This is a genomic window from Allobosea massiliensis, from assembly GCF_042655245.1.
Lineage (GTDB): Bacteria > Pseudomonadota > Alphaproteobacteria > Rhizobiales > Beijerinckiaceae > Allobosea > Allobosea massiliensis.
Genome location: NZ_JBHSLU010000007.1, coordinates 333,858 through 388,078, shown reverse-complemented (window position 1 = coordinate 388,078; position 54,221 = coordinate 333,858). Strand labels below are relative to the sequence as shown.

The window sequence follows — 54,221 nt, the reverse complement described above, 5'->3', positions numbered from 1 at the left end:
AGGCCGACGACCGTGCGCGCACCCTGTCCCACCATGCCCATCAGCCCCGCCAGCAGCAGGGCGCTCAACAAGACCGTCGGTTGCATCACTGAATTCCCCCGCAGCGCAGCGGGAGAAATACAACCTATAGTTTTAACTACGTCAATCTCTCGTTATGAGATATGGACTCTACGACCCTATCCGACCTCCACCACCACCCGCCCACGCACCTTGCCGTCGACGATGGCGCGGGCCGTGTCGATGACGTCTGTCAGCGGGATCCGCGTGCTCATCAGGGCGAGGCGGTCGCGGTCGAGGTCGCTGGCGAGCCTCGCCCAGGCCTCGAGCCGACGTGGCTTCGGGCACATCACCGAATCGATTCCGAGCAGGGATACGCCGCGCAGGATGAAGGGCGCGACGGAGGCCGGCAGGTCCATGCCCTGGGCGAGACCGCAGGCGGCGACGGCGCCGCCATACTTGGTCATCGACAGCACGTTCGCCAGCGTATGCGAGCCGACCGCGTCGACACCCGCGATCCAGCGCTCCTTGCCGAGGGGCCGGCCGGGCGCCGACAATTCGGCCCGGTCGATGATCTCGGCCGCGCCGAGGCCTTTGAGATACTCCGCTTCCTCGGCCCGTCCGGTCGAAGCAATGACGTGCCAGCCGGCCTTAGCCAATAGTGCGACCGCCACCGAGCCGACGCCGCCGGCCGCACCGGTGACGACGACAGGCCCGTCGGCGGGCTTCACGCCATGCTTCTCCAGCGCCAGCACGCAAAGCATGGCCGTGTAGCCTGCAGTGCCGATCGCCATCGCCTCGTCGGGGTTGAGGCCTGCCGGCAGAGGCACCAGCCAGTCGCCCTTCACCCGGCTTTTCTGGGCATAGGCGCCGAGATGCGTCTCGCCCGTTCCCCAGCCGTTCAGCACGACGAGATCGCCCGGCTTGAACTCCGGGTGCTCCGAGGTCTCGACCCGGCCGGCAAAGTCGATGCCGGGGATCATTGGCCACCGCCGCACAACGGGGGCGCGGCCGGTGATGGCGAGCCCGTCCTTGTAGTTCACCGTCGAGTGCGTGACGCGGACGGTGACGTCGCCCTCCATCAGATTGCTCTCGGCAAAATCGGTGAAGGCGAGGTCGGGGCCGGCCTCGCCTTTGGTCGCGACGAGGGCCTTGAAGCTGGTCATGGGCGCATCCTCCGGAATTCGTTTCCGGCAGCAGATACGCAACGCACGGTGCGCGGCAACCCCACGCGCCGTGCGCCTTTCGTCAGGCGGGCTGCGGCAACCCGCGCTCGACGGGCTTCTCGACGATCGGCAGGTTGATCAGCGCCGAGGCAATGCCGAGCGCGACCGAGAGCCACCAGACGACGATGTAGGAGCCGAAGGCCTCGTAGAGCAGGCCGCCGAGCCAGACGCCGAGGAAGCCGCCGACCTGATGCGAGAAGAAGGCGAAGCCATAGAGCATCGCCATGTATTTCGTGCCGAACATCAGCATGACGAGCGCCGAGGTCGGCGGCACGGTCGAGAGCCAGAACAGACCGATGACGATGCCGAAGGCGATCGAGGTCGCCGGGCTCGGCGGCAGCAGGATGAAGACGGCGATGGCGGCGGCGCGGCCGAAATAGATCCAGGCCAGCAGATGGCGCTTGGGCATGCGCGTTGAGAGCCAGCCGGAGGAGAGCGAGCCGACCGCGTTCGCCAGTCCGATCACGCCCAGCGTCCAGGCGCCGACCCATGCCGGCAGGTTCATGTCCTTCAGATAGGCCGGCATGTGGACGGTGATGAAGGCGAGCTGGAAGCCGCAGGTGAAGAAGCCGAGCACGAGCAGCACATAGCTGCGATGGCGGAAGGCCTCGGCCAGCGCCTGCGCGATCGACTGGTTGGGCAGGTTCGCGGCGGAGGCCTGGACCGTGCCGCCGAGCTTGCGCGTCGAGAGAAAGATCGAGATCGGCAGGATCGGCAGCAGCGTCAGCGCGAAGACCATCAGCGCCTGGTTCCAGCCGATCTGGTCGATCAGGATGTTGCCGATCGGCGGATAGAGGAACTGGCCGAAGGAGCCTGCGGCCGTGCCGGCGCCAAACGCCATCGGCCGCCAGGATTCGGGCAGGAGCTTGCCGAAGGCGGCCAGCACGAGGTTGAAGGAACAGGCGGAGAGGCCGAAGCCGATCAGCACGCCGGCACCGAGATGGAGCTGCAGCGGGCTCGTCGCCAGCCCCATCATGACGAGCCCCGCCGCATAGAGCAGCGCGCCGGTGCAGAGCACCTTGACGATCCCGAAGCGGTCGGCGATGGCGCCGGCAAAGGGCGCGCCCAGCCCCCAGAGCAGGTTCTGGATCGCCAGCGCGAGGCCGAAGGTGTCGCGCCCCCAGCCGAACTGCACCGTCATCGGAATCTGGAAGAGGCCGGCGCTGGCGCGCGGGCCGAAGGTGATCAGCGCGATCAGGCAGCCCGCCGCGACGATGATCTCGGGCGCATGGCTGCGTCCCGGGGCGGGGCTCGAGGCGACGCTCATGGGCTGACATCTCCGGCAGGGCTGACGTGTGGCTGCACGATAGCGCCGAACGCCCCGGCACGATAACGCGATTTCGTGGCCAGGCGCATCACGCGGATGCATGGGAGGGCGGCGGTGTCGCGGGGGCGTCAGCCGCCACGGGACAAAGCGAAGACCTGTTCCCTCCCCCCGCTTGCGGTGGGGAGGGTTAGGGTGGGGGGCCGTAAAGCCCGAGCCCTATCCTCGCTCGTCTCGCCGAGCGGAGCTGCCCCCCACCCCAGCCCTCCCCACCGCAAGCGGGGGGAGGGAGAAGGGCGCGGCCGCCCGACCGCACCTCACATCGCCGCCCCGCCGTTAACCCGCGCTCAACCCTACCGAGGTGATAACGGCATCAGGCGAAAGCGTGCCGTTCGCGCGCCGGTCGCTCCCCTCGTGTTCGGACGGGTGTGCGGTTTTGAGTCATCTGCGTTTGCGCCGGCGTACGAGACGCATCGGATCGGCGGGCCTGAAATGGGCCCTGTCGACGGTCGCGCCCTGGGCGCTGGCCGCGGGGATGCTGGTCTCCTTCACTGCGTCGGCCGGCCAGAATGCCGGCCTCGAAACCCTGCCGGCGACCGCGCTCGGCCGCACCTTGCCCGGCCCGGCCTCGGAGCTGGAGGAAGGCCCCTCGCTGCTCGTCGCGGCCAGCGCCTTCCGCCTGCCCGGCCTGTCGCTGAGTTCGTCGATCCTCAAGGCGCATCTCAGTTTCGACGATCCGGAGCGCCGTTTCGTCATCGACCCGCGCCAGCCGCGCGAGGAGATGAAGCGTAGCGCCAAGGGCTTCCCCGAGGTCGACCGGACCGCCAAGGGCGATCCGCTGCCTCGCCTGAGGCCGAGCCTGTCGGCCCGCGCCCCGCGCGAACTCGAGCAGGTCGTGTTCGGCGATACCCAACCGGGGCTGATCTCGGGTGGCTTTTCGATCGAGGCGATGCGCCAGGCCGAGGCCATCACCGGGCCGCCGCTCGGCTTCGAGCCGCATGCCGACGACCAGGGGCTGACCGACCCCGCCCTCTCCGATGCCTCGCCGGATGCGCTGGCGGCCTCCGGCGTCTCGCCCTATGGCAATGTCCCGCGCACGATCGACGGCGCGACGCCGGCCGTGGGCGCCCCGACGGCCCAGACCTCGAGTACGCCCGCCGTCAACTACAGCGTGACCACGCTGGTGCCGGCGCTGCTGCCGCCCGCGCCGGAACGGCCGGGCCTGCTGGCGCGCGCACCCGCCTCGCCGCTGCGGCGCGGCGCGCTGCCCGAGAGCGGCGCCCGCGAGATCTATACCGGGCTCATTCCCGCCGCCGACATGGCGCGCCAGCAGCGCTGCCTGGCGGAGGCGGTCTATTTCGAGGCGCGCTCGGAATCCGACGAGGGCCGGGCCGCGGTGGCGCAGGTCGTCCTCAACCGGGTCAAGAGCCCGCTCTACCCCGACAGCGTCTGCGGCGTGGTCTACCAGAACAGCCACCGCTACCTGGCCTGCCAGTTCACCTTCACCTGCGAGGGCAAGTCGCTGCGCATCACAGAGCCCGGCCCCTGGCGCGACGCGGTCCGCATCGCCCGCGAGGTCTATGAGGGCACGACCTACCTCCCGGAGGTCGGCGCCTCGACCCACTATCACGCGCAGTATGTCCGCCCCTACTGGGCCAAGAAGCTCAAGAAGATGGACACGATCGGCCAGCACATCTTCTACAAGCTGCGGCCGGGGCAGACTTAAGGCGAGTGGGCAGCCGGGCGGATGGCTGCCTACTGATCCAGCAGTCTTGTCTCCTCGCTCCCCCTCGCCCGCGAATATGTCGCGGGGCCTCCGCGTGGTGTTCGCCCACGGCGCCCCCTATCCTGCCTCTACGGAAACAGGTGGGATGGATGATGACGGACATAACGTCGCCGCTGAAGACCGAGATCGGCCGTATTCTGGCGTGGTCGCTGGCCCTGCCCGTGCTCTGCGCCTGGCCTTTCCTGTCGGCGATGCCGCTGTTCTCGCTCTGGGGCGGCGGGCATTCGGTGCTGTCCTTCTCCATTGATGCCGTGATGCTGCTGTTCGGCTTCTGGCCGGTCGTGGCACTGCTCTGCGTCGGCGCACTGCTGCGCGTCGAGGGCGGACAGCCTCTCGGCGGCACGCGCGGTGAGCGCGGCCTGTGGCTGGGTGCCTATGCCACGGTCTGGACGGGGCTCTACGTGATCGTCGCCTTTGCCCGCACCTGAGACCGGGCAAGAGCCGTCTGGGCCGGAACAGCCCCGGCGACGAGACGTTGCCTCCCCGGAGGGAGGCGACATGCCGCGCTATTTCATTACCAGCGACGACGGGTCCGGCCCCGAGCGCGAGCCCGAGCCACTCGATTTTCCCGACGCGAAGAGCGCGGCTGACGACGCCCATCTCGCACTCGCCGACATGACGGTCGAGGTGCTGCCGCGGGCCAAGCAGGCGGCCCTCTCGGTCAGTCTCGACGACGAGGCCGGCGAGGCGGTCTACCGCGCTTCCGTGACGATCGAGGCGCGCAGCGGCGACGAGATAAGGGCTGCCGCGGCAGCGGCCGATGCGGAACGCGACGCTGCGGCCGAGAGGGTCGCGGCGCTGATCAAGGGCCGTTGAAGGGGGCGCATCCGCGTGATTTGCGTCGAAAAGCCGCTCAAATGTTCCGCTTTGGCTTCACGCAACGTCAAACTGCATGAACGGGTGGCCCTCGCGGGGCGTGGTTAATTTTACCTTGTTTTGGCGTTTACCTTGCGTTCATCACTGTTTCCCGGCTTTCTCCGCCTCACAGAGCGGCCTCTGGCGCCGCGGGTGGGGACAGGTTCTGAGCATGGCGAAGAAGTCTCTCGGCATTTCGGCTTTCGCGGCGTCCGCCGCCTCGGCGGCTCTGCTGCTGGGCACGGCCCCGGCCCAGGCCGGCGGCTGCTACGGCTCCTCCTGCCGTCCGGCGCCGTGCCAGGGCGCAGCCTGCTACAATCTCGTCGAGACCCCGCCGGTCTATGGCACGATCGCCGAGACGCAGGTGGTGCGCCCGGCCAAGACCTATCGCCGCATCGTGCCGGCCGAATACGACTACGTCACCGAGAAGGTGATGATCCAGCCGGCGCGGCAGATTCCGCATCACGTTCCGGCGCAGTATTCCTCGATCCAGGAGAAGGTCCTGATCTCGCCCGGCGGCAAGCGCTGGGAGGTCACCACCGACGCCTATGGCCGCACCACGGGCTGCTGGGTCTATGACGAGCCGCAGTACGGCTACCGCCAGCGCACGGTCGAGGTTTCGCCGGCGCGGGTCGAGTACGAGACCGTCCCCGCCGTCTACACCCAGCGCCAGCGCAAGGTGATGGTGCGGCCGACGCAGGTGCTGCACGAGACCGTGCCGGCGCAATACGAAACCCGCCATCGCAAGGTGCTGGTGAGCCCCGGCTCGCAGCACTGGCAGAAGGCCGGCCACTGAGTTTTGACTTGAGACGTTTGTGTACTGACTGCCTTTGACTACGGAAAAGACCACTCAACCCCGGCTCACGCCGGGGTTTTTTTATGGGTCTTTCGAGATCGTCAACGCCGCCCTCCCCGTCATCCTGGACGGCCGAAGGCCGGCCGGGATCCATCATAAAGCGGGACAATGCCCTATGATGGATCCCGGCCTGCGCCGCTTTCGCGGCTTGTCCAGGATGACGGTCGTGGATTCCGATAGAGGCCAGTGGCTGTCGCCGTCGCAGCAGCGAGGCGCCCTAGCCCAGCCCGCCCATCAGCAGCGCCAGCACGCCGACGCCGATGAAGAAGGCGAGCAGGCGCGCCGGCATGCCGACGAGCGCGCCGGGTGAACGGCCGAGCGCGAGGCCGGCCACGATCTCGCTCAGGCCGAGGCCGAGCAGAACGAAGATGAAGGGCGGGAAGGCCGCCGAAGGTGCGAGCCAGCCGGCCTTGAAGACGAGCGCGACGAGGAGGCCGAGAAGCGCGCCGAAGGCGACGAAGACGAGCTCGACGCGCGTGAACCGCATGGGGCGGCTCAGCGCCGGCGGAAGTTCTGGTTGCGCGGCGGGCCGCTGGGCGCGGGACCGGCGGTCTTCTGGCGGAAGTTGATGCGGCCGCGATCGAGATCATAGGGCGACATCTCGACCACCACGCGGTCGCCGGCGATGGTGCGGATGCGGTTCTTCTTCATCTTGCCGGCCGCATAGGCCAGGATGACGTGGTCGTTGTCGAGCTTCACCCGGTAATTGCCGTCCGGCAGCACTTCGACCACCGTTCCGTCGAATTCGAGCAGTTCTTCCTTAGCCATTCTGTCGTCCTTCGTGTGCCCGTTGGCGCTGAGGCGGGACCGCGGCTTGCGATCCCGCCCCGCTCAAGCGTGTTGCGCGTCAGTTCGCGCGCCGCCGGGCGCCGTTGGTGCGTGGTTGCTGTGTTCTTTGCTGCAAGAACGCGACGCCGCCAAGCCCTTCCTTGGCGGAACCGGCGTCTTTTCGCTGGCCCTGCGCTTCGGCGCGCTGCGGGCGGTCGTTGCGGGGGGCCTCGGAGCGCGGAGCGCCGGCATGGACCGGCTTGCCGCCCTGGGGACGGCCCGAGCGCTCGCCATGCGGGCGACCCTGGTCGCGACCGCCGCCGCCCTGCTGCCCGCGCCCGCCGCGGCCCTGGTTCTGGGGCGGCTTCTTCGGGGTGCGGCCGTCCCAATAGGGAACCTCGCCGATTGGCGTGATGGCGACGCGGGTCAGCTTCTCGATCGCGGCGAGGTCGCCGCGCTCTTCCGGCGTGCAGAAGGCGATCGCCACGCCCGAGGCGCCGGCGCGCGCGGTGCGGCCGATGCGGTGGACATAGGTCTCCGGCACGTTCGGCAGGTCGAACTGCACGACATGGCTGATGCCGTCGACATCGATGCCGCGGGCGGCGATGTCGGTGGCGACGAGGATGCGCAGCTCGCCGTCGCGGAAGGCGCCCAGAGCCCGCTCGCGCTGGCCCTGGCTCTTGTTGCCGTGGATCGCCGCCGCCTTGAGGCCCGAGACCTCGAGCTGGCGGACGACCTTGTCGGCGCCGTGCTTGGTGCGGGTGAAGACGATGGCGCGCTCCATCTCGGGCACGCTCAGCGTCTTCGCCAGCAGCGCAGGCTTGTCGCCGGGATTGGTGAAGACGACGCGCTGGTCGATCTTCTCCGCCGTCGTCGCCACCGGCGCGACCGAGACCTCGACCGGATCGCTCAGATAAGCGGAGGCGATCTCGCGGATCGGCTTCGGCATCGTCGCCGAGAACAGCAGCGTCTGGCGCTTCTTCGGGATCAGCGTGGCGATGCGGCGCAGCGCGTGGATGAAGCCGAGGTCGAGCATCTGGTCGGCCTCGTCGAGGACGAGATACTCGATCTCGCGCAGCGAGACGGCGCGCTGGTCGACGAGGTCGAGCAGGCGCCCGGGCGTGGCGACGAGGATGTCGACATGCTGGCCGAGCGCGCGGATCTGCTTGCCGACGGGCACGCCGCCGAAGATCACGGCCGATTTGATCGTGGTGAACTGGGCATAGGCGCGGATCGAGGTCTCGATCTGGGCCGCGAGTTCACGGGTCGGCGAGAGGATGAGCGCTCGCACCGAGCGCGTCTCGACGCGGCGCGGCTGGCTCACGAGGCGCTGGATCAGCGGCAGCGAAAAGGCTGCGGTCTTGCCGGTGCCGGTCTGGGCGGCGCCGAGAAGGTCGCGGCCCTGGAGGATCGGGGGAATCGCCTGGGCCTGGATCGGCGTGGGCGTGGTGTAACCTTCGGAGGCGAGCGCCTTGAGAAGCTGCTCGGCCAGGCCGAGGTCGGTAAATTGGGTCAAAACAGGTCTTTCCGGACGCCGTGACGCAAGGGGCACATGTGGGTATCGGCTGTGCCGCCGGATTGCGCCCGGCCATTGTGTATTGCTCTTTCCTGCCGGCGAACCGCTAAGCCACAGCGCCGGAAGGTGTCGTGTGTGAACCAGGCCGGCACGGGGCCGGCCTGGGGAGTCTCAGGCCTCAGGCGACGGCGAGATTGCCGGCCGAGGACTTGCCGGTCTTGCGATCGGCGACGAGTTCGAACGACACGACCTGGCCTTCGACCAGCTCGCGCAGCCCGGCGCGCTCGACGGCGGAGATGTGGACGAACACGTCCTGCCCGCCGTTCTCAGGGGTGATGAAGCCGTAACCCTTGGTGGCGTTGAACCACTTCACGGTGCCCTTGTTCATTTGGGTCGTCCTTGCGTTTCAGATCCGCGTATAGAAGCGAAGACACGGCGCGGCGCGCGGACGCCTGCCATGGTCTCGTAGTCGATGTGTGGTGGATCTGAATCGTGGCCGCCGACCGAAGAGGACCGCGCGGATGATGGCCAGAACCCGGCCGCATCTCGTCTTACATGGAGATGCCTAGCACAAAAGGCAACGCGGGTCCAGCGAGGGACGGACGATGCGCGAGAACCGGCAGGCTCTCGCGAGCCTGCCGGCGATTTGCCATGCCGTTGCCGGCGCCGGTTGTCGGCTTAAACCGTCCCGCCGACCATCGGCAGCTGGCGCGGGCGGTCGCGGCCGAGGCGGGCCAGCGCGTTAGCCACGGCGGGACCGATCGGCGGAACGCCGGGCTCACCGACGCCGGTCGGCTTCTCGGTGGAGGCGATGATCGCGACCTCGACCTGCGGCATCTCCTGGAAGCGCAGCGAGCGGTAGCTGTCGAAATTGGTCTGCACCGGCTTGCCCTTGTCGAGCGTGATCTCGCCATAGAGGGCATGGCCGAGGCCGAAACCGATACCGCCTTCCATCTGGGCGCGGATGACATCGGGGTTGACCGCGATGCCGCAATCGATCGCGCACCAGACCTTGTGAACCTTGGGTTCGCCGTCCGCTCCGATCGAGACCTCGGCGATCTGCGCGACGAAGGAGCCGAAGCTCTCCGCCACCGCGACGCCGCGGGCCCGGCCGTTGCCGGCGTCTGGGCCGGTCCATTTCGCCAGTTCCGCGACAGCCTTCAGCACGGCAGCCAGCCGCGGCTCCTTACCCATCAGGGCAAGACGGCCCTGCACCGGGTCCTGCCCCGCGGCCTGGAGCAGTTCGTCGATGAAGCACTCGACCGCATAGGCGGTGTGGGTGTGCCCGACCGAGCGCCACCACAGAGTCGGAACGCCGACCTTGGCGGTGTGAACCTCGCAGCAGAAATCCGCGATCTCATAGGGCAGCTCATCGGCGCCCTCGACCATCGTCGCGTCGATGCCGTTCTTCACCGTCATCGCCTCGAAGGGCGTGCCGAGGAAGAAGGACTGGCCGACGATGCTGTTGGTCCAGGCGGTGATCTTGCCGTCCTTCACCGCGCCGCGCAGGCGGTGGACGAAGAGCGGGCGATAATGGCCGCCGGTCAGGTCGTCCTCGCGGGTCCAGACCAGCTTGACCGGCCGGTTGGGGCCGATCGCCTTGGCGCACATCGCCAGTTCCGCCGCCAGATGCTGGCTGACCTGGGCACGCCGCCCGAAGGACCCGCCGGCCAGCATGGTCTCGAGCTTTACCTTTTCCGGCGGCAGTTCCAGGATCATGGCGATGGTCTGGTGCTCGGTGGTCTGGAACTGGCTGCCGAAGCGGGCGAGCGCTCCCTGCGCGTTCCATTCGAGATAGCCGTCGAGCGGCTCCATCGGCGCATGCGCGAGATAGGGGAAGACATATTCCGCCTCGATCACCCGCTCGGCCTTGGCGAGCACGGCCTGCGCATCGCCATGGCTGCCGGCGACGGTGCCGGGCGTGCGGGCGAGCGCGCGATACGCGGCGACGATCTCGGCGCTGCCGCGTGTCTCGGCTCCGCTCTCATCCCAGGTAACCTTCAGCGCCTCGCGCCCCTTGATCGCCGGCCACATGCCCTGACCGTAGACGGCGATGCCGGAGCCGATCTGCTTGACGTCGACGACGCCCTTGATCTTGAGGGCCTCCGTCGCATCGAAGCTCGCGACCTTGCCGCCGAAGCGTGGTGGCCGGGCGACGACGACGGTCAGCATGCCGGGCGCGGCGATGTCGATGGTGAACTGCGCCTTGCCGCGGGCCTTGTCGGCACCGTCGATGCGTCTGACCGCACCTTCCTTGCCGATGAACCTGAACTGCGCGGGCTGCTTCAGCGGAGCGTCGGCCGGTGCCGGCAGCTTGGCGGCAGCCCCGGCGAAGTCGCCGAAGCGGCCCTGCTTCCCCGAGGCGTGCTTCAGCACGCCCGCCTCGATGGTGATCTCCCCGGCCGGCACCTTCCAGGCCTGGGCGGCGGCCTGCACCAGCATGAGACGGGCGGTCGCGGCTGCCTTGCGGATCTGGTCGAAAGAGTTGGCCATCGCGGTCGAGCCACCGGTGCCCTGCACGCCGAAGGCGAGGTTGGCATAGAGCTTGACGTCGGCGGGGGCGTGCTCCGCCCGCATCTGGCTCCAGTCCGCGTCCATCTCCTCGGCAACGAGCGTGGCGAGCCCGGTGAAGGGGCCCTGACCGAACTCGATGTGCTTGACGATAACGGTCACGCTGCTGTCGGCCGCGACGCGGATGAAGGCGTTGGGCGCGAAGGTCGCAGCAGCAGGCGCCTGCTGGGCGCGGGCCGCCTTGGGGAGGTGGAGGGCGATGACGAGGCCGCCAGCGCCGGCCAGCAGCGAGCGGCGCGAGAGCGTGAGATCGTGCGCGGTCATGATCAGCCCTCCAGGGTGCGGGCGGCGGCGTGGATCGCCGTACGGATGCGGGCATAGGTGGCACAGCGACAGATGTTGCCGTTCATGGCGGCATCGATGTCGCTGTCGCTGGGCTTGGGGTTGGCCGTGAGCAGGGCCACCGCGCTCATGACCTGGCCGGACTGGCAATAGCCGCATTGCGGCACGTCGATTGTGTCCCAGGCGGCCTGGACCGCCCTCGCCTCCTTGCTGTCGAGCGCCTCGATCGTCGTCACCTTGCCGTCGACCGCCGAGACCGGCGTGACGCAGGAGCGAACGGGCTGCCCGTCGATCCAGACCGTGCAGGCGCCGCACTGGGCGATGCCGCAGCCGAATTTGGTGCCGGTCAGGCCGAGATTGTCGCGGATCGCCCAGAGCAGGGGCGTATCGTCGTCGACATCGACGCTGTGGGTGCGTCCATTGACGGTGAGTGTATGGGCCATGGTTGCCTCGCGAAGGACATGCGATGTGAAGAAGCGGAACGTCGTCTTGCCGCGGGGGTTATCTGCGAACCCGATCCGGCATAGCGTCTGACGGCGACCACAAAGGTGGTCGAACAAAAAAATGGACTCACTGGATTGATCCAGTCCATTTGGTAGATCGCGCAAAGGCTGGAATTCGTCAAGAGTGAGAATGGACGGATCACGAGAATGTGCCCCGGCTCCGCCGGACGAGGCGGTGACCCGGATCGAGCAGATTGCCGATGCCGCGCTGCGACGGTTCGCGCGCTATGGCTTCAAGCGCAGTTCAATGGACGACATCGCGCGCGAGGCCGGCCTCGCAAAGGCGACGATCTATCTGCACTTCAAGGGCAAGGACGACGTCTTCCGGGCGATGATGGCGCGGTTTCTGGCGCAGGTCGCCGCCCGCTGCGAAGCCGTGATGGCGCAGCCCCTGCCCTTTCCCGACAAGCTTTCAGCGCTGATGCTCGCGCATTTCGGTGCCGGCTATGCGGCTTTCGGCGATGGCGAGCACCTCGTCGAGCTCAAGACGGTGATGGCCAGCATCGCGACGCGGGAGGCCCAGGCCTTCGAGCACATCTTCTGCAACCACGCGACGGCCCTGCTCACCCAGGCCGCCGCCGCGCAGGAGATCGCGCTCGGCGCCCTGACGCCCGGACAGATCGTCGAGACGATCGCCCACGCCGCGATCGGCGCGAAGATGGGGCCGCAGCCTTCGCTCGAAAGCTATGAGGCCCGGCTTCGTCAGATCGCCGTCCTGGCGGCTCAGGCGGTCGCGAGGCGGTAGGCGGCGCCATCAACCGCCGCGAGGCGAATGGCGCCCTCGCATTCCGAGGTCGTGGCGCGGCGCCGAACCGACGCTACGCCTCAGCCTTCCTTCGCCCGCACCGCGCCGAGCGCCGCCTGGGCGGCGGCGAGCCGCGCGATCGGCACCCGGAAGGGCGAGCAGGAGACGTAATCGAGGCCGACGCTCTCGCAGAAACCGATCGACGCCGGGTCGCCGCCATGCTCGCCGCAGATGCCGAGCTTGATGTCCGGCCGGGCCTTTCGACCCCGCTCCGCCGCGAGCTTCACCAGTTCGCCGACGCCCTCCTGGTCGATCGTCACGAAGGGATCGGCGGCGAGGATGCCCTTGGCCGTATAGGCGCCCAGGAACGAAGCCGCGTCGTCGCGCGAGATGCCGAGCGTCGTCTGCGTCAGGTCGTTGGTGCCGAAGGAGAAGAACTCGGCACTCTTGGCGATCTCCTCGGCGCGCAACGCCGCGCGCGGCAGCTCGATCATGGTGCCGACCTGATAGGTCAGCTCGACCTTGCTCTCGGCGATGACCGCCTTGGCCATGGCATCGATGCGCGCCTTGACGAGATCGAGTTCGGCGACGCCCATGACGAGCGGCACCATCACCTCCGGGATCACGGCCTTGCCGGTCTCGCGGGCGGCGATGACCGCCGCCTCGAAGATGGCCCGAGCCTGCATCTCCGCGATCTCCGGATAGGCGATCGCGAGGCGGACGCCGCGGAAACCGAGCATCGGGTTGAACTCGTGCAGCTCGGTGGCGCGGTGCTTGAGCGCCTCGGGCGTGACGCCGAGCGCCTGCGCGACGGCGGCGATCTCGGCCTCGCCATGCGGCAGGAACTCGTGCAGCGGCGGGTCGAGCAGGCGGATCGTCACCGGCAGCCCGCTCATGATGGTGAAGAGCTGGACGAAGTCCTGGCGCTGCATCGGCAGGAGCTTGGCGAGCGCGGCGCGGCGGCCCTTGTCGTCGGCGGCGAGGATCATCTCGCGCACGGACTGGATGCGGTCGGCCTCAAAGAACATGTGCTCGGTGCGGCACAGCCCGATGCCCTCGGCGCCGAACTCGCGGGCGGTGCGGGCGTCGTCCGGCGTCTCGGCATTGGCGCGCACCTTGAGGCGGCGGACGGCGTCGGCCCAGCCCATCAGCGTCGCGAATTCGCCGGAGAGCTCCGGCTTCTGCATCTTGACCTCGCCGAGCAGCACCTGCCCGTTGCCGCCGTCGATGGTTAGGACATCGCCGGCCTTGAGCACGGTCTGGCCGACGGTGAGCGTGCCCTTGGCATAGTCGACGCGGATCTGGCCGGCGCCGGAGACGCAGGGCTTGCCCATGCCGCGGGCCACGACCGCCGCATGGGAGGTCATGCCGCCGCGCGTGGTCAGGATGCCTTCGGCAGCGTGCATGCCGTGAATGTCCTCCGGCGAGGTCTCGACGCGCACGAGGATGACCTTACGGCCGGCCTTGCGGGCGTTCTCGGCCTCGTCCGAGTTAAAGACGATCTCACCGGCGGCGGCGCCGGGCGAGGCCGGCAGGCCCGTCGTCAGCACGCGGCGCTCGGCCTTGGGGTCGATCATCGGGTGCAGGAGCTGGTCGAGCGCACCGGGCTCGACGCGGCCGACGGCCTCCTCCTGCGAGATCAGGCCTTCCTGCGCGAGTTCGACGGCGATCCGCAGCGCCGCCTTGGCGGTGCGCTTGCCGGACCTCGTCTGCAACATCCAGAGCTTGCCCTCTTGGATGGTGAATTCCATGTCCTGCATGTCGCGGTAATGCTTTTCGAGGATGCCGTAGATCCGGCAGAGCTCGGCATAGGCCTCCGGCATCGCCTTCTCCATGGAAGGCTTGTCGGAGCCGGCTTCCTTGCGGGCGGCCTCGGTGATGTCCTGCGGGGTGCGGATGCCGGCGACGACATCTTCGCCCTGCGCATTGATCAGGAACTCGCCGTAAAGAGCGTTCTCGCCGGTCGACGGGTTGCGTGTGAAGGCGACGCCGGTGGCCGAGGTGTCGCCCATATTGCCGAAGACCATCGACTGGACATTCACCGCCGTGCCCCAGGCGGCCGGGATGTTGTTGAGCTCGCGATACTTGATCGCGCGCGCATTCATCCAGGAGGAGAAGACGGCGCCGACCGCGCCCCAGAGCTGGTCGCGCGGGTCCTGCGGGAAGTCGCTGCCAAGCGCCTTCTTCACGATGTCCTTGTACTTGCCGACGAGGACCTTCCAGTCCTCGGCGCCGAGATCGGTGTCGAGATGCAGGCCCTTGCGCTCCTTGTAATCCTCGAGCGCCTCCTCGAAATGCCCGTGATCGACGTCGAGCACGACGTTGGAATACATCGTGATGAAGCGGCGATAGCTGTCCCAGGCGAAGCGGGCATCGCCCGAGGCCTTGGCCACCGCCTCGACGGTGACGTCGTTCAGGCCGAGATTGAGGACCGTGTCCATCATGCCCGGCATCGAGGCGCGGGCGCCCGAGCGCACCGAGACGAGCAGCGGATTGGCGGGGTCGCCGAAGGTCTTGCCGGTCAGGCGGCCCATCTCGGCCAGCGCGGCCTGCGCCTGCGCCTCGAGATCCGGCGGGAACTGTTTGCCGTTGTCGTAATACCAGGTGCAGACCTCGGTGGTGATGGTGAAGCCGGGCGGCACCGGCAGGCCGAGATTGCTCATCTCGGCCAGGTTGGCCCCCTTGCCGCCGAGCAGGTTCTTCATGCTCGCCTGGCCCTCGGCCTTGCCATCGCCGAAGGTGTAGACCCACTTCCCGCCAGCCATCGTCCCAGCCCCTTCACATCATCCAGACCGCGCACCAACGCAGCGGCCGACGAATGGTTCGCGTGCGCCGCAACAATGGCGCCGCGGCGTGGTCATGCCGAAAAGCGCATGAACAATCAATGAGCCGAAGGGTCAGGGGGGCACCGAGCGGCCTAGCGCCCCATCGCCCTCGCCTTCTTCGGCCAGCGCAACGGCCAGGCGACGATGCGGTCCGGCACGTCCTCGTCGGGCACGTCGTCCTCGCTGGCGAAGACGCGATTGCGGACCGCGACGCCGGCCTCGATCACCGTCTCCGGGTCGCCCGAGACCAGCGGGTGCCACCACGGCAGATCGCGCCCCTCCGCGACGAGGCGATAGGCGCAGGTCGGCGGCAGCCAGGGCAGCGTGCGCACGTCATGCGGCGTCAGCGTCACGCAATCGGGCACGATGGTCGAGCGGTTCGGGTAGTCCTTGCAGCGGCAGGTGCCGGCATCGAACAGGCGGCAACCGATGTCCGTGGCGAGGATCGCGCCGGTATCCTCGTCCTGCAGCTTGACGAGGCAGCAGCGGCCGCACCCGTCGCAGAGCGATTCCCATTGCTCGCGGTTCATCGCCTCGAGCGGCGTGGTGCGCCAGAAGGGTTCGTCGGGCTTGGGATCGTTGACCATGGGGCCTTATGCGACGGTCGGCGGGCCGAGGGAAGCACGGGCGGCGCATCCGCCGCCGCGCAGCCCGCGTATCAAAAGCGTCCCGAAACGGGACAGGCGCCGTGGCAAGGAATCTGCTGTCCCTGCATTTCACGCCGGGCCTCTGGCACGCGCGCGACAACAGGATATGTATGTCCAGTCCGGCAGGATGATGAGAGCGGGCTGGCCGGAATGTAGCATAACCGTGGCACCGTCGATCGGGACGGCAGCTGTCGGCGGGGTCCCAGGACGGCGATGGAGTTCAGGAAGACAGGCTGGACGACCCGACTGAAGCGCTTCGCGCTGGCGGTCGATTCATGGGTCGATGCCGGCCTGTGGGGCGCGGCGCGCCGCGGTGGCGAGGTCTATGAGCGCATCCGCAGTGCCACCGACCGCCTCACCGTCAGCGGCGGCCAGAGGCTGGCGGTCGAAGGCATCAGCGAAGGGCTCAATCTCGGCATCGCCGGCGCCTTCCTGATGCTGGCCCTCGCCATCCCCGCCTTTCACGAAGGGCGCGAGGACGCGCTCAAGCACCAGGTCTTCGCCGTGACCTTCCTCGACCGCTACGGCGTCGAGATCGGCCATCGCGGCGCGCGCCACGACGACTCGCTGACGCTCGAGGAGATGCCCGACCATCTGCTCAAGGCCGTGCTCGCGACGGAGGACCGGCGCTTCTACGACCATTTCGGCATCGACGTGATCGGCACCTTCCGGGCGGTGACGGTGAATGCGCGCGCCTCGGGCGTGGTCCAGGGCGGCTCCTCTCTGACGCAGCAGCTCGCCAAGAACCTGTTCCTGACCAATGAGCGCTCGCTCGACCGCAAGATCAAGGAAGCCTTCCTGGCGATCTGGCTGGAGCAGAGGCTGACCAAGAACGAGATCCTCAAGCTCTATCTCGACCGCGCCTATATGGGCGGCGGCACCTTCGGCGTGGCGGCGGCGGCGGAGTACTATTTCGGAAAATCGGTACGCGACGTCACGCTGGCCGAGGCGGCGATGCTGGCCGGGCTGTTCAAGGCGCCGACGAAATATGCCCCCCATGTCAACCTGCCGGCGGCACGCGCGCGGGCCAATGACGTGCTGAATGCCATGGTCGATGCCGGCTTCATGACGGCGGGCCAGGTCGACAGCGCCAAGCGCAATCCGGCGACACCGATCGACCGGCGCCGCGATTCCAGCCCGGACTATTATCTCGACTGGGCCTTCGACGAGATCCGGCGTCTCGCGGACGACGGCAAGATCGGCCCGGAGCGTGTTCTGACGGTGAAGACGCCGCACGATCCGGCAATCCAGGAGCGGGCGGACGAGGCGATCGAATCCATCCTGCGCCAGCACGGGCCGGCCTATCGTGCCAAGCAGGCCGCTACCGCCATCCTGGAAACCGATGGCGCGGTGCGTGCGCTGGTCGGCGGGCGCGATTATGGCGCGAGCCAGTTCAACCGGGCGACGGCGAGCCTGCGGCAGCCCGGCTCCTCCTTCAAACCCTTCGTCTATGCGGCGGCGATGCAGGCGGGGCTCTACAGGCCCAACAGCATCGTCACCGACCGGCCGGTCTGCATCGGCAACTGGTGCCCCAACAATTACGGGCGCTCCTTCGCGGGCTCGATGCCGCTGACCGTCGCGCTGGCGAAGTCGATCAACACGATCCCGGTGCAGATGTCGATCGCGCTCGGCCAGGCGACGGGCGAGAGCCATGTCGCGCGCGCGGCGCGGATCGGCCGGCTGAAGATCATCGAGACCAGCCGCGCCATGGGGCTGAACTCGCCGCTGACCGATACGGTGTCACTGCCGATCGGTGCCGCCGAGGTCACCGTCATCGACATGGCCGCGGGCTATGCCGTCTTCGCCAATGGCGGCAGGCGGGCCAGACCCTATGCCGCGATCGAGATCCGCAACTCGCATGGCGAGGTGATCTACCGTCACGACCGCGACGAGCCCGAGCCGGCGCAGGTGCTGAGCACGCAGGTGGCGCAGGACATCAACTTCATGCTCTCGAAGGTGCCGACCGAGGGCACGGGCCGGCGCGCGGCGCTGGAGGGTGTCATCACTGCCGGCAAGACGGGTACGACCAACGGCTACAAGGACGCCTGGTATGTCGGCTATTCCGGCAACCTCGTCGGCGCGGTCTGGTACGGCAATGACGATTCCTCCGAGACGGCCAACATGACCGGCGGCTCCCTGCCGGCCATGACCTGGAAGGAGATCATGCAGTTCGCCCATCAGGGGCTCGAGCTGAAGCCGATCCCCGGCGTCGCGCCGCCCGATCCGAAGGCGGCGACGGTGGCGAAGGCGCAGACCCCCGCCGCCATCGCCCCCGCAGCCGGGCCGGGCGCCGGCCATATGCCGCGGCAATCCTTCGAGGTGCTCTCGTCCGTGGGGGCGATGTTCAAGACGATCGAGGCGCCCCGCCGGGCCGGGCAGCCGCTCCAGGTCGGCATCCGCGAGGTCTCGGCGGGGGCCGAACAGCGGACGCTCCGGTAGCGTCGCGCCGGGAGCGTGTTGACGGGGCCCCGCCCGCTGGTTCAACTCGCGCCGCCGTCCCGCACGGGCGGCCTCTTCCGAAGGCAAGGCTTTGCGCGTCCTCCATCTGGCCTATGTGATCGCGCTCGGTGGCGGGCTGGGGCTCGCCTCGGCGCATTTCGCAGTGGCCGGACGACCGCTGCTCGGGATGGTCGAGATCGGCCCCTGGCAGGCCTGGCCGCGCAGCGGCGGGCGCGACATCGACCCCTATATGCGCGCCTATCTCGCCCGCGGCGTGCATCTGCCCCTCGGCACCGGCGAGGGCCTGGAACTGATCGCGGATCGCGACGAGGAGGGCCGCGCGCTGGACGGGCGCTGTCTCTACCGTCTCTCGGGCGAGATCCCGACGACGCGCGGCTGGACGCTGTCGGTCACGGATGGCGACGGCCGCTCCTTCCGCCTGCCGCTGGACCGCACCGGCTTCACCGATGCAGAGGTGGTGCGGGCGGAGAACGGCTCGCTGCAGATCGCCGCGGCGGCCTGGCCCCAGGCGGGCGACTGGCTGCCGCTGCCGACGAGCGGGCGCTTCCAGTTCCGCCTGAGGCTCTACGACACGCCGATCGCGACCCAGGCGGGCGAGACGCGGCCCGAAAGCCTGCCGCGAATCGAGCGGATCGAATGTCCATGACCGCCGCCGATCCCGCCTCCCCGACGGCGCCGCCGCTGCGGACCGCGCCGGCCCTGCCGCTGCGGAGCCGCCTCGCTGCTGCGATTCGCCGCCTCCTGCTCGCGACGAGCGCCGGGCTCGTGCTGGCCGGGATCGTCCATATCGTGACGATCCTGCTGATCCCCGTCCTGTCGGAAAGCGACGCCGCCCATGCCTATGCCGCACTCGGCGCCGGCGGCCAGGCGGAGTTGGTCAGGGCCGGCGACGCCCGCGGCCTGCCGCTGCCGCGCGAGGACGATCCCGCGACCGTGACGGCGGTCTGCAGCTACGATCTCTCGGCAGGGCCGATGCGCGTCGTTGCGCGGGCCGGGACGCTGCCGCTCGCATTGACGCTCCATCGCCAGGGCGGCGGCACACTCTATGCCATCACCGACCGGGCCGCGATCCGGGGCGTCCTGGAATTCGTGGTGATGACGCAGGAGCAGCGCGACGAGCGCGACGCCCGCGACGAGGAAGGCGAGGCCGCGCGCGAGTTGCGGGTCGTCTCCGACAGCGAGCGCGGGCTGATCGTGGTGCGGGTGCTGGCGCGCCTGCCGTCCGACCGCGCCGACGCCGAGGCGCTCGCCTCCGGCGTCGCCTGCGGCATGGCCGACTAGCTCAGCCCTTGTAGGTGACAGGGCGCTTGTCGCCCTCGCCTGCGGCCCCGCCGCGCTCGCCGCCGAAGACGCCGATCAGCGGCATCTTGCAGAGCGGGCCGGCTTCCGCCTCCAGGGCCATGATGGCGCGTTCGGCCCGGATCGCCTCCCGCGACGGCATCTCGACGACGAGGTTGGCGAGCGCGTAGCGATAGGATTCGATCCGGAAGCCCACGCGCTCGCAGACCCAGAGAATCAGCCCCTCGTTCTCGACGACGCGGGCGAAAGCCGGATCCAGCTGGGACGGCGCGACGTCCGGCGAGGTTTCCGCCGCCCGCATCCGGACCCGGTCTGCCGCGACGACGCGCATGGCGTTGGCGCGGAACGGGCCGATCAGGATGCGGTCGGCATTGGCATCCTCGGCGAGCCGGGCATAACGCGAGGCCTGGGACGCGAAGGAACCGCCGGTCAGCGCCTGGAAGTATTCCGCCCGGTAGCCCAGATGGAGCTGCGCCGGCAGGATGCGCGCATGGGCCAGGGCAGCGGTCTGCGCCTGGAAAACGCTGCGCTCATGGCCGGGCATGACGAAGCGCCAGGCCCGGTCGCGCAGCTGTTCCTCGTCGTCGGTGAAGCGGAAATGCGAGGCCGCCTCGCCGCGGGCGGTGGCCGCCCAGAAACCGGCCTGTGGCGCAAGCAACTGGCTGACGATGTCCTGCCGCGGCCGGCCGAGATCGCCCGTGCAGGCGCCCGCCGCGAGCAGCAGCGTGAGCGCTCCGGCCCGCGCTGCGAGCCAGTTTACCGGACGGCTGCGACGGATCACGCCGGCTGCCGGGCGACGGTCGCCTTCCGCGGCCGCTTCGGGCGGACGGTGCCCGCTGCCAGCGCGCGGGGACGGCGCCGGACCACCGGATCGGCGGGAGCCGGCTCGACCTCACGCTCGTAGCGCACGCCCGTGAAAAACAGGATTGCGGCAGACTGCGGACGCTCGGTCCGGTCTTCCGGATTATGCGCCCGCAGCCGGGACGCAAGGGAGATGACGACGGCCATGATGCGCCTCCATGCCTTGGCGCCTAAAAGTGGGTCGCGGGAGATCGCTCTCCGGTTCACATCAGGACCGGACATGGTTAACGCGCTCTTAAAGCCTCGGGGATTACTCTCGCTGCGAGCCCAGAATCACAGTCGAGAAGCCCATGCCGTCGCGCATTTCCGCCGAAATCGCCCAGCTCGCCCGTCTGGCACGGGATGGCGGGCTCGATCTCAGCCAGGTGTCGCTGCGGGTGAAAGCGGATCTCCTGATGTCCACGCCGAGCCCCGCGCCGGACGACCTCGCCGCCTTCGGCGAGATGGCTGCGACGCTGGTGCCCGGCATCGACGAGGCGACCGCGGTGATCCTCGCCCGCAAGATCGCCGGCTGGCGTCATGCGCCTGCCCGCGCCGTTGCGGCCCTGCGCGCCCGCGGCGGAGCAGTCCTCGCCGCCCTGATCCAGCATGGGCTCCCGCTGGGCGAAGCCGAGATCGAAGGGTTGGCCGGCTCCTCCGACGGACGCCTGCCGGCCGCGCTGGCCGAGCGGGCCGACCTGACGGCGACGGCCGTGCTGATACTGGTCGAGCGTGGGGAGCGTGCGCTCGACTTCGCCCTGATGGGCAATACGGCGATCGCCCTGCCCCGGGCGGCACTCGATCTCCTGCTGGCGCGGGCGCGGCTCGATGCCGGCTATGCGCAGCCGCTGCTGGCGCGGCGCGATCTGTCGAGCGCCGAGATCGCGCCGCTGTTCCTCTCCGCCGGACCGGAACGTCGCCAGGCGATCCTCGATTCGCTGGCGGCCCTTGAGGCGCTGAGCCCGACCGAGCGCCGCCCTGCGGTCTCGGCCGAGACGCTGGCAGGCTGGCTCGCCACGGCCCCGGACGACCGCGCGGGAGCCTTCGAGGCGCTGGCGCGCCATCTCGGCGGCGGACCGGCGCTGGCGAGCGCGCTCGAGGCCGACGTATCGCGGGATCTCACGGCGCTGGCGCTGACGGCGGCGGGGGCCAGCGTCGAGGATGCCACGCGCTTTCTGATCCGCCTCGGCGACGAGGCGGCTCATTCGGTCGATCGCATCTTCGCGGTGGTCGCGCTGATGCGCTCCGTGCGGCCGGCGATCGCGCAGCGGCTGGTCGCCCAGATCGGCGGAACGGCGCCCGTGGCGACCCTCCGCAAGGGTCAGCATCAGCCGGCGATGGATCCGAGCGGCACGCCTGCGCGACAGTCTCCGGCCCAGACCGAGCCAGCCGGCAGCACGAGCGAGATCCTGCGCAAGATCGGGGCGAAGCGAGACGGCGCCTGACCGGATTGAAGGCCCGGCCTCAGCCCTCGACGAGATCGAGGCGCGGATCGCCGGCGCGGTTCTCGATCTCGACCAGCCAGAGATCGCTGTCGAACCGCAACTCGCGCGCCATGCGCTCCTCGACGCTCAGGGGATCGCCGTCGAGCAGCAGCTGGAAGCGGCGGACGCCGTCATCCTCCGCCAGGGCCTGGGGTGCCGGGCCATAGAGTGCCGCCGTGCGGTCGAGCCGGTCGAGCTTGACGAAGATAGCGCCGGCCTCGGCCGCGCCGCGCCGCCGCAGCACGGCGACCAGCCCGTCATGCGCCGCCTGGCGCAGATATGCCGAAACCCAGAAGTCGCTGGTCAGGCGCGCCATGAGGCCTCGCGAAGGGCGGCTACCGGGCTCAGTTCTCGGCGTTGCGGCGCGGCTGGGCCGGGCGCGCCTGCGCCACGGGCCGCACATCCGCGGGCGGCCGAATGTCGGCGCCGTTGATCAGGTCGGCGATCGGGTCACGCGGCGCGGCTGGGGCGCGCGCCGCGGGCAGCGCCGCGGCCGAAGCGCTGCGGGCGACATTGGTCACCGGCGCCGGGGGACGCGGAGCGGCTTCTCGTGGCTGAGCCTCGCGGGCCGGCTGCGTCAGCTCCGTCGGCCGCGAAGGCGGCATCGGCGTGCCGATCGCCGGAACCGGAGCCGGCGCGGCCTGAAGCGCCGCTGGCTGGGCCGGTTGCGGCTCAGTACGGACCGCCTGACGGGCCGGAGCGGGAGCCGAGGGGGCGGAGATTATCGGCGCCGGATGGCGGGCCTTCTGGAAGAACAGCGCATTGGCGAGGATGGCGCCCGAAAGAGCCGCGAAGAACAGCATCGCCAGCGCCCGGCCCGGCTTTCGCAGCGCCAGGCGGCCGATGCGGCCGAGCCAGCCGGGCTTGCGGCGCGCTGCCGCGGCCGGCTTGACCGGACGCCGGACGGCCGGAGCGGAGAGGGAAACGCCGGAATGGGCGCGGGCGGCGATCGTGGACATGCGCGAGCTCGTGGGTCAGGCGGTCAGGCGAAACGGCGTCTTCGATTCCAGGCCGCGGCGCGGGGCGCGGGCGAAAGTGGCGATGCGGGCCGGCTGCTCGGCATCGGCGACGCCGGCCACCGGCAGGCGCACGCAGACCCGTGTGCCGACGCCCGGCGCGCTCTCGATGGTGAGGCGCCCGCCATGCAGCCCAACGAGCCCGCGCACGACGGAGAGGCCGAGCCCCGTGCCCTCATAGGCGCGGTCATAGGAGCCCTTGGCCTGGAAGAAGGGGTCGCCCAGGCGCGGCAGGTCGGCGGCGGCGATGCCGATACCGGTATCCGACACGGACAGGTCGATCATGTCGCCGTCGCGCACCACCGCGAGCACGACGCGCCCTCCCGGCGGCGTGAACTTGATCGCGTTGGACAGCAGGTTGATCATCACCTGCTTGAGCGCGCGCCGATCACCCTGCACCAGCGGCAAATCCGGGCCGAGCACACGCTCCAGCCGGATCTCGCCGGCCTCGGCGCGCAGATTCATCAGCGCCAGGCAGTCGCGCGCCATCTCGGAGAGGTCGAGCGGCTCCTGGTCGATCGTCATCGTGCCGCTCTCGATCTTGGAGATGTCGAGCAGCGTGTTGACCACGTCGAGCAGATGATGGCCCGAGCTGTGGATGATGCGCGCATATTCCAGCCGCTTGCCGGCATCCAGCCAGCCCTGCGCCTCGTCGCTCAGCATTTCGGAGAAGCCGATGATGGCGTTGAGCGGGGTGCGCAGCTCGTGGCTCACGGTCGCAAGGAACCGGCCCTTGACGTCGCTGGCCTTGAGCGCCTCGGCATGGTCCTTGGCCTGCTCCTCCTCGAGGACGCGGCGGGCGGTGATGTCGCGCATGACGCAGACCACCGCGGCGCTGTCGCCGGGGCCGGCGGTCTCGATACGGTGAGCCTGCATCTCCAGCCAGAGGGAGACGGGGTGATGCCGCTCGGTTTCGCCCCTGGGGACGAAGAGCGTGCGGAAGCAGGCGGTCGCCGAACCGGCCCCATGGGCGGCATCGCTCAGCGCCTTGAGGAAAAGCGGGCGGTCGGCGACATGCACGCGGTCGAGCAGGCCGCGCCCGTGCAGATCCTGCGGATCGGCCCCCGCCAGCGAACGGGCCGCCTGGTTGGCGAAGACGACGGCGCCGGTGGCGTCGTGCCAGGTGACGAGATCGCCGACATGGTCCAGCAGAAGCTGTGCCCGCTGGTCCGAGGCGCGATGCTCGCGCAGCTCCTCCCGGCGGCGGTGCAGGAAGCCGACGGCCACGACCATCGCCTGGATGATGGCGGCGATGACGAGCGTCGGCATCATCTCGTGGGACCAGGCCGCATGCGCGACGAAAAAGCCTTCCCGGTCCAGAAGCATGACGGCAAGGAGGGTTATGGCGGCGATGATGCCGGCGCGCGCCACATAGCGCCGCGTCCCGAAGAACATCGCCTCGGCCGGCACAGCCGCCAGCCAGAGCAGCAGCGGCGAAGCGGAGCCTCCGGTCATGCCGGCGAGGGCGCCGATGAAGAGCGAAAGGGCCGCGGCCGAAATGCAGTGCGCGATGTCGAGACGTCCGGTCTGGGATAGCACGACGACCGCCAACAGAGGGAGGGCGGCAGCGACGACGACGGCAGCCTCGAGCGCACCCAGCGTGCCGCGCCAGGCGAGATAGGCCGGGGCGAGGCCAAGCGCGATGCCGCCGACCAACAGGCGCGTCAGGATGAAGCGCTCATGGCGCATGCGCTCGAGCGAATGGGGCAGCACGGATGCGTGCACCATCGCCGCCACCTGTGTCCTGACCGCCTGCAGCTTCATGGATAACGCAACGCCCGACTGCCGCGGGCCGTTCGCCCGCTTGCCTTCAGCTTCGCCGGGGCTGGTTTAAGCCGGGCTTAAAGCGGCGGGGCCGGACAGCAGGCCGAGCGCCGCGCGATCCCTGAATTATCATTTTTTTTCAATCGCTTACTTGCGTTGCTCCGGCTGATCGGGCGGGACTGGCCATGTTGCGAGCAAGGTGAACGGAAGCTGAAGATGATGCGCAGCCTTTGAGCGTGCGGGATCACGCGATTTTTCGAGGTTTCGCGCTAATGTGCCGGTCGGAACGGGGCAGAAGGCCCTTTTCGCAGCGGAGATGGCGATGGCCTATATCCTGCGCAGCCTGGCGGTGATCGGCGTGATCGCCCTGAACTCGCCGGTCCATGGCGGGCGATCCGACACCGAGCAGGCTGTGGCAACGGCGCGAAGCGCCGTGCGGACGGTGACGCACACGCCTCACCACGAGGTGGGGTCAAGCCTCACCGCGGCGCGGGAGGCCGCGCAAATCATCGCCGGACTGGACCCCGAGACGCGGCAGCGCTTGCTGGAGATGGCGGCCGGTGCCGCGCGCGGCGGGCTGACGGGGCAGAACGCCGCGACGCGCTGACGCGCGGGCCGCGCCACGCTTGACGGCGGGGCGCGCTGCGCCGAAGACGCTGCGAACCGGCGCCGGGCCGGCCGGCACGGACGGATCATGAGCGCCAGCCTCGACGAGATCATCGCCAATTTCGACCTGCTCGACGAGTGGGACGACCGCTATCGCTATCTGATCGAGCTTGGCAAAAGCCTCGAGCCGCTGCCCGAGGAAGCCCATAACGAGGCCAACAAGGTGCGCGGCTGCGCCAGCCAGGTCTGGCTGGAAGCGCAGGCCGAGGCGGGACCGGGGCCGCAGACGAAGCTCACCTTCCGCGGCGACAGCGACGCCCATATCGTGCGCGGTCTCGTCGCGCTGGCGCTGGCGATCTATTCCGGCCGCAGCGCCGCCGAGATTCTCGCGACGGACGCCTTCGAGACCTATGAGCGGCTCGGGCTGGCCGCGCATTTGACGCCGCAGCGCTCGAATGGCGTGCGCTCGATGATCGAGCGCATCAAATCCGACGCCCGCGCCGCTGCGGGCGCGTAGCGCGCACCGCGCTCATTCCGCCGCCGTCATGATGCGCGGGCACGCATCCTGCGCCTGCCAGCCCCGCATCTCGCTGCCGCGCGGCGCGGGGGCCACGAGGCCGTAATGTCGGGCCAGCGCCGCCAGCGCCAGCCGTAGAGCCACCTTGGCGGAGCGCGCGGGCCAGCCGCGCTCGCGCTCGACGGCGTCGAGCCCCTTGAGGAAGCCGCAGACGTCGATCGCCAGCCCAGAGAGGTCGGGGCCCAGCCGATCGCAGGCGCGGGCGACGCGCTGGCGGGCAGCGAGCGCCGTGTCGGAAGCCGCAGCCGGGCCGCGGCTGCCGGCGCCGCGACCGTCCGGCGCCGAGGCGGCGTCCCAGTTCATCGTCGTGCGCGGCATCATCCGCGCCAGGGTGAGATCGGAGCGGAAGCGCTCGCCCGCGGCGAATTCCTCGTCCGATATCTGGGGCCGGCCATCCTTGCCCGGCCGGCGATGCAACCAGAGCAGCGGGCTCTCGCGCTCGTCGAGCGTGACGCTTTGCGGTGCGCCATCGACTACGATCCGCGCCTCGACCAGATGGCGGGCCGTCGGGACTGCCGGCTCGGTCGCCGGCTTGGCCGCCACGAGGCGTCGCCCCTTGCCTTCACCCGTCCAGATCACGTCTCCCCGCGCCAACAGACGACTCACGGCCTCGGGAGCGACGAAGCCGGCGCCCAGCGTCGTGCCGCCGCCCCGATAGAGCGCGATCCGCCCGCAGCCCAGCGGCGACGGGCAGGCGAAGGCGCCGGCCTGTGCCAGGTGCCGCTGCAGCCGCTCGGTGTCCGGCTCCAGCCTGTCCGATGCGGGGCTCATCGCCCGGTCTCCGCAGCCTGCGGCGCCAGCAGCACCCGCATCAGCGCCAGCAGTGCGATCTCCAGCGCCGCAAGACCGAATTCGTGGCGCGGGTCGTCCCGCCGGTCTTCGATCACGGCACAGGCATGGCGCACCGTGGTGCGGTCCCGCCCGAAACAGCTGCCAACGCGCGTGAAGGTCAGCCCGAAGACGATATGGGCGAGGTACATCGCCGTCTGGCGAGCCTGGGCAGCCGGCGCCTGGCCGCGGCGGGCGGTGCGCAACGTCGCGGGCGGAATATGCCGAATGGCCGATACAGCCGCTTCCGCGAGACGCGCGCCGGCCGTCTCGCGCAGCGGATCGCTCCTGTCACAGCTTGCCATGCTCATGATGTGTTCTTTCTCCTGCGCCCCGGAACGGGCCGAGCGGGAGTTATCACTTCATGAATAAATTCCTATTGCAAGCCCGGCGGCGGGTGCAGCCCGGTTATCCCCGCCGCGCAACGAAAAAGGCCGCCGGCGAACCGGCGGCCTGTCGAAAGCGTCCTCCCCGCGATGCGGGGCGACGTAGCGCCCGTCAGCGGCGCTTGCGGCGCTGCTGGCCCAGGCCCATCTTCTTGGCGAGCTGGGAGCGGGCCTCGGCGTAGTTCGGCGCGACCATCGGATAGTCGGGCGGCAGGCCCCACTTCTCCCGATACTGCTCGGGCGACATGTTGTACTGCGTGCGCAGGTGGCGCTTCAGCGACTTGAACTTCTTTCCGTCCTCGAGGCAGATCAGGTAATCGGCCGTGATCGACTTCTTCACCGGAATGGCCGGGCGGGGCGCCTCGGCCGGAGCCACGGGCGCTGCGCCGCCGATGACGCGGTTCAGGGCGGCGTGAACATCGTTGATCAGTGCAGGCAGTTCGGAGGCGGGAACAGAGTTGTTCGAGACGTAAGCAGAGACGATGTCCGCCGTCAGCTCGATGTAATCCGATCCTTCGTTGTCTGCCATGATGGCGTCACTCCCTGATGCTTTGGCTGCGATGCTGCGAATGTGGAAGACATTGAGGATCAATGCCTGTGCGATCCCAACCAAGGGCGTCCGAACACTATCGACTCGGACGCGACTGCAGCGGATCGATTGGCCCCGTTTAATCGAAGGCCAACGTCGCCGCAAGTGATCGGCCGCGCGCGAATACGATTTATCCTCTCCAATTATTGCCGTGGCCCATCGTTCAACATGATATCGGCCGGTCGCGCAGGGCGGCATCTGGTCCTGTGCCTTGATCTTGCCAGCCCGCATCCGCCTCTCTACCTGTCGGCACCGCCGGTCCGAGGAGATGTCGATGCGCTCAAAGCCCCCATCCGCCGCCAAGACACAGCGTCGGCGCCGCCCTGCCCCGCCAAGGGCCGAGGTCCGGACCAAGACCACGCAAGTCCATGGCGTGACTTTGCGGGACGATTATGACTGGCTGCGGGCGGCGAACTGGAAAGAGGTGCTGCGCGAGCCCGAAGCGCTGCCCGCGGACATCCGCGCCTATCTCGAGGCCGAGAACGCCTATGCGGCGGCGCTGATGGCGCCCACCCGCGCGCTGCAGCGCGAACTCGTCAAGGAGATGCGCGGCCGGCTCAAGGAGGACGATTCGAGCGTCCCGCAGCCGGACGGGCCGTTCCTCTACTATTCGCGCTACCGTCGCGGGGCCGAGCATCCGCTGATCTGCCGGAAGCCGCGCAGCGGCAAGGGCGGCGGCAAGGGCCGCGAGACGGTCATGCTCGACGCCGACGCCCTGGCGGAGGGCAAGGATTTCTTCGACCTCGCCGACACCGCCCACAGCCCCGACCATCGCCTGCTGGCCTGGAGCGCCGACGAGGCGGGCTCCGAGCTTCACACGATCCGCGTGCGCGACCTCGCCAGCGGCGAGGATCTGCCCGATGCCGTTCCCGACACCACCGGCGACATCGTCTGGGCCGCCGACAGCCGTTCCTTCTTCTATGTCGGGCTCGACGCCGACCACCGCCCCTCGAAGGTCCTGCGCCATCGCCTCGGCGATCCCGCCGCGCATGACACGCTGCTCCACGATGAGGCGGATGCCGGCATGTTCGTCGACATCGACGAGACGCAGTCCGGCCGATTCCTGCTGATCTCGATCAGCGACCACGAAACCTCGGAGATCCGGCTGGTCGACCTGACAGCGCAGGACGTAGACCCCGTCGTGGTGGCGCCGCGTCTGGTCGGGCGGCAGTACGACGTCGAACACCATGGCGAGGACCTGCTGATCCGCACCAATGCGGACGGCGCTGAGGACTTCAAGATCGTCAGTGCGCCGGTCGTCTCGCCGGGGCCCGAGCAGTGGCGGGACGTGATCGCGCATGTGCCGGGACGGCTGATCCTCAGCCATCTCTGCCTGAAGGGGCGGCTCATCCGGCTCGAGCGGGAGAACGGACTGCCGCGCATCGTCATCCGCGACCTCACCACCGGGTCCGAGAGCAGCATTGCCTTCGACGAGGAGGCCTATGGGCTGGGCCTGGATGCGGGTTACGAGTTCGAGACCGACACGCTGCGCTTCATCTACGCCTCGATGGCCCGCCCGGCCGAGACCTATGACTACGACATGGGCAGCGGCGCGCGCGTGCTGCTCAAGCGCCAGGAGATCCCGTCCGGCCACGATCCCGAGGCCTATCGGGTGCGCCGGATCTTCGCCACCGCCTCAGATGGCGAGCAGGTGCCGATTTCACTGCTCCACCGGGCCGATCTGGCGCTCGACGGCCGCGCACCCTGTCTGCTCTACGGCTACGGCTCCTATGGCTCGGCGATGTCGGCCTCCTTCCGGACGCGGCCGCTGAGCCTGGTCGACCGCGGTTTCGTCTATGCCATCGCCCATGTCCGCGGCGGCACCGAGAAAGGCCGGCGCTGGTATCTCGACGGCAAGCGCGAGAAGAAGCGAAATACCTTCACTGACTTCATCGCCGCCGCCGAGGCCCTGGCTCAAGGCGGCTTCACCGCGCGCGGGCGCATCGTCGCAGAGGGCGGCAGTGCCGGCGGCATGCTGATGGGCGCGGTGGCGAATATGGCCCCTCACCTCTTCGCCGGCATCGTCGCAGAGGTGCCCTTCGTCGACGTGCTCAACACGATCCTCGACGACACCCTGCCGCTGACTCCACCGGAATGGCCCGAATGGGGCGATCCGATCCGCGACGTCGCCGCCTTCGAAACGATCCGCGGCTACTCGCCCTATGACAACGTGACCGCGCAGTCCTATCCGCCGATCCTGGCGATGGCAGGGCTCACCGATCCGCGCGTGACCTATTGGGAGCCCGCGAAATGGGTGGCGCGCCTGCGCGCGACCATGACCGGCGGCGGGCCGGTGCTGCTGCACACCAACATGGATGCGGGCCATGCCGGCTCGGCCGGGAGATTCGATTCGCTGAAGGAGACGGCGCTGGCCTATGCCTTCGCCATCCAGGCAGTCGGCGAAGGCTGGCCTGAGCAGGCGGCCGGCAAAGAGGCCTGACCCCGTGCGTGGGGCTCAGCCCCCCAGCCGGCTCTTCTCGCTGGCGAGATAGACCTTCAGCTCGTCCATCGAGGCGAAGCTGTAGTCGCCCTCCGGCGTGCGGGCCTTGATCGAGCCGTCGGCATAGATGGTGAAATGGGCCTCGCCAACCTGATAGGCGCCGACAATGCCCTCATCGGAGGCCGCGGGCGCCTCCTCGGCCGGACTTGCGGCCGGTTCGGCCTCCGGCTCGACCGGAGCCTCTGCAATCCACGCCGGATCGGTCTCGCCGATCGTCTCGGCGGCAGCGGCCTCCCGGCTCTGGGGCGGCCAGGGCGGCACGGCCCGCTCGTCGCGGTCGAGAGCAGGCCAGGTGAACTCGATGGGCAGCGTCGGCTCCAGGCGCCGAGGGGGCGGCACCACCTCGATATCGCCTTGCGCCTCGGGCTCCGGCCCGCGGCGACCCAGCGCCGAATCCATCCAGCTCGCCGCGACAGCGAGGTCATCCGGCTCGGCCAAGGGGCGCGGCTCCTCGAAACGCGGCTCGACGCGCCCGCCGACCGGGCCGAGGCCAAGGCCGGCCAGACTGTCGCGCAGCCGGCCGAACTCATCGTCCTCGGTCCCGCTGGGCGGGGCCACCGGCGTCAGGGGGTCGTCGATGTCGGTGGCCAGCGGTGGGATCGGTTCCGAAAGATCGGGCTCGGGCGCAGTCGGGTCGGAGCGGACATCGGCCGAATCCTGCACGGCTTCGGGCGGAGCGGGCATGGGCTCGTCGGCTGGCGGCGACAGAGGCTCGGTCGACATGGCCGGGTCGACCGGAAGGGCCGGGTCAACCGGACGGAACGGATCGAACGCCGGCAGGATCTCCGCCTCTGCAAGGTCCGGGACCGTCTCGTCTCTCTGCGGTTCCCCTTCCGCCTCCGAAGGGGCCGGCTCAGCGGCGCGTGGCTCGCTGGGGGGCGCAGTCTCGACCTCCTTGTCCAGAACGGTGGCGAGATGGGCGCCGAACAGGTCGGGCTCGTCGGTCTTGTCCGCGGCTTCCGGCATCGTCGCAGCAGGCGTATCGGCGGTGGCCGCTGCCGCCAGGCCCGCTCCTGCGAGCGCGCCTGCAACCGCCGCGGCGCCCGTCACTGCCGCCGGCTCCGCCAGGGAAGGCCGGGCCATCGCGCCGGGCTCGCGTGCCGTCACGCCCGCCGCGCCCGCCAGAGACAGCGCCATGGTCGCACCGGAGATCTTGTTCTCGAGCGTCCGGAGCTTCGCCAGCACGGCTGCGAGCGCCAGTAGGATCACCCCAGCGACCGCCACCACCGTGCCGATGATGACCTGGGTGAAGCCGCGCTCGAGCACGAGATAGGGCATGCCGTCGATGATCGCTGCCGCGCCGCCGCCGAGAAAAGTCAGGCCGAGCAGGATGAAGAGAATGATCAACGGTGTGTCCTCGGCCATGGGCGGGAAGGCAAATCAGGCTGTCCGCCGGGTCGCGCGAAGCGGCCCGTCTGCCCCGCCATCATCTAACGTATTGAATAAGAGAGAGTTTCAATTCGCGACCTCGACAGGCGCGCGGAATCGGGCGGGAGTGAGGCGCTTTTCGTCACCGCGCGTCGCCGCAATATGGCGCCGGCGGTTGCCGGAGCGCAGGTGGAGGCTTAACTAACGAAGTGGATGGCGGGCGCCCCCGAGGGGTCCGACAGGCCCATGCCGCCCTGCGGCAAGCCATTCTCAGTTCACGCGATTTGCCAGCCCAAGGAGAGGCGCCGATGACCTTCACCCTTCCCGACCTGCCCTACGCCCACGACGCGCTGCAGCCCTTCATGTCGAAGGAAACGCTCGAGTTCCACCACGACAAGCACCATCTCGCCTATGTCAACAACGGCAACAACGCGATCAAGGGCACGGAATTCGAGGGCAAGTCGCTCGAGGAGATCGTCAAGGCCTCGCATGGCAAGAACGCGGCCGTGTTCAACAATGCCGGCCAGCACTACAACCACCTGCACTTCTGGAAGTGGATGAAGCCCAATGGCGGTGGCGCCATTCCGGGCGCACTGGAGAAGGCGATCGTCGAGTCCTTCGGCTCGGTCGACAAGATGAAGGAAGACTTCATTGCCGCCGGCACCGGCCAGTTCGGCTCGGGCTGGGCCTGGCTCGAGGTCAAGGGCGGCAAGATCGCCGTCTCGAAGACGCCGAACGGCGAGAGCCCGCTGGTCAACGGCGCGCTGCCGATCCTGGGCTGCGATGTCTGGGAGCATTCCTACTACATCGACTACCGCAATCGTCGTCCCGACTATCTCAAGGCCTTCCTCGAGAGCCTCGTGAACTGGGAATACGTCGCGGAGATGTACGACGCCGCCGCCAAGGCCTGAGCTTTCGCGAGCTCTTGTGGCCGGATAAGGGAACGGGGCCGCGAGGCCCCGTTTTCATGCCGGCGGAGAAGACGGGACACCGTCCCGCCGTGGTCAGGCTGCCACACTCTGCAGGAACTGGTCGACCGTGCTGCGCAGGCGCAGGGCCTGGGCCGCGACCTCGCTGGCAGCGCCGCGCACCTCCTCGGCGGATCGCCCTGTTTCTTCGACCGAATCGGAGAGGACGCTGAGATCGCTGGAAACCGAGAGCGCCGACGAGCTGGCCATCGCGACGCCCGAGGCGATCTCGCCGGTGGTGATCGCCTGCTGCTCGATCGAGACCGCGACGGAATTCGCGAAGTTTTCGATCGCATTCATGCGCTCGGCGATGTTCTGGATCGAGCCCACGACCTGGCCCGTGGCGCCCTGGATGGCGCCGACCTGGGCGACAATCCGGTCGGTCGCGTCGGCGGTCTGCGAGGCGAGGCTCTTCACCTCGGAGGCGACGACGGCGAAGCCGCGTCCTGCCTCGCCGGCGCGCGCCGCCTCGATGGTGGCGTTGAGCGCCAGCAGATTGGTCTGGGCGGCGATGTCGCGGATGAGGTTCACCACCTCGCCGATGGCACGGGCGGTCTCGTCGAGCGCCCGCACGGAAGCCGCCGTGTCGCGCGAGATCGAGGCCGCCTCGACGATCTCGGTGCGCACGCGCCGAACCTGGAACTCGACCTCGCGGATCGCAGCGCCCATCTCCTCGGCGGCCTGGGCCGCGCTCTCGACATTGCCCGAGGCGCCATGAGCGTTCTGGGCGGCGCGGGCGGCGCGGCCGGAGGATTCCGCCGCAACCCGGGCCAGCCCGTTGGACGCCTCGCTCATGCGGTCGGCATTGCTCTTGAAGGCCTCGAGGGCGACGCCGACCTCGGCGCGGAAAACACCGATCGCCTCGTCGACGCGCTGCTGATGCAGGCGGCGCTCCGATTCCGTGACATGCTGCCTCTCCTGCAGCGCGGCGCGCTCCGCCAGGCGCAGCTTGAGCACGCCAAGCGCATGGGCGATGGCGCCGATCTCGTCGCGCCGGGCCATCGCGTCGATCGGCGTATCGAGCTGGCCGTCGGAGATGCTGACGATGGCCTTCGTCATGTTTCGCAGCGGCTTCATGGTGCGCGACAGCGAGAACCACAGCAGCGGTCCCAGCACGAGCAGGATCAGGATGCCGAAGCCGATGGTCGCGACCTCCTCGAACTGCGCACGGGCGAGCAGGCGCGACTTGTCGAAGCGCATGGCGATGTAGCCGATCTGCTTGCGATGGCCGCCGACGCGCACGACGTGCAGCCAGGTGACGAAGCGCTCCTCTTCGATCTCGGCGGTGTCGGTGTCCTTCAGGATCTCCCAGGGCTCTCGCTTCAACAGCGCGGTCAGACTGCGCGGCGTCAGGGCGAGCCGCGCTTCCTCGTTGCGGCCGGCGCTGGCAAGCGAAGACAGGTCGTCGGCGACGATACCGGCCTCGAAATCGGGATCGCGCCGCAGCGAATCGAGAATCTGGGTCAGGGTGACGGTGTCGCGCGCCAGGATCAGCGAGGGCGAGGCGTTGACGACCATCAGCACCAGCGACCGCATCTTCTGCTCGAGATCGTCGCGCGTCTTGGCGTCGTTGTAGCGCGCGGCGGAGAAGACCAGGAGCATGATGGCGATTGCGACGATGGCAACGGCGGCTGCCGCGATCCGGCTGCTGAGCGAGCGACCCCAGCGTCGCGAGGGGGCTTGTGCCGGCGTGGCGGTATCGATGGTCCCCGCACGCTTCAACGACATCATGACCGGCCCAGTCCCCGCATTCGTCTCGGTTCACGGCGCAAGCCGCAGAGACACCCCGAGCGGAGCCTAGCCATGTCTTGGTAAAGAATGGCTTGCGGAAGGTGTCGAGAAGAGCTCGGAGAAACGAACCATCGACAGACCTTGCGCCACGAAACCGAGGAGCGCCTCATGCTCGACCGGCCGCGTCGCCACGACGGGATCGAGGCGCGCGAGTTCGTCGTCGACGAAGCCCGGATGGCACATCACGAGATGGGCGGGGCCGGGCCGCAGCAGGAAGCGCTGGAGGTCGGCGGCGAAGTCGCGCTGCGGATCGAAGGGGGCGACGCCCGAGAAGCCGCGATTGACCGGAAAGCCGCGCCGCAGCGCCGCCCGCCGGAAGCCCAGTGCCAGTGCCGAGATGGTCAGGGCCTTGCCGATGGCGACGCCACGGGCGCGGATCGCGGCGGGCGAGTCATGCGGATCGCGCAGATAGAGGCCACCCTTCGGATAGCGCTTCGACAGGATGTCGAGCAGCGCGCGGCGGATGCCCGGCAGCACATGGACATGCTGGTGCCCGTCGAGGAAGGCGGGCGAGCGGCCCATCGAATCCTCGAAGGCGTCGAGCTGGCGGGCGATCTCGGCCGCGATCTCCCGCCGGACCGTCGGCGAGGTCACGGCCGCGCGGGCCAGTTCCGGCAGCGCCGGAAACACGCCACCTGGCGCCAGCCTTGGCATCGCGCCCAGCGGATTGGCGCAGGTGAGATTGAGATGCAGGCCGAGATCGGCCTTCTCGGCGAGCGCCCCGAAAGCCCCGGCGAAGTTCCGCCAATGCGGGCGATTGGTCATTGCGCCGGCCGCCGAGAGCTTGCCCGCCTCGATCAGCGCCAGGATCGAGCGGCTGACACCATCGGTCAGGGCGAAGTCATCGGCGCATAAAACAAATCCGCTCGCCATGCCGGTTTGTTGTCCTCTGTTCAGGCGCCTTGCGCTAAGAGCGCGGCGAAGCTTTACGGTTCCGTGCGGGCCGCGTCATCCCGGCACCTTCCGGTTTCACCCGGAGGGGGATCGACGCGGCCGAGAGGTCGATCCCGTGCCAGAGACGCAAGCCCCATCCGCGACGCCGCCGACGCGCGGCCATTCGAGCCGGCCGGAGCTGTCGGTCGTCGTCCCCGTCTACAACGAGGCCGAGAGCCTTCCGCTGCTGCTGGAGCGGCTGAAGCAGGTGCTCGACGGCGCGGTGACCTCCTGGGAACTCGTCTGCGTCGACGATGGCAGCCGGGACGGCACACTTTCGGTCCTGCGGCTGCTGGCGGCACAGGACCGGCGGGTCAGTGCCGTCTCATTCAGCCGCAATTTCGGCAAAGAAATCGCCATCGCAGCGGGGCTCGACCACGCCTCGGGCGATGCCGTCGTGATCATGGACGCCGATCTCCAGCACCCGCCCGAGACGATCCTGCGCTTTCTCGAGAAATGGCGCGAGGGCTATCTCAACGTCTATGGCCAGCGCTCGGACCGCGATGGCGAAACCCCGCTCAAGCGCAACTTCGCCAAGGCGTTCTACCGGCTCTTCGCACGCTTCGGCGAGACGGAACTGCCGGAAGGTGCGGGCGATTTTCGCCTGCTCGATCGCAAGGTCGTCGATGCATTGCGGGCGCTGCCAGAGCGGGCCCGCTTCTCGAAGGGCTTGTATGCCTGGGTCGGCTTCCGCTCGGCCGGGGTGCCGTTCGAAGTCGCCGAGCGCGAGCACGGCGTCTCGAAGTTCCGCTACCGCAAGCTGTTCTCCTTCGCCTTCGACGGGCTTTCCTCCTTCTCGACGGTGCCGCTCAAGATCGCGACCTGGGCGGGCGTCGTGATCGCGCTTCTGGCAGCGCTGACGGCGTTGTTCTTCCTCCTGCGCACGCTGTTCTTCGGAACCGACCTGCCCGGCTTCCCCTCGCTGATCGTCTCGATCATGTTCTTTTCCGGGATCCAGCTCGTCTCGCTGGGGATGATCGGGGAATATGTCGGGCGCATCTTCGCCGAGGTGAAGCGCCGGCCGCTCTACCTGATCGGCGAGCGTGTCGGCTTCGATGCGCGCACCGTCGATCATCCGCGCGGCGACGCGCTGCCGCCGCTGATCCGGTAGACGCTGTTCTCGTCATTGCGAGCGCAGCGAAGCAATCCAGGAGGACGTCGAACGCGGCCGACCCTGGATTGCTTCGCTGCGCTCGCAATGACGGTGAGCCCGTGGCGCCGCACTGGACCATCCTTCGAGACGCCGCTATGCGGCTCCTCAGGATGAGGGCTGACCACGCCAGCCCCGGAGCCGCGATGTTCAAGAAAATCCTCTCCGTCGGCGGCTTCACCCTGCTCTCCCGAGTAACGGGCTTTCTGCGTGACATCGTCCTGGCCGCCGTGCTCGGCGCCGGCGCGCTGATGGATGCGTTCTCGGTGGCGCTGCGGCTGCCCAACCATTTCCGGGCGATCTTCGGCGAGGGCGCCACCAACCAGGCCTATATCCCCGTCTATGCCCGCATCCGCGAGCAGGCTGGCCAGGCGGCGGCGACCCTGTTCTCGAACCGCGTCTTCAGCCTGAACCTGATCGTGCAGATCATCCTGCTGGCGATCGCCCTGCCCTTCATGCCGGAGATCGTGCGGCTGCTGGCGCCGGGCTTCGCGAATGATCCGCTGCGCTTCGATCTCGCGGTGACGCTGACGCGGATCACCTTCCCCTATCTGCTCTTCATCACGCTGGTGACGCTGCTTTCGGCCAATCTCAATGCGGTCGACCGCTACGCGGCCGCCGCTGCGGCCCCGATCCTGATGAATCTCTGCCTCGTCGCGGCACTCGCCGTCGCCTTCCTTTTTCCGAACGCCGCCTACGCGGCCGCCTGGGGCATGGCGGCGGCCGGCGTCATCGAATGGCTGCTGCTCGCCTTCGCTGCGCGGCGCGCGGGCGTCGCCGCTGCCCTGACCCGACCGCGGCTGGACGCCGATGTGAAGAGCTTCCTCAAGGCGTTCGGGCCCGCCGTGATCGGCTCGGCCGGGGTGCAGATCGCGCTCTTCGCAGACACGATCATCGCCTCGCTGCTGCCGGCCGGCGCCTATGCGGCGCTGTACTATGCCGAGCGGCTCTACCAGCTCCCGATCGGCGTGATCGCGATCGGCGTCGGCACGGTGCTGCTGCCGACGATGAGCCGCCTGATCGCGGCGGGCAATGAAGCGGCCTCTGACCGGGCGCAGAACCGGGCGATCGCGCTCACGGTGGTGGCGGCGGCGCCCTTCGCGGCGGCCTTCCTCGCGATTCCCGAACTGATCGTCTCGGCCCTGTTCGAGCGCGGGCGCTTCGATGCGGCCGCGAGCCAGGCGGCGGGCGCGGTGCTGCTGGCCTATGCGGTGGGGCTACCGGCGATCGTTCTGATCCGCACCCAGGTCTCGACCTTCCAGGCGCGCGGCGACACGACGACACCGATGTTCGTCTCGCTCGCCGCCATCGGCGCCAATGTCGCGCTCAAGCTCCTGCTGTGGCGCGATTTCGGCGCGGCGGGGCTGGCGCTGGCGACGGCGGCCGGCGCCTGGATCAATGTCGCGACCCTGTTCCTGCTCGGCATTCGGCGTGGCTGGGCGAAGCCCGACCCGAGGCTCGGAGTGCTGATCGCGATCACGGTCGCCGCAGCGCTCGTCGCCGGCATCGCGGCGCGCCTTGCGGCGCCTTCCATGCTGGCAGCGACGGCTGGCTTGCCCCACGAACCCCGGCTCGTCGCGGTGGCGGCCGTGAGCGTGCTCGCCGCCCTCCTCTACGCGGCGGTGCTTGGCATCGGATCGAAGGTCTCGGGGACGGTCCGGCTGCTGCGGTAGCCGGTAACCGTCTAAGGCTTCAACTCAGGAAGCTCTGCGCCCGCTCGCCCAGCAGCACCGCCGCCTCGTCGACCATGCGCGTCACGATCTCGCCGGCCGACGGCACGTCCGCAACCAAACCCACCGCCTCGCCGACGATGACGGCGGCGTTGTCGGGATCGCCGGCCGCGAAGGCGTCGCGATAGGCCGGTGCCTCCTGCTCGATCGCTGCCTTCAGCGCCTCGTCGCGGCCGGCCCAGCGCCGGGTGAAGTCATTGGCGGCGACGCGGATGTCGAAGGGCTTCGGCCAGTCGAGCCGGCGGGCGATGTCGGGCAGCGAAGTGCGGACCGTGCCGTCGCCGGTCGCCGACAGCGCGGCCGCCTGCTGCCTGGCATGAACCAGCGCCTCGCGGCTCGCCCAAAAGCGGGTGCCGACCAGCACGCCGTCGGCGCCCAGCATCAGCGAGGCTGCGAGCCCGCGTCCGTCGGCGATGCCGCCCGCCGCCAGGAGCAGCGTGTCGGGGCTCTCGTGCGCCAGCAGATCGGCAACCTCCGGCACGAAGGGGAAGGTCGCGCGGCGGTGGCCGTGGCCGCCGGCCTCGCCGCCCTGCGCGACGATGATCGCCGCGCCAGCATCGAGCGCCTGGCGAACATGATCGAGCGACTGGCACTGGCAGATCAGCGGGATCTCCGCCGACGCGATCTCGGCCGCGAAAGGCGCGGGATCGCCGAAGGAGAGCATCAGCGCGGCAGGGCGATGTGCCAGCGCAGCCGTCAGCAGATGCGGCTGCTTCGCCAGCGACCAGGTGATGAAGCCGCAGCCGGTGCGGGTGTTGCCGGCCTGGGCGAACTCCCGCTCGAGCCAGTCCCCGTCGCCATAGCCCCCGCCGATCAACCCTAAGCCCCCGGCGCGGGTGACGGCGGCGGCGAGCGCTCCGCCCGCCGCCAGCGCCATCGGCGCCGAAAGCACCGGGTGGTCGATACCCAGTTGCCGCGTCAGCCTTGTGACGAGGCGGGCCATGGTCCTCAGACCTTCGCGCTCTTGGCGAAGTCCATGTAGAGCTCCCGGGCCTTGCGGTAGAGCGGGCCGGGCTGGAGCTGGCGGTTGTCGATCCGGCCGACCGGCACGACCTTCGAATAGTTGCCCGAGGAGAAGATCTCGTCGGCCTGCTCGAAGTCGCTGTAGCGCAGGCTGGTCTCCTCGACCGTGACACCGTCCTGCCGCAGCAGGCCGATGACGCGCTGGCGGGTGATGCCGTTGAGGAAGGTGCCGTTGGGAATCGGCGTCTTCACCACGCCGTCCTTGGCGAGGAAGATGTTGGAGGTCGCGGTCTCCGCGACATTGCCCAGCATGTCGAGCACCAGCGCATTGTCGAAGCCGGCAGCCTTGGCGGCGCGCAGCGTACGGGCGTTGTTGGGGTAGAGGCAGCCGGCCTTGGCGTCGGTCGGGGCGGTCTCGACCGTCGGCCGGCGGAAGACGCCTTGCGTCACCGAAAGCCCGTTCGCGGGCAGGCCCATCGGCGCCTCGAAGAGGCACAGGCAGAAGCGCGTCGACTCCTCGTCGGGGATGATGGTCGAGACGCCGTCGGCCTCGGCCCAGTACATCGGCTTGATGTAGAGGGCGACGTCGCCCTTGAACTTCTTGATGCCTTCATGCGCCTTGGCGACGATCGTCTCGGCGCTTTCCGTCGGCTTCAGGCCGAGCGCGGTGGCGGAGCGGTTCACACGGGCCGCGTGGAGCGCGAGGTCGGGCGCGAGGCCGTCGAACCAGCGGGCGCCGTCGAAGACCGAGGAGCCCTGCCAGGTCGCATGGCTGCGCGGCCCCATGATCGGCGGGTTGCCCTCGTGCCACTCTCCCTCGAACCAGGTCCAAGTCTGCGAATACCAGCCCATCAGGCACTCCTGCTGTAACGATCGACGTTGCGCGCACCGTCTGCCCCCGGCTTCACCTCGTCAACATGCAGTCCCGCAGAACCCGATGACGGGATGTGATGAAAGCGATCGGTGGCGGTGATGGATCGCGCGCTCCCTCCCCCCGCCTGCGGTGGGGAGGGCCGGGGTGGGGGGCAGTGCCGCTCGGCGCGACGATGACGGACAGAGCTCAGGCTTTGCGGCCCCCCACCCTAACCCTCCCCACCGCAAGCGGGGGGAGGGAATCCTGCGGTAGCGCTCAGAACCCCAACGCGCGCAGGCCTGCGACGGCGCTCATACCGACGATCAGCGCGAGCAGTTCGCTGCGGCGCAGGATCATGCTGCCGATGGCCGCGAGCAGGGCGATGCCGGCCGCCAGGCCGAGCCGCTCGATCAGCGGCAGGACGGTGGCGGCGATGATCGAGCCCGGCAGGGCGGCGAGCCCGCGGCGGACATGGGGCGTGAGCGGGATGAAGCCCATCAGAACCACCCCGGCGATGCGGCAGAGATAGGTCGCGACCGCCATGGCGAGAATCGCGATGATCGGCCCCCATGTGCCGAGCGTCGCGGAGTCGAGATCAGGCAGGGTCATCGCGGAACGCTCCCACGACGGCGCCGGTGAGCGAACCGACGATGATGAAGGCGTAGCCCTCCACCAGCTTGGCCGTCAGCAGCGCGGCAATCCCCGCCGCCACCCAGGGCACGGCGGCGCGGCGGCCGCGCCAGAGCGGCACGATCATCGCCGCGAAGAAGATCGGCATGACCAGGTCGATGCCGAAGGCGCGCGGATCGGAAACCAGCGCACCGAGCCCGTAGCCGAGCCCCGTCAGCAGGACCCAGACCACCCAAAGCAGCAGCCCGGCGCCGATCAGCACGCCGAGATCGCGCCCTCCCTCGGCCCGGTAGCGCGTCCCGATGACCCAGTTGGCATCGGTAAAGAAGAAGAGGTGGAGCGCGTTCAGTGCCTTCGGATAGGCCGCGAACCAGGGCTGCAGCGAGGCGCCCTGCAGGATCATCCGGGAATTGACGGTGGCCGTGACGACGGCGAGGCCGGCGATGGCGCCCCAGCTCCATTCCGGCCGCCACAGCTCCATCGCGACGAGCTGCGAGATGCCGCCATAGACCAGCGCGCTCATCAGCAGGGCCTCGACGAGGCTCAGGCCCTTGGCCGAGGCCGCCGCGCCGAAGGCGACGGCGAAGACCACCACGCCCGGCACGAGCACCATCACCTTTCGCATGCCAAGGCGCATGCCGGCCGTGCTGACCTGTGCCGCAGCTTGCTCCATCGACAGTCTCTCTCCCGTGGCGTGTGGCTGCTTTGGGCCCCGCTCTTGCGCCGCCACTGGCAAGCGGAGACGTGGAGTCCTTCCAAGGCCGAACGGCGCCGGAGGTCAACGCCGCCCCGTGGGCGGGCCGCATGAGCCGGACACAGGGCGGCGCCGGGTGATGGCGAGCGCCCCCGCCCTGTCCTATCCTGCCGGGATGATATGGCTGTGCTCCCCGGACGACAGCGCCGAAAGCCTTCCTGCCGCCTGGCTGGTGTCGACGCCGGCGCGGCCGGCGACCCTGCCCGAGCGCTCGGCGCTGCGGCGGGGCATGGCCGCCCGCATCCTGGCGCGGCAACTCGGTCTGCCGCCCGAGGCGGTCGCGATCGGTCATGACGAGCGAGGCCGTCCGCTGGTCGCGCAGCCGCGCGGGAGCGGGCTGCATCTCTCGCTGGCGACACGGGGCGGCCTCGTCGCGGTGGCGCTCGCCCACCGGCCCATCGGCGTCGATGTCGAGGCTGTGGACGCCCATGCGGCCCCGCCGGCCGCCTTGCTCCATCCGGAGGAACAGGGCTGGCTTCTCGCCCAGTCGCAGGACGAGCGCGCCCATGCCTTCGCGCGGCTGTGGAGCGCGAAGGAGGCCTATGTAAAGGCGCTGGGGACGGGGTTTCTCCGGCCGCCGGAGAGCTTCGCCGTCACCCTCTCGCCGGAGGGAGTGATTGCGGTGCGGGATGGTGGACAGGCCGCCGCAAGCGGTGTCGGCCGCACCATCGAAAACGGCGGCCAGGAGATCCTGGCCGCCGCGGTGGTCGTTCTCGGGTGAGGCGAAAGGGCGCTCAGCCCTCGGCCGCCTGCCCCCCGCGCCGCTGCTTCAGCACATAGGCGATCGCGCAGACGAGCGCGGCTCCGATCACCGAGGTGACGTAATGCGGCATGCTGGCGGGGCCGATGCCGATGGCGCTGACATCCGTCGAAACCGGCTTGATCCAGGTCGGCATGTTGACCTCGAGCCAGCGCAGCACGGCGATATCGCCCAGGATCATCTCGGCCGCGATCCAGCCCAGCAGCGCCGCGCCGAGCCAGATCAGGATCGGGTAGCGGGTGATGATCGAGGTCAGGAACTGCGCGCCCATGATGATCAGCGGGATCGAGAGCAGCAGGCCGAAGATGAAAAGCTCGGGATGTCCGCGCGAGGCCGCGGCGATGGCGATGACGTTGTCCAGGCTCATCACCGCATCGGCGATGGCGATGGTGCGCACCGCCTGCCACAGCGTCGAGCCGCCGTCGATCTCGGCATGGCTCTCATCCTCGCCGAGAGCGAGCTTCACCGCGATCCAGAACAGCAGCAGGCCGCCGACGATCTTCAGATAGGGCACGAGCAGCAGATAGGTCACCACCAGCGCGAAGATGATGCGCAGGCCGATCGCCGCCGAGGCGCCGAGCCAGATGCCGACCTTGCGCTGCTTCTCCGGCAGGGAGCGGCAGGCGAGCGCGATCACCACCGCGTTGTCGCCCGAGAGCAGCAGGTCGATCCAGATGATCTGGAGTAGCGAGACCCAGAATGTGGAGGATGAGAAATCCATTAGTCGGTCAGTCCCTTTGTCAAAGGGCCGGATCTGGCCGGCGATGCTTGAGGAGGTAGCCGAGGCCGAGCACGAGCAGTGCGCCGATCAGGGCCGCCGGGTATTCGAAGCGGTGGAGCGTTTCGGCGCCGAAGCGGGCGATGAGCCAGGGGTCGCTGTCGAACATTTCACCCGCAACCCAGCCGAGCAGCGCGGCGCCCGCCCAGACGAGAACGGGGAAACGGGTGAGAAGGCTGGTGATCAGCGAGGCGCCGAGCACGATCAGCGGGATCGAGATGACGAGGCCCGCAACCAGAAGCGGGATCGAATCCTTCGCGACGGCGGCGATCGCCAGCACGTTGTCCAGGCTCATGACGATGTCGGCGATGGCGACGGTCTGCACGGCCTTCCAGAGCTTGCTGCTGGCGGCGATCGAATCCTCGTCGCTCTCGCCGTCCTCCACGATCAGCTTGACGGCGATCCAGACGAGAAGCAGCGCGCCGACGATGTGCAGGAACGGCATGTTGAGCAGCGAGGCGATCAGCACGGTAAAGACCACGCGCAGCACCACCGCGACACCGGCCCCAAGCGCGATGCCTTTATTGCGCTGCTCAGGCGCCAATGCGCGGCAGGCCAGCGCGATGACCACCGCATTGTCGCCCGACAAAACGATGTTCAGGGCAACGATCTCGAGCAGCTTGCCCCATAGGGCCGGGTCGAAGAACGACAGCGACGACAGATCCATTCCCAGCCCCTTCGAAGTCGCCCCACCGTCCGCAGCGCAACGCCGCGAGCGGCGCCGCGTTCCGCCGCGGCCGGGGATCGATGCCCTAATGCGGGCCGGTTGTCACGGCACCCGGCCCGCAGAGTGCCCAGAAATCAGCCCAGCGCCTGTTCGACGGCCTTGCCGGCGGCTTCGGTGCCGAGCGAACCGCCGAGGTCACGCGTGCGGGTCCGGGAATCGCCCAGCGCCCGCTCGATCGCGGCCTCGATGCCCTTGGCGGCTTCCGTCTCGCCGAGATGGTCGAGCATCATCGCCGCCGACCATATCTGGCCGATCGGATTGGCGACGCCCTGGCCGGCGATATCGGGGGCCGAGCCATGCACCGGCTCGAACAGGGACGGATAGTCGCCGGTCGGGTTGATGTTGCCGCTTGGGGCGATGCCGATCGTGCCGGTGCAGGCGGGGCCGAGGTCGGAGAGGATGTCGCCGAAGAGATTGGAGGCGACGACGACGTCGAACCGGTCCGGGTTCAGCACGAAATGCGCGGTCAGGATGTCGATATGGTACTGGTCGACGGTCACGTCGGGGTACTTCTTCGCCATCTCCTTCACCCGCTCGTCCCAGTAGGGCATGGTGATGGCGATGCCGTTCGATTTGGTGGCCGAGGTCAGCTTCTTGCGCGGGCGGCGCTGGGCGAGCTCGAAGGCGTATTTCAGGACGCGGTCGACGCCGACGCGGCTCATCACCGTCTCCTGCATGACGATCTCGCGCTCGGTGCCGGCATACATGCGGCCGCCGACGGAGGAATACTCGCCCTCGGTGTTCTCGCGGACGACGAAGAAGTCGATATCGCCGGGCTTGCGGCCCGCGAGCGGGCCGGGCACGCCGGGCATCAGCCGCACCGGGCGCAGGTTGACGTACTGGTCGAATTCGCGCCGGAACAGCAGCAGCGAGCCCCAGAGCGAGATGTGGTCGGGCACCTGGGCAGGCATGCCGACGGCGCCGAAGAAGATCGCGTCATGGCCGCCGATCTGGTCCTTCCAGTCGTCGGGCAGCATCTTGCCATGCTTGGCGTAGTAGTCGCAGGAGGAGAAATCGAACTCGTCCAGCCGCAGCTCGAAGCCGTATTTCTTCGAGGCCGCCTCCAGGATGCGCAGCCCCTCGGGCATCACCTCCTTGCCGATGCCGTCCCCGGCGATGGCGGCGATGCGATAGACGCGGTTGGTGCGGCTCATGACTTGTCTCCGAAGAAGGCGATGAATTGCGCGGCGACGAGATCGGGGATCTCCTCGGCCAGATAATGCCCGCCGGGCAGGCTGCGGCCTTGGACGTTCTCAGCGCGCAGGCGCCAGAGCGCCAGCGGATCGAAGCATTTGCCGATGATGCCGTTCTCGCCCCAGAGCGCGAGCAGGGGTTGCGTCAGCTTGCGGTCGCCATCCTCATCGTCATGGCGGATGTCGATGGTGGCGGCGGCGCGGTAATCCTCGCAGGAGCCATGGATGGTCCGCGGATCGGCGAAGCAGCGCAGATATTCCGCCAGAGCTTCCGGCGCGAAGGGCTTCAGACCGGCTGCGCCCGAACCGCATTTCTTGCGCCAATAGGCCTCCGGATCAGCCCCGATCATCTTCTCCGGGAAAGGCGCCGGCTGGATCAGGAAGAACCAGTGCCAATAGGCGCGTGCGAAGGCGTCCGTGGTGCCGACATACATCTCTCGCGTCGGCGCGATGTCGAGCGTGGCAAGCTTCGTGACGCGCTCGGCATGGTCGAGCGCGAGGCGATGGGCGACACGGGCACCGCGGTCATGCGCGCCGACCAGGAAGCGCTCATGGCCGAGCAGCGTCATCACCTGCGCCATGTCGAGCGCCATGGCGCGCTTCGAATAGGGGAAGTGCTCGGGGTCGGTCAGCGGCTTGTCGCTGTCGCCATAGCCGCGCAGATCGGCGCAAACGAGGGTGAAGTGGTCCTTCAGCCGCTCCGCCAGCTTGTGCCAGAGCACGTGGGTCTGCGGATAGCCGTGCAGCAGCAGCAGCGCCGGCCCCTGCCCGCCCGTCCTCACCCGGATGCGCGCGCCCGAGGTCGTGACGTCGAGCAGCCGGAAGCCGGGGAAGAGGCTGTCGGTGACGGGGAGATCGGTGATGGCCATGGGCGCCAGGTCAGGATGTGCAATCGAGAGCGCGTACGCCCATTCAGGAGGAATTGCGCGCAGCGATTATTACACAATCCCAATCAATGGTTGCGACACGTCATTCTCGGGCTGCGCCGTGCGCAGACCCGAGAATCTCAGGACGAGCATTTGTTTCCGAGATGCTCGGGTCGAGCCCGAGCATGACGCGCCCTACCCCCGCAGCGCCGCCCCGTAGCGCTTGGCCATCTCGGCCACGATCTTCGCCCCCACCGCCTCGATTTCGGCTTCCGTCAGCGTCTTCTCGACCGGCTGGAGCGTGACCGCGAGCGCGACCGACTTCTTGCCCGGCTCGACGCCCTGGCCCTCGTAGAGATCGAAGACCGAGACGTCAGAGATCAAAGCGCGGTCGGCGTTCTGGGCGGACTTGACCATTTCGCCGGCGGCAGTGGCCTTGTCGACGATGAAGGCGAAGTCGCGCGTCACAGGCTGGAAGCCGGACAATGCCAGCTTCGGCTTGACCTTGGTCGGCTTGGCCTTGGGCAGCGGCAGCGCATCGAGATGGATCTCGAAGGCGACCAGCGGGCCCTTGACGTCGAGCGCCTTGAGAATGCGCGGATGGACCTCGCCGAACGCGCCGATCACGCCCTTGGGGCCGAAGCGCAGCGTCGCCGAGCGGCCGGGATGGGCCCAATCCGGCCCGCCGGCTACGATCTGGAGCCCGCCCGTCGGGACGCCGAGGCCCGCCAGCAGCGCCAGCACATCGGCCTTGGCGTCGAAGGCATCGACGGGTTTGGCCGCGCCGTCCCAATGGCGGCCGGCGCCCTCCAGCGTCGCCGTGCCGCGGCGCAGGCCGGTCGCGGCCATGAGCTGGCCCTCGGGCTCGTCACTCTGGAAGATCTGTCCGACCTCGAAGAGGGCCACGTCGCCGAAGCCGCGATCGGCATTGGCCTGGGCGGCGCGGATCAGGCCCGGCAGCAGCGAGGGCCGCATGTCGGAGAGATCGGCCGCGATCGGATTGGCCAGCACCAGCGCCGGCGAGCCGCCGCCGAACAGCGTCGCTGATTCATGGTCGATGAAGGACCAGGTGACGGCCTCGACGAGGCCGCGGCTGGCGAGCAGGCGCTTGGCCTGGCGGGTGCGCTTCTGCAGAACGGTGAGAACGGGCCTCAGCACCTCGTCCGCGATGCGCGGCAGCGGCGTCGAGACGACGCGGTCGAGCCCGGCAATGCGCAGGATCTCCTCGACGAGATCGGCCTTGCCGCCGACATCGGCCCGCCAGGACGGCGCCACCACCTGAACCCGTTCGCCGGCGCCGGAGACCGCGAAGCCCAGGGAGGTCAGCGCCCGCTCCATCTCCGGCAAGGGCAGCTCCAGCCCGGTCAGGCGCTTGACCTCGGACCAGGGGAAGTCGATCGCAGCGGCGCTGCCCGGCAGTTCGCCCGCGAAGACCATCTCGGACGGCTCGCCGCCGCAGAGCTCGACGATGAGCGCCGTGGCGAGATCCAGCCCCGGCCGGCAGAATTCGGGATCGACGCCGCGCTCGAAGCGGTAGCGCGCATCGGAGGTGATGCCGAGCGCGCGGCCCGAGCGGGCGATGTTGAGCGGGTCCCACAACGCGCTCTCGACCAGCACGTCGGTCGTGCCCTCGTCGCAGCCCGAGGCCTCGCCGCCCATGATGCCGGCGATGGATTCGACGCCCGCCGCGTCGGCGATGACGACCTGATCGGCGGTCAGGGTGTAGGTCTTGCCGTCGAGCGCGACGATGGACTCGCCGTCGCGTGCGCGGCGCACGACGAGGTCGCCCTTGACCTTGGCCGCGTCGAAAACGTGGAGCGGGCGGTTGCGGTCGAGCGTCATGAAATTGGTGATGTCGACCAGCGCGTTGATCGGGCGCATCCCGACAGCGCGCAGCCGCGCCTGGAGCCAGTCCGGCGACGGGCCGTTCTTGACGCCGCGCACCAGCCGCAGGCCGAAGGCCGGGCAGAGCGCCTTGTCCTGCGGCGCGAGGTCGAGCTTCACGCCGACCGGGCAAGGGAAGCCGGCTTTCACGGGCGCCACCGGCGGTGTCTTGATCGTGCCGAGGCCGGCGGCGGCGAGATCGCGCGCGATGCCGGCGATGCCGAGCGCATCGGCCCGGTTGGGCGTCACCGCGATCTCGATGACCGGATCGCTGAGGCCGGCATAGGCGGCGTAGGACTGGCCGACCGGCGCGTCCCCGGGCAGGTCGATGATGCCGTCATGATCCTCGGAGAGCTGCAGCTCGGCGGCCGAGCAGAGCATGCCGTTGGATTCGACGCCGCGGATCACGCCCTTGCCGAGCGTGATGTCCTTGCCGGGGATGTAGGTGCCGGGCGGGGAAAACACGCTCTTCATGCCGGTGCGGGCATTGGGCGCGCCGCAGACGACCTGCACAGGCTCGCCGGCGCCGGTATCGACCATGCAGACGCGCAGCCGGTCGGCATTGGGGTGCTGCTTGGCATCGATCACATAGGCCACGGTGAAGGCGGCGAGCGCCTTGGCCTTGTCCTCGATGCCCTCGACCTCGAGCCCGACGCGGGTCAGGGCCTCAGCGATAGCCTCGACCGGCTCGGTCGTGTCGAGATGATCCTTCAACCAGGACAGGGTGAACTTCATGAGCGTCCGTCACTTCTCGTCATTGCATGGGACATCGGGGCCGGCGCGGCGTTCAGCTCGTCCTCCCCGTCCGTCTTGATCTTCATCGCGTTGCCGCGCCAGCTCACCTCGCCGGCGACGAAGGCATAGGCCCAGATGCCCGGGAAGACGATGTCGCGCACCAGCAGCGCCAGCGGCATGCGCCAGGAGCCGTACCAGCCGACGCCGCGCGCGAAGGCCAGCTCGGCGACATACCAGGGCAGCAGAACGAGCACCGGCGCAAGCCAGGCGGACAAGCCGAAGGCCGGCAACGCACAAGCCGCAGCGACCACCGCCAGCAGCGGGCCGGACAGGATCTCGGGCAGGAAGAAGGGCAGGAAGGTCACGCGCCGCAGCCGCGCCCAGCGGAACTGGCGCTGGACGACGTCATGCAGGCTGCGCTCGCCCAAAGGCTGCTCGAAGGGCTGGCCGACGAGATGGACATGCTTGCCGGCACGGCGCACGAGCTTCGTCGCCGCCGCATCCTCGGCGATCTCCTCGCCGAGCACGGCGATGCCGCCGCGGGCGTCGAGGAAGGGCTTGTTCCAGAGCATCGACTTGCCCTGGGCGAAGCCGAAGCCGCAGGCCTCGCCGGCGAACTGCCAGCGCGCCTGGAAGGTGTTGAGGAAGGCGCATTCGAGCTCGGCCCAGAAGCCGAAAGGCCGCGAACCCACCGGCGTCGAGCACACCAGCCCGGTGTCGTCGCGCCAGGAGGCGAGCAGGCGCTGGATATAGTCCTTCGGCATCAGCACATTGGAGTCAGCGAGGATGACCCATTCGGTCTGCGCCACCTCCCAGCCCTTGACGCAGTTGTTGAGCTTGGGATTGGCGCTGACCTTCACGTCGCCGGTCACGAGCTTCACGCGCTCGCGCCCATAGCGGGCGATCAGTTCCTCGACCATCGGCACGATCGGGTCGTCCGGATCGGCGACGGCGAAGATGGTGACATAGTCGGGATAATCCAGTTCGAGCCCCGAGATCGCGGTCTCGCGGCTGAAGGCCTCGATGCCGCGCAGCGGGCGCACGATCGTCACCGGCGGCAGCGCCGCGAGCAGAGGCGTGCGCCGGTCCGCCCGGCGCAACCGCGCATAGGCGATCGCCTGGCAGAGCAGGTTCGTCGCGACGAGCAGCACCGCGAACAGGCCAGCCCAGCCCGCGGCGCTCATCGCGCGGCCCTCCCGCTCCCGGCCGCCATCACGCGGACAGCCCGGCGGTCAGCGTCGGCAGGTCGAGCGGGCGGAAGCCGTAATGGCTTAGCCAGCGCACATCCGCCTCGAAGAAGGGGCGTAGGTCAGGCATGCCGTATTTCAGCATCGCGATGCGGTCGATGCCCATGCCCCAGGCAAAGCCCTGGTAGACCTCCGGATCGAGCCCGCAATTGCGCAGCACATTCGGGTGGACCATGCCGCAGCCGAGGATCTCGAGCCAGTCCTCGCCCTCGCCGAAGCGGATCTCGCCGCCCTTGCGCGAGCACTGGATGTCGACCTCGACCGAGGGCTCGGTGAAGGGGAAGAAGGACGGCCGGAAGCGCATCTTGACCGTGTCGATCTCGAAGAACGCCTTGCAGAACTCCTCGAGGATCCATTTCAGGTGGCCCATATGGGCGCCCTTGTCGATCACCAGCCCCTCGACCTGGTGGAACATCGGCGTGTGCGTCTGGTCGGAATCCATCCGGTAGGTGCGGCCCGGGCAGATCACGCGGATCGGCGGCTCATGGGCCAGCATGGTGCGGACCTGGACCGGAGACGTATGGGTGCGCAGCAGCTTGCGCTCGCCATTCGCGTCGGAGGCGAAGAAGAAGGTGTCGTGCATCTCCCGCGCCGGATGGCCGACAGGGAAGTTCAGCTTGGTGAAGTTGAGATCGTCGGTCTCGACGTCCGGACCTTCGGCGATCGAGAAGCCCATATCGCCGAAGATCGCGGTTATCTCGTCGATGACCTGGCTGATCGGGTGGATGCGGCCGCGGGCTTCGGGCCCCTCGCGCACCGGCAGCGAAACGTCGATCCGCTCGGCCGCGAGCCTGGCCTCGAGCGCGGCCTCGGCCAGCGCGTCCTTGCGGGCCGAGAGCGCCGACTGGACCTGGTCGCGCAGGCCGTTGATCAGCGGTCCCTTCTCCTTGCGCTCCTCGGGCGTCATCGCGCCCAGCGTCTTCAGCAGCGCCGAGATCGAGCCGGCCTTGCCGAGCGCGCCGATCCTGACCTGCTCCAGCGCCGCTTCGTCCTGCGCCTTCGCGATGTCGGCAAGAAGGCTCGCGCCCAAGTGATCGATCTCGTCCATGCCTGCTCTGGTCCGTTTGCGAGGCATCTTCTAGGGTGTCGCCAGCGCCGATGCTAGAGGCAATCACGCCGGCAAAGCAGGGCGATGACGGCAAAACCGGGGGGTGCGCCGATGATGGGGGCCGGTTGATGACAAGGCTGTCGCAATCGTGGCCGCGCCGCGCGCAGCAACGGGCCTGGGCGGGGCTTCTCGGCCTGCTCGCCGTCTGGCTGGCAGCGCCGGTACAGGCGCAGGACGGGCAGCGCGTCAGCATCACCGGCGAGATCGCAGACAGCTGGTGCACGGTCAGCGGGCTGATGTTCGCCAAGGGCAGCGCCCATCACCAATGCGCGGTCTGGTGCGCGCTCGGCGGCATTCCCGTCGCGATCCGCGACGCGGAGGGCGGGCTCTACCTGATCCTGCGCATTGGCGACGACACGGACAGCGCCGCCAATCCGCGCATCGCCCGGCTGATGGCCCATGAGGTCACGGTGGACGGCGAACTGCTCGAGCGCGACGGCGTCAGATACCTGCTCGTGGACAAGATCGCCGACGACAAGGGCGTGATCAACCTGACCCATGACGAGCACGGCATCCAGCCGTTCGGGAACTGAGGCGATGGGCATGGTATCAGCCCTCATCCGGAAGAGCGCGGCGGGGCTCTGCGTCGCGGCGCTGGCCGTACTGGCTCCCGCCGTCGTCCAGGCCGCCGAGCCCTGGGGCATCCCGCATGAAAAGCCGGTCGTGCTGAAGGGCCGCGTTGTCGAGGCGCTGTGCCATCTCAAGGGTGTCTGCGCGCCCGATTGCGGCGCCGGCAAGCGCCAGCTCGGCATCCTCGAGGCGGATGGCCGCTTCCGGCTGGTCGGCAAGGGGCAAGTCGATTTCGCCGGGGCTGCGCCCGATCTCGCCGGCTTCTGCGGCCGGGAGGTCGAGGCCGACGGGCTCCTGATCGAGAACCCGGCGATCACACTGTTCTTCGCGCAGGGTGTCCGCGAAGCCGGCAGCAGCGCCCCGTTCACGCCGACCGACCGCTTCAAGACACAGTGGGAGGCGCGCAACGGCGCCGCGCCGGAATGGTGGCGGGCGGACCCCGAGTCCAATGCCATTCTGGCCGAAAACGGGCCGCTCGGCATCAAGGGGCTCCTGCCCCAGCCGAAGCCCTGAGATCCGGGATGCCGGGCCGGCCGACACGACGCGCACTGCTGGCTGGGCTCGCCGCCGGCTCGAGCCTTCCGGCGCTGGCGCAGCATCACGGCCATGCCGGGCACGCCGCGCCCTCCCCGCGGCCAGACCCGCTGGCGGGGCGCTTCGGCGGGCCGTTCTCGCTGACCGACCATCGCGGCACGCAGGTGAGCGACCGCGACTTTCGCGGGCGCTTCATGCTGATCTATTTCGGCTTCACGCGCTGCACCGACACCTGCCCGATCGATCTGCCGAATATCGCACAGGCGCTGGACGGGCTCGGCCCGCTGGCGGAGCGCGTGACGCCGCTCTTCGTCACCGTTGATCCGGCCCACGACACGCCGGCGGTGCTGGCGGCCTATGTCGGCGCCTTCCATCCCCGCCTGATCGGGCTGACCGGCAGCGAGGCGCAGATCGCGGCGGTCGCGAAGGCCTACAAGGTCCACCGGCGCAAGCTGACGCTGCCGCATCACGCGCCCGGCGAGCACAGCGTCGACCATGGCTCGCTGACCTATCTGATGGACCGCGAGGGGCACTTCCTGACGTTGCTGCCGCACAAGACCGGCGCGGATCGCATGGTGGCCGTATTGCGAAACTATCTGGGGTAAGGCTGGGACAGCCCCACCGGATTCGCAGGACATGCCTGACACGACCGACAAGCCCGACAGCTCCGCGCAGAAGGCCTCGCCTTCCTATCGCCTGGCAGCACTCGACCCCGACTTCATCCTCGGCGATTCGACGCGCGGTGTGCGCTTCATGCTCGAATACCAGAAGGCCGAGGACCACTTGCGCGCCCGCGGCATCCTCTCGACGATCGTCGTCTTCGGCTCGGCGCGGGTGCGGGAGGGAGAGCCCTGGTACGAGGCGGCCCGCGCCTTTGGTAAGCTGGCCTCGGAGCGCGGCGGGGCGCTTTCGGCGAGCGAGCTCGGGCGCGACCATGTCATCGCCACCGGCGGCGGGCCGGGCATTATGGAGGCCGCCAATCGCGGCGCGACGGAGGCCGGCGCGCTCTCGATCGGCTTCAACATCACGCTCCCGCACGAGCAGGAGCCCAATGCCTGGTCGACGCCGGATCTGACCTTCCGCTTCCATTATTTCGCGATGCGCAAGATGCATCTGGCGATGCGGGCAGCCGCACTGGTGGTCTTTCCGGGCGGCTTCGGCACGCTGGATGAGCTGTTCGAACTCCTGACCCTCGTGCAGACCGGCAAGATGCGCCCGGTGCCGATCGTGCTCTACGACCGCGCCTACTGGCAGGCGCTGCTGAACCTCAACGTAATGGCGAAGGCCGGGCTGATCCGGGCGCAGGACCTCGCCCTGTTTGCCTATGCGGATACGCCGGAGGAGGCCTATGCCCGCATCGTCGAGGGCGCGGGCGACAACTGGCGGCCGGCGACGGAGGATCGTGTGCAGACTTGAGGTGCCGCGTCATGCTCGGGCGAAGACCCGAGCATCTCCTGAACCAGATTCTCGGGTCTTCGCTCCGCTACGCTCGAGAATGACGCACTGAACACACGAAAAAAGGCCGGCATCGCTGCCGGCCTTTTTCCGTATCTCGTCGCAGCTGGAAGGCTCAGGCGGCCTTGGCCTGGGCGTCGGTTCCGAGCGCGGCCTTGACCGCCTCGACCACCGCCGTGAAGGAGGCGGCGTCGTCGATGGCCATCGCCGAGAGGGTCTTGCGGTCGAGCTCGATGCCGGCCTTGGCCAGGCCGCCGATGAAGACCGAATAGACCAGGCCGTGCTCGCGCACCGCGGCGTTCAGGCGCTGGATCCAGAGCGCGCGGAAGGAGCGCTTCTTGTTCTTGCGGTCGCGATAGGCGTACTGCATCGAGCGATCGACGGCCGCCTTGGCGGCGCGGATCGTGTTCTTGCGGCGGCCATAGAAGCCCTTGGCGGCCTTGAGCGTCTTCTTGTGCTTGGCGTGGGACGTTACGCCCCGTTTCACGCGAGCCATGTCATGATCTCCGGAAGGTTAGGGGGCGTCAGCCGTTGGGGAGGAAATACTTCTTCACGTTGGCCGCATCACCCTCGAACAGGGTGGTGGTGCCGCGGTGATTGCGGATCTGCTTGTTGGTCCGCTTGATCATCCCGTGACGCTTGCCGGCCTGGGCGTAGAGCACCTTGCCGGTTCCGGTGATCTTGAACCGCTTCTTCGCGGCCGATTTCGTCTTGATCTTGGGCATTTCAGCTCCTCATAGGTCGCGGGCGCGCGAAGTGCGCCGCTTGATGTTTTGCTTGCGGGAAGCAAAGAACGACCGCCACGGCAGCCCTTATCAGCCGGGCGATCGAAGGCCGCGCGTATGACAGAAAAGGTCGGGCGTGGCAAGCGAGGCGTTCACGGCCGCGTCCCGGCTGTCCGGCGCTCCTGCGTCAGGATGGCGGCCAGGATCGCCACACCACGGCGCAGCGCGTCGCCCTCGAGCGCGGCATAGCCCAGAACGAAGCCGGCCGTCTCCGGCCTCGGCACCGACGCGTCGTAGAGCGACGAGACG

56 protein-coding genes (2 of these 56 cut by a window edge) are annotated in these 54,221 nt (G+C 68.9%); 20 read left to right on the top strand and 36 right to left on the bottom strand.

Annotated features, from left to right (window positions below):
• The 3 genes from ACFPN9_RS04970 to ACFPN9_RS04960 all read right to left on the bottom strand — a co-directional run.
• Positions 1-86: the start of a glycoside hydrolase family 19 protein gene (locus ACFPN9_RS04970; protein ID WP_377815671.1), read on the bottom strand. The gene continues 1,042 nt to the left of window position 1, outside the view; 86 of the gene's 1,128 nt are visible here — the first part of the coding sequence; its start codon is at positions 84-86; the stop codon falls past the left edge of the window.
• A 90-nt stretch (positions 87-176) separates the two neighbouring features.
• Positions 177-1,163, bottom strand: coding sequence for an acrylyl-CoA reductase (NADPH) (gene acuI, locus ACFPN9_RS04965; protein WP_377815669.1), 987 nt, complete (start codon positions 1,161-1,163; stop codon positions 177-179).
• A gap of 82 nt (positions 1,164-1,245) precedes the next feature.
• Positions 1,246-2,490: an MFS transporter gene (locus tag ACFPN9_RS04960; RefSeq protein ID WP_066724476.1), complete on the bottom strand. Its 1,245-nt coding sequence runs from the start codon at positions 2,488-2,490 to the stop codon at positions 1,246-1,248.
• A gap of 433 nt (positions 2,491-2,923) precedes the next feature.
• On the opposite strand from ACFPN9_RS04960, the gene ACFPN9_RS04955 reads away from it, so the two are divergent.
• The 4 genes from ACFPN9_RS04955 to ACFPN9_RS04940 all read left to right on the top strand — a co-directional run bounded on the left by ACFPN9_RS04955 (position 2,924) and on the right by ACFPN9_RS04940 (position 5,924).
• Positions 2,924-4,213: a cell wall hydrolase gene (locus ACFPN9_RS04955; RefSeq protein WP_377815666.1), complete on the top strand. Its 1,290-nt coding sequence runs from the start codon at positions 2,924-2,926 to the stop codon at positions 4,211-4,213.
• A gap of 152 nt (positions 4,214-4,365) precedes the next feature.
• Positions 4,366-4,701: a hypothetical protein gene (locus ACFPN9_RS04950; protein WP_377815664.1), complete on the top strand. Its 336-nt coding sequence runs from the start codon at positions 4,366-4,368 to the stop codon at positions 4,699-4,701.
• Positions 4,702-4,771: 70 nt separating this feature from the next.
• Positions 4,772-5,089: a DUF6894 family protein gene (locus ACFPN9_RS04945; RefSeq protein WP_377815662.1), complete on the top strand. Its 318-nt coding sequence runs from the start codon at positions 4,772-4,774 to the stop codon at positions 5,087-5,089.
• Positions 5,090-5,300: 211 nt separating this feature from the next.
• Positions 5,301-5,924, top strand: a complete 624-nt coding sequence (locus ACFPN9_RS04940; RefSeq protein WP_377815660.1) for a hypothetical protein — start codon at positions 5,301-5,303, stop codon at positions 5,922-5,924.
• Between the two features lie 277 nt (positions 5,925-6,201).
• Here the strand turns inward: ACFPN9_RS04940 and ACFPN9_RS04935 are convergent, their stop codons facing one another.
• The 6 genes from ACFPN9_RS04935 to ACFPN9_RS04910 form a co-directional block, all read right to left on the bottom strand.
• Positions 6,202-6,471 (bottom strand): hypothetical protein, encoded by a 270-nt coding sequence (locus tag ACFPN9_RS04935; protein ID WP_377815658.1) that lies wholly within the window; start codon positions 6,469-6,471, stop codon positions 6,202-6,204.
• Between the two features lie 8 nt (positions 6,472-6,479).
• Positions 6,480-6,752 (bottom strand): translation initiation factor IF-1, encoded by a 273-nt coding sequence (gene infA, locus ACFPN9_RS04930; RefSeq protein WP_066724490.1) that lies wholly within the window; start codon positions 6,750-6,752, stop codon positions 6,480-6,482.
• Between the two features lie 79 nt (positions 6,753-6,831).
• The gene (locus tag ACFPN9_RS04925; RefSeq protein ID WP_377815656.1) at positions 6,832-8,268 is read right to left on the bottom strand and encodes a DEAD/DEAH box helicase; all 1,437 of its coding nucleotides are present in this window, start codon (positions 8,266-8,268) and stop codon (positions 6,832-6,834) included.
• 178 nt (positions 8,269-8,446) lie between these two features.
• A complete protein-coding gene (locus ACFPN9_RS04920; RefSeq protein WP_066724499.1) occupies positions 8,447-8,656 on the bottom strand; it encodes a cold-shock protein in 210 nt (69 codons plus the stop codon).
• Positions 8,657-8,946: 290 nt separating this feature from the next.
• On the bottom strand, positions 8,947-11,103 hold the full coding sequence (locus ACFPN9_RS04915) for a xanthine dehydrogenase family protein molybdopterin-binding subunit (protein WP_377815653.1): 2,157 nt from the start codon (positions 11,101-11,103) through the stop codon (positions 8,947-8,949).
• Between the two features lie 2 nt (positions 11,104-11,105).
• Positions 11,106-11,564, bottom strand: coding sequence for a (2Fe-2S)-binding protein (locus ACFPN9_RS04910; RefSeq protein ID WP_066724505.1), 459 nt, complete (start codon positions 11,562-11,564; stop codon positions 11,106-11,108).
• A gap of 190 nt (positions 11,565-11,754) precedes the next feature.
• Here ACFPN9_RS04910 and ACFPN9_RS04905 point away from each other — a divergent pair, with 190 nt between their 5' ends.
• A complete protein-coding gene (locus tag ACFPN9_RS04905) occupies positions 11,755-12,369 on the top strand; it encodes a TetR/AcrR family transcriptional regulator (RefSeq protein WP_377815650.1) in 615 nt (204 codons plus the stop codon).
• An 80-nt stretch (positions 12,370-12,449) separates the two neighbouring features.
• Here ACFPN9_RS04905 and ppdK read toward each other — a convergent pair whose 3' ends face one another.
• Positions 12,450-15,134, bottom strand: coding sequence for a pyruvate, phosphate dikinase (ppdK, locus tag ACFPN9_RS04900; RefSeq protein WP_377815648.1), 2,685 nt, complete (start codon positions 15,132-15,134; stop codon positions 12,450-12,452).
• A 152-nt stretch (positions 15,135-15,286) separates the two neighbouring features.
• The gene (locus tag ACFPN9_RS04895) at positions 15,287-15,781 is read right to left on the bottom strand and encodes a YcgN family cysteine cluster protein (protein ID WP_377815646.1); all 495 of its coding nucleotides are present in this window, start codon (positions 15,779-15,781) and stop codon (positions 15,287-15,289) included.
• A 273-nt stretch (positions 15,782-16,054) separates the two neighbouring features.
• Here ACFPN9_RS04895 and ACFPN9_RS04890 point away from each other — a divergent pair, with 273 nt between their 5' ends.
• The 3 genes from ACFPN9_RS04890 to ACFPN9_RS04880 all read left to right on the top strand — a co-directional run bounded on the left by ACFPN9_RS04890 (position 16,055) and on the right by ACFPN9_RS04880 (position 19,582).
• Positions 16,055-18,280, top strand: a complete 2,226-nt coding sequence (locus ACFPN9_RS04890) for a transglycosylase domain-containing protein (RefSeq protein WP_377815644.1) — start codon at positions 16,055-16,057, stop codon at positions 18,278-18,280.
• Between the two features lie 91 nt (positions 18,281-18,371).
• Complete coding sequence (locus tag ACFPN9_RS04885; RefSeq protein ID WP_377815642.1) at positions 18,372-18,947, top strand: DUF1214 domain-containing protein; 576 nt, start codon at positions 18,372-18,374, stop codon at positions 18,945-18,947.
• Entirely contained in the window at positions 18,944-19,582 is a 639-nt protein-coding gene (locus ACFPN9_RS04880) for a DUF1254 domain-containing protein (protein ID WP_156450945.1), read from the top strand. Before ACFPN9_RS04885 ends, ACFPN9_RS04880 begins: the two co-directional genes overlap by 4 nt.
• A gap of 1 nt (position 19,583) precedes the next feature.
• Here ACFPN9_RS04880 and ACFPN9_RS04875 read toward each other — a convergent pair whose 3' ends face one another.
• Both ACFPN9_RS04875 and ACFPN9_RS04870 read right to left on the bottom strand, forming a co-directional pair.
• A complete protein-coding gene (locus ACFPN9_RS04875) occupies positions 19,584-20,381 on the bottom strand; it encodes a hypothetical protein (RefSeq protein WP_377815639.1) in 798 nt (265 codons plus the stop codon).
• Positions 20,378-20,608 (bottom strand): hypothetical protein, encoded by a 231-nt coding sequence (locus ACFPN9_RS04870; RefSeq protein WP_377815637.1) that lies wholly within the window; start codon positions 20,606-20,608, stop codon positions 20,378-20,380. Before ACFPN9_RS04870 ends, ACFPN9_RS04875 begins: the two co-directional genes overlap by 4 nt.
• 143 nt (positions 20,609-20,751) lie before the next feature.
• Here ACFPN9_RS04870 and ACFPN9_RS04865 point away from each other — a divergent pair, with 143 nt between their 5' ends.
• Positions 20,752-21,885 carry a DUF2336 domain-containing protein gene (locus ACFPN9_RS04865; protein ID WP_377815635.1) on the top strand — a complete coding sequence of 378 codons (1,134 nt, stop codon included), beginning with the start codon at positions 20,752-20,754 and terminating at the stop codon, positions 21,883-21,885.
• 19 nt (positions 21,886-21,904) lie between these two features.
• On the opposite strand, the gene ACFPN9_RS04860 is transcribed toward ACFPN9_RS04865, so the two are convergent.
• Genes ACFPN9_RS04860 through ACFPN9_RS04850 form a run of 3 tightly spaced genes read right to left on the bottom strand, consistent with a single transcriptional unit; the run spans position 21,905 to position 24,704 of the window.
• A complete protein-coding gene (locus ACFPN9_RS04860; RefSeq protein ID WP_377815633.1) occupies positions 21,905-22,240 on the bottom strand; it encodes a DUF1491 family protein in 336 nt (111 codons plus the stop codon).
• Between the two features lie 28 nt (positions 22,241-22,268).
• On the bottom strand, positions 22,269-22,883 hold the full coding sequence (locus ACFPN9_RS04855; protein WP_377815631.1) for a hypothetical protein: 615 nt from the start codon (positions 22,881-22,883) through the stop codon (positions 22,269-22,271).
• A 15-nt stretch (positions 22,884-22,898) separates the two neighbouring features.
• Positions 22,899-24,704: a sensor histidine kinase gene (locus ACFPN9_RS04850; protein WP_377815629.1), complete on the bottom strand. Its 1,806-nt coding sequence runs from the start codon at positions 24,702-24,704 to the stop codon at positions 22,899-22,901.
• A gap of 322 nt (positions 24,705-25,026) precedes the next feature.
• Here ACFPN9_RS04850 and ACFPN9_RS04845 point away from each other — a divergent pair, with 322 nt between their 5' ends.
• Both ACFPN9_RS04845 and ACFPN9_RS04840 read left to right on the top strand, forming a co-directional pair.
• Positions 25,027-25,311: a hypothetical protein gene (locus ACFPN9_RS04845; RefSeq protein WP_066719542.1), complete on the top strand. Its 285-nt coding sequence runs from the start codon at positions 25,027-25,029 to the stop codon at positions 25,309-25,311.
• 87 nt (positions 25,312-25,398) lie between these two features.
• Complete coding sequence (locus ACFPN9_RS04840; protein WP_066719545.1) at positions 25,399-25,827, top strand: SufE family protein; 429 nt, start codon at positions 25,399-25,401, stop codon at positions 25,825-25,827.
• Between the two features lie 12 nt (positions 25,828-25,839).
• Here ACFPN9_RS04840 and ACFPN9_RS04835 read toward each other — a convergent pair whose 3' ends face one another.
• The 3 genes from ACFPN9_RS04835 to ACFPN9_RS04825 form a co-directional block, all read right to left on the bottom strand.
• The gene (locus ACFPN9_RS04835) at positions 25,840-26,658 is read right to left on the bottom strand and encodes a DUF6456 domain-containing protein (protein WP_377815626.1); all 819 of its coding nucleotides are present in this window, start codon (positions 26,656-26,658) and stop codon (positions 25,840-25,842) included.
• A complete protein-coding gene (locus ACFPN9_RS04830) occupies positions 26,655-27,026 on the bottom strand; it encodes a helix-turn-helix domain-containing protein (protein ID WP_377815624.1) in 372 nt (123 codons plus the stop codon). The genes ACFPN9_RS04835 and ACFPN9_RS04830 overlap by 4 nt, the downstream gene beginning before the upstream one ends.
• A 187-nt stretch (positions 27,027-27,213) precedes the next feature.
• Positions 27,214-27,630 carry a Ros/MucR family transcriptional regulator gene (locus ACFPN9_RS04825; RefSeq protein WP_066719587.1) on the bottom strand — a complete coding sequence of 139 codons (417 nt, stop codon included), beginning with the start codon at positions 27,628-27,630 and terminating at the stop codon, positions 27,214-27,216.
• 334 nt (positions 27,631-27,964) lie between these two features.
• On the opposite strand from ACFPN9_RS04825, the gene ACFPN9_RS04820 reads away from it, so the two are divergent.
• Positions 27,965-30,130 (top strand): S9 family peptidase, encoded by a 2,166-nt coding sequence (locus tag ACFPN9_RS04820; RefSeq protein ID WP_377815621.1) that lies wholly within the window; start codon positions 27,965-27,967, stop codon positions 30,128-30,130.
• A gap of 15 nt (positions 30,131-30,145) precedes the next feature.
• Here the strand turns inward: ACFPN9_RS04820 and ACFPN9_RS04815 are convergent, their stop codons facing one another.
• Complete coding sequence (locus ACFPN9_RS04815; RefSeq protein WP_377815619.1) at positions 30,146-31,537, bottom strand: hypothetical protein; 1,392 nt, start codon at positions 31,535-31,537, stop codon at positions 30,146-30,148.
• Positions 31,538-31,866: 329 nt separating this feature from the next.
• On the opposite strand from ACFPN9_RS04815, the gene ACFPN9_RS04810 reads away from it, so the two are divergent.
• The gene (locus ACFPN9_RS04810; protein ID WP_066719561.1) at positions 31,867-32,469 is read left to right on the top strand and encodes a superoxide dismutase; all 603 of its coding nucleotides are present in this window, start codon (positions 31,867-31,869) and stop codon (positions 32,467-32,469) included.
• 93 nt (positions 32,470-32,562) lie between these two features.
• Here the strand turns inward: ACFPN9_RS04810 and ACFPN9_RS04805 are convergent, their stop codons facing one another.
• Positions 32,563-34,257: a methyl-accepting chemotaxis protein gene (locus ACFPN9_RS04805; RefSeq protein ID WP_377815616.1), complete on the bottom strand. Its 1,695-nt coding sequence runs from the start codon at positions 34,255-34,257 to the stop codon at positions 32,563-32,565.
• 66 nt (positions 34,258-34,323) lie between these two features.
• A complete protein-coding gene (locus ACFPN9_RS04800; RefSeq protein ID WP_066719573.1) occupies positions 34,324-35,190 on the bottom strand; it encodes a ChbG/HpnK family deacetylase in 867 nt (288 codons plus the stop codon).
• Between the two features lie 136 nt (positions 35,191-35,326).
• On the opposite strand from ACFPN9_RS04800, the gene ACFPN9_RS04795 reads away from it, so the two are divergent.
• Positions 35,327-36,361 carry a glycosyltransferase family 2 protein gene (locus ACFPN9_RS04795; RefSeq protein WP_377815613.1) on the top strand — a complete coding sequence of 345 codons (1,035 nt, stop codon included), beginning with the start codon at positions 35,327-35,329 and terminating at the stop codon, positions 36,359-36,361.
• A gap of 185 nt (positions 36,362-36,546) precedes the next feature.
• Positions 36,547-38,073 (top strand): murein biosynthesis integral membrane protein MurJ, encoded by a 1,527-nt coding sequence (murJ, locus tag ACFPN9_RS04790; RefSeq protein ID WP_377815611.1) that lies wholly within the window; start codon positions 36,547-36,549, stop codon positions 38,071-38,073.
• Positions 38,074-38,092: 19 nt separating this feature from the next.
• Here the strand turns inward: murJ and ACFPN9_RS04785 are convergent, their stop codons facing one another.
• The 4 genes from ACFPN9_RS04785 to ACFPN9_RS04770 all read right to left on the bottom strand — a co-directional run bounded on the left by ACFPN9_RS04785 (position 38,093) and on the right by ACFPN9_RS04770 (position 41,249).
• Positions 38,093-39,073, bottom strand: coding sequence for an NAD(P)H-dependent flavin oxidoreductase (locus ACFPN9_RS04785; RefSeq protein ID WP_377815609.1), 981 nt, complete (start codon positions 39,071-39,073; stop codon positions 38,093-38,095).
• Between the two features lie 5 nt (positions 39,074-39,078).
• Complete coding sequence (locus ACFPN9_RS04780; RefSeq protein WP_377815607.1) at positions 39,079-39,945, bottom strand: branched-chain amino acid aminotransferase; 867 nt, start codon at positions 39,943-39,945, stop codon at positions 39,079-39,081.
• Between the two features lie 277 nt (positions 39,946-40,222).
• Positions 40,223-40,555, bottom strand: coding sequence for an AzlD family protein (locus tag ACFPN9_RS04775; protein ID WP_377815605.1), 333 nt, complete (start codon positions 40,553-40,555; stop codon positions 40,223-40,225).
• A complete protein-coding gene (locus tag ACFPN9_RS04770) occupies positions 40,542-41,249 on the bottom strand; it encodes an AzlC family ABC transporter permease (protein ID WP_377815602.1) in 708 nt (235 codons plus the stop codon). Before ACFPN9_RS04770 ends, ACFPN9_RS04775 begins: the two co-directional genes overlap by 14 nt.
• Before the next feature lie 160 nt (positions 41,250-41,409).
• On the opposite strand from ACFPN9_RS04770, the gene ACFPN9_RS04765 reads away from it, so the two are divergent.
• Entirely contained in the window at positions 41,410-42,051 is a 642-nt protein-coding gene (locus ACFPN9_RS04765; RefSeq protein ID WP_377815600.1) for a 4'-phosphopantetheinyl transferase family protein, read from the top strand.
• Between the two features lie 13 nt (positions 42,052-42,064).
• On the opposite strand, the gene ACFPN9_RS04760 is transcribed toward ACFPN9_RS04765, so the two are convergent.
• The 7 genes from ACFPN9_RS04760 to pheS form a co-directional block, all read right to left on the bottom strand.
• Entirely contained in the window at positions 42,065-42,811 is a 747-nt protein-coding gene (locus ACFPN9_RS04760; protein ID WP_066718800.1) for a TerC family protein, read from the bottom strand.
• A gap of 19 nt (positions 42,812-42,830) precedes the next feature.
• Entirely contained in the window at positions 42,831-43,535 is a 705-nt protein-coding gene (locus ACFPN9_RS04755; protein WP_156446478.1) for a TerC family protein, read from the bottom strand.
• A gap of 134 nt (positions 43,536-43,669) precedes the next feature.
• Positions 43,670-44,749 (bottom strand): tartrate dehydrogenase, encoded by a 1,080-nt coding sequence (locus tag ACFPN9_RS04750; protein WP_377815597.1) that lies wholly within the window; start codon positions 44,747-44,749, stop codon positions 43,670-43,672.
• Positions 44,746-45,657: an alpha/beta fold hydrolase gene (locus tag ACFPN9_RS04745; protein WP_082733243.1), complete on the bottom strand. Its 912-nt coding sequence runs from the start codon at positions 45,655-45,657 to the stop codon at positions 44,746-44,748. The genes ACFPN9_RS04750 and ACFPN9_RS04745 overlap by 4 nt, the downstream gene beginning before the upstream one ends.
• Positions 45,658-45,849: 192 nt before the next feature.
• Positions 45,850-48,273, bottom strand: a complete 2,424-nt coding sequence (gene pheT / locus ACFPN9_RS04740; RefSeq protein ID WP_377815594.1) for a phenylalanine--tRNA ligase subunit beta — start codon at positions 48,271-48,273, stop codon at positions 45,850-45,852.
• Positions 48,270-49,457 carry a ceramide glucosyltransferase gene (locus ACFPN9_RS04735; RefSeq protein WP_377815592.1) on the bottom strand — a complete coding sequence of 396 codons (1,188 nt, stop codon included), beginning with the start codon at positions 49,455-49,457 and terminating at the stop codon, positions 48,270-48,272. Before ACFPN9_RS04735 ends, pheT begins: the two co-directional genes overlap by 4 nt.
• Positions 49,458-49,485: 28 nt before the next feature.
• Complete coding sequence (pheS, locus tag ACFPN9_RS04730) at positions 49,486-50,568, bottom strand: phenylalanine--tRNA ligase subunit alpha (protein WP_377815589.1); 1,083 nt, start codon at positions 50,566-50,568, stop codon at positions 49,486-49,488.
• 128 nt (positions 50,569-50,696) lie between these two features.
• On the opposite strand from pheS, the gene ACFPN9_RS04725 reads away from it, so the two are divergent.
• From ACFPN9_RS04725 to ACFPN9_RS04710, 4 genes are read left to right on the top strand one after another with little or no spacing between them, the layout of a single operon-like run.
• The gene (locus tag ACFPN9_RS04725) at positions 50,697-51,161 is read left to right on the top strand and encodes a hypothetical protein (protein ID WP_377815587.1); all 465 of its coding nucleotides are present in this window, start codon (positions 50,697-50,699) and stop codon (positions 51,159-51,161) included.
• Between the two features lie 10 nt (positions 51,162-51,171).
• Positions 51,172-51,711, top strand: coding sequence for a hypothetical protein (locus ACFPN9_RS04720; protein ID WP_377815585.1), 540 nt, complete (start codon positions 51,172-51,174; stop codon positions 51,709-51,711).
• Between the two features lie 8 nt (positions 51,712-51,719).
• Positions 51,720-52,337, top strand: coding sequence for an SCO family protein (locus ACFPN9_RS04715; protein WP_377815583.1), 618 nt, complete (start codon positions 51,720-51,722; stop codon positions 52,335-52,337).
• Between the two features lie 31 nt (positions 52,338-52,368).
• A complete protein-coding gene (locus ACFPN9_RS04710; RefSeq protein ID WP_377815580.1) occupies positions 52,369-53,148 on the top strand; it encodes an LOG family protein in 780 nt (259 codons plus the stop codon).
• A gap of 154 nt (positions 53,149-53,302) precedes the next feature.
• On the opposite strand, the gene rplT is transcribed toward ACFPN9_RS04710, so the two are convergent.
• The 3 genes from rplT to pdxR all read right to left on the bottom strand — a co-directional run.
• Complete coding sequence (gene rplT, locus ACFPN9_RS04705) at positions 53,303-53,683, bottom strand: 50S ribosomal protein L20 (RefSeq protein WP_066718780.1); 381 nt, start codon at positions 53,681-53,683, stop codon at positions 53,303-53,305.
• A 28-nt stretch (positions 53,684-53,711) separates the two neighbouring features.
• Positions 53,712-53,912: a 50S ribosomal protein L35 gene (rpmI, locus tag ACFPN9_RS04700; protein ID WP_066718776.1), complete on the bottom strand. Its 201-nt coding sequence runs from the start codon at positions 53,910-53,912 to the stop codon at positions 53,712-53,714.
• A gap of 152 nt (positions 53,913-54,064) precedes the next feature.
• Positions 54,065-54,221 carry the 3' portion of a MocR-like pyridoxine biosynthesis transcription factor PdxR gene (pdxR, locus tag ACFPN9_RS04695; RefSeq protein ID WP_377815577.1) on the bottom strand. The gene runs 1,286 nt beyond the window's last position, so only the last 157 of its 1,443 coding nucleotides appear in the window; the start codon falls outside the window, past its right edge — the gene reads right to left on this strand; the stop codon is at positions 54,065-54,067.

What these genes read in the sequence shown, in the direction of transcription:
- acuI (WP_377815669.1), bottom strand. Translation starts at nt 1,163, where the DNA reads ATGACCAGCTTCAAGGCCCTCGTCGCGACCAAAGGCGAGGCCGGCCCC.
- ACFPN9_RS04960 (WP_066724476.1), bottom strand. Translation starts at nt 2,490, where the DNA reads ATGAGCGTCGCCTCGAGCCCCGCCCCGGGACGCAGCCATGCGCCCGAG.
- ACFPN9_RS04950 (WP_377815664.1), top strand. Translation starts at nt 4,366, where the DNA reads ATGACGGACATAACGTCGCCGCTGAAGACCGAGATCGGCCGTATTCTG.
- ACFPN9_RS04945 (WP_377815662.1), top strand. Translation starts at nt 4,772, where the DNA reads ATGCCGCGCTATTTCATTACCAGCGACGACGGGTCCGGCCCCGAGCGC.
- ACFPN9_RS04940 (WP_377815660.1), top strand. Translation starts at nt 5,301, where the DNA reads ATGGCGAAGAAGTCTCTCGGCATTTCGGCTTTCGCGGCGTCCGCCGCC.
- ACFPN9_RS04935 (WP_377815658.1), bottom strand. Translation starts at nt 6,471, where the DNA reads ATGCGGTTCACGCGCGTCGAGCTCGTCTTCGTCGCCTTCGGCGCGCTT.
- infA (WP_066724490.1), bottom strand. Translation starts at nt 6,752, where the DNA reads ATGGCTAAGGAAGAACTGCTCGAATTCGACGGAACGGTGGTCGAAGTG.
- ACFPN9_RS04920 (WP_066724499.1), bottom strand. Translation starts at nt 8,656, where the DNA reads ATGAACAAGGGCACCGTGAAGTGGTTCAACGCCACCAAGGGTTACGGC.
- ACFPN9_RS04915 (WP_377815653.1), bottom strand. Translation starts at nt 11,103, where the DNA reads ATGACCGCGCACGATCTCACGCTCTCGCGCCGCTCGCTGCTGGCCGGC.
- ACFPN9_RS04910 (WP_066724505.1), bottom strand. Translation starts at nt 11,564, where the DNA reads ATGGCCCATACACTCACCGTCAATGGACGCACCCACAGCGTCGATGTC.
- ACFPN9_RS04905 (WP_377815650.1), top strand. Translation starts at nt 11,755, where the DNA reads ATGGACGGATCACGAGAATGTGCCCCGGCTCCGCCGGACGAGGCGGTG.
- ppdK (WP_377815648.1), bottom strand. Translation starts at nt 15,134, where the DNA reads ATGGCTGGCGGGAAGTGGGTCTACACCTTCGGCGATGGCAAGGCCGAG.
- ACFPN9_RS04895 (WP_377815646.1), bottom strand. Translation starts at nt 15,781, where the DNA reads ATGGTCAACGATCCCAAGCCCGACGAACCCTTCTGGCGCACCACGCCG.
- ACFPN9_RS04890 (WP_377815644.1), top strand. Translation starts at nt 16,055, where the DNA reads ATGGAGTTCAGGAAGACAGGCTGGACGACCCGACTGAAGCGCTTCGCG.
- ACFPN9_RS04880 (WP_156450945.1), top strand. Translation starts at nt 18,944, where the DNA reads ATGACCGCCGCCGATCCCGCCTCCCCGACGGCGCCGCCGCTGCGGACC.
- ACFPN9_RS04870 (WP_377815637.1), bottom strand. Translation starts at nt 20,608, where the DNA reads ATGGCCGTCGTCATCTCCCTTGCGTCCCGGCTGCGGGCGCATAATCCG.
- ACFPN9_RS04865 (WP_377815635.1), top strand. Translation starts at nt 20,752, where the DNA reads ATGCCGTCGCGCATTTCCGCCGAAATCGCCCAGCTCGCCCGTCTGGCA.
- ACFPN9_RS04860 (WP_377815633.1), bottom strand. Translation starts at nt 22,240, where the DNA reads ATGGCGCGCCTGACCAGCGACTTCTGGGTTTCGGCATATCTGCGCCAG.
- ACFPN9_RS04855 (WP_377815631.1), bottom strand. Translation starts at nt 22,883, where the DNA reads ATGTCCACGATCGCCGCCCGCGCCCATTCCGGCGTTTCCCTCTCCGCT.
- ACFPN9_RS04850 (WP_377815629.1), bottom strand. Translation starts at nt 24,704, where the DNA reads ATGAAGCTGCAGGCGGTCAGGACACAGGTGGCGGCGATGGTGCACGCA.
- ACFPN9_RS04845 (WP_066719542.1), top strand. Translation starts at nt 25,027, where the DNA reads ATGGCCTATATCCTGCGCAGCCTGGCGGTGATCGGCGTGATCGCCCTG.
- ACFPN9_RS04840 (WP_066719545.1), top strand. Translation starts at nt 25,399, where the DNA reads ATGAGCGCCAGCCTCGACGAGATCATCGCCAATTTCGACCTGCTCGAC.
- ACFPN9_RS04835 (WP_377815626.1), bottom strand. Translation starts at nt 26,658, where the DNA reads ATGAGCCCCGCATCGGACAGGCTGGAGCCGGACACCGAGCGGCTGCAG.
- ACFPN9_RS04830 (WP_377815624.1), bottom strand. Translation starts at nt 27,026, where the DNA reads ATGAGCATGGCAAGCTGTGACAGGAGCGATCCGCTGCGCGAGACGGCC.
- ACFPN9_RS04825 (WP_066719587.1), bottom strand. Translation starts at nt 27,630, where the DNA reads ATGGCAGACAACGAAGGATCGGATTACATCGAGCTGACGGCGGACATC.
- ACFPN9_RS04820 (WP_377815621.1), top strand. Translation starts at nt 27,965, where the DNA reads ATGCGCTCAAAGCCCCCATCCGCCGCCAAGACACAGCGTCGGCGCCGC.
- ACFPN9_RS04810 (WP_066719561.1), top strand. Translation starts at nt 31,867, where the DNA reads ATGACCTTCACCCTTCCCGACCTGCCCTACGCCCACGACGCGCTGCAG.
- ACFPN9_RS04805 (WP_377815616.1), bottom strand. Translation starts at nt 34,257, where the DNA reads ATGATGTCGTTGAAGCGTGCGGGGACCATCGATACCGCCACGCCGGCA.
- ACFPN9_RS04800 (WP_066719573.1), bottom strand. Translation starts at nt 35,190, where the DNA reads ATGGCGAGCGGATTTGTTTTATGCGCCGATGACTTCGCCCTGACCGAT.
- murJ (WP_377815611.1), top strand. Translation starts at nt 36,547, where the DNA reads ATGTTCAAGAAAATCCTCTCCGTCGGCGGCTTCACCCTGCTCTCCCGA.
- ACFPN9_RS04785 (WP_377815609.1), bottom strand. Translation starts at nt 39,073, where the DNA reads ATGGCCCGCCTCGTCACAAGGCTGACGCGGCAACTGGGTATCGACCAC.
- ACFPN9_RS04780 (WP_377815607.1), bottom strand. Translation starts at nt 39,945, where the DNA reads ATGGGCTGGTATTCGCAGACTTGGACCTGGTTCGAGGGAGAGTGGCAC.
- ACFPN9_RS04775 (WP_377815605.1), bottom strand. Translation starts at nt 40,555, where the DNA reads ATGACCCTGCCTGATCTCGACTCCGCGACGCTCGGCACATGGGGGCCG.
- ACFPN9_RS04770 (WP_377815602.1), bottom strand. Translation starts at nt 41,249, where the DNA reads ATGGAGCAAGCTGCGGCACAGGTCAGCACGGCCGGCATGCGCCTTGGC.
- ACFPN9_RS04765 (WP_377815600.1), top strand. Translation starts at nt 41,410, where the DNA reads ATGGCGAGCGCCCCCGCCCTGTCCTATCCTGCCGGGATGATATGGCTG.
- ACFPN9_RS04760 (WP_066718800.1), bottom strand. Translation starts at nt 42,811, where the DNA reads ATGGATTTCTCATCCTCCACATTCTGGGTCTCGCTACTCCAGATCATC.
- ACFPN9_RS04755 (WP_156446478.1), bottom strand. Translation starts at nt 43,535, where the DNA reads ATGGATCTGTCGTCGCTGTCGTTCTTCGACCCGGCCCTATGGGGCAAG.
- ACFPN9_RS04750 (WP_377815597.1), bottom strand. Translation starts at nt 44,749, where the DNA reads ATGAGCCGCACCAACCGCGTCTATCGCATCGCCGCCATCGCCGGGGAC.
- ACFPN9_RS04745 (WP_082733243.1), bottom strand. Translation starts at nt 45,657, where the DNA reads ATGGCCATCACCGATCTCCCCGTCACCGACAGCCTCTTCCCCGGCTTC.
- pheT (WP_377815594.1), bottom strand. Translation starts at nt 48,273, where the DNA reads ATGAAGTTCACCCTGTCCTGGTTGAAGGATCATCTCGACACGACCGAG.
- ACFPN9_RS04735 (WP_377815592.1), bottom strand. Translation starts at nt 49,457, where the DNA reads ATGAGCGCCGCGGGCTGGGCTGGCCTGTTCGCGGTGCTGCTCGTCGCG.
- pheS (WP_377815589.1), bottom strand. Translation starts at nt 50,568, where the DNA reads ATGGACGAGATCGATCACTTGGGCGCGAGCCTTCTTGCCGACATCGCG.
- ACFPN9_RS04725 (WP_377815587.1), top strand. Translation starts at nt 50,697, where the DNA reads ATGACAAGGCTGTCGCAATCGTGGCCGCGCCGCGCGCAGCAACGGGCC.
- ACFPN9_RS04720 (WP_377815585.1), top strand. Translation starts at nt 51,172, where the DNA reads ATGGTATCAGCCCTCATCCGGAAGAGCGCGGCGGGGCTCTGCGTCGCG.
- ACFPN9_RS04715 (WP_377815583.1), top strand. Translation starts at nt 51,720, where the DNA reads ATGCCGGGCCGGCCGACACGACGCGCACTGCTGGCTGGGCTCGCCGCC.
- ACFPN9_RS04710 (WP_377815580.1), top strand. Translation starts at nt 52,369, where the DNA reads ATGCCTGACACGACCGACAAGCCCGACAGCTCCGCGCAGAAGGCCTCG.
- rplT (WP_066718780.1), bottom strand. Translation starts at nt 53,683, where the DNA reads ATGGCTCGCGTGAAACGGGGCGTAACGTCCCACGCCAAGCACAAGAAG.
- rpmI (WP_066718776.1), bottom strand. Translation starts at nt 53,912, where the DNA reads ATGCCCAAGATCAAGACGAAATCGGCCGCGAAGAAGCGGTTCAAGATC.